Origin of the sequence: Maricaulis maris, assembly GCF_049116555.1 — a bacterium.
In the GTDB taxonomy this organism is placed as follows: Bacteria; Pseudomonadota; Alphaproteobacteria; order Caulobacterales; family Maricaulaceae; genus Maricaulis; species Maricaulis maris_C.
Genome location: NZ_JAGDYT010000006.1, coordinates 1 through 57,671, shown reverse-complemented (window position 1 = coordinate 57,671; position 57,671 = coordinate 1). Strand labels below are relative to the sequence as shown.

Sequence of the window (57,671 nt, the reverse complement as noted above, 5' to 3'; positions counted from 1 at the left end):
CGCCCATCCGCCGCTCCGCCATTCCACGAAATGGAAAACCGGTCTTTCGCCGCGATTTGCTTGACCTTCACGCCATACCGCCCCAGCTTCTCGACAAATATACGGGGCAAAACCGGGGAGAACATCATGCGTCTTGGGCATCTGGCATTGGGATTGGCCGCACTGGCGGTATCGGCGTGTTCATCTGACGAGGAAGCCGCCTTCACGCCTGTGCCGGCCGCCGACCTGGTCCGCACCATTGGCCAGGGCGAGCTGGTCGGGTTCGAGACCGAGCAGGGCGCGGCGGCCTGGATGGCCGTGCCCTATGCGGCCCCGCCCGTTGGCAATCTGCGCTGGCGGGCCCCGCGTCCGCCGCTGGCCTTCGAGGTCCGGCTCGAAGCGCTCGAGGCCGGATCTGTCTGTCCCCAGGTGACCAATACTCTCAGCGCTGGCGAGCTGTACGAGACCGGCGAGCTGATCGGGGCAGAAGATTGCCTCACGCTTGATATCTACGCCCCGCGCAATGTCGCGGCCGATGAGGCCCTGCCGGTGATGATGTGGATCCATGGCGGTGCCAATACCTGGGGCTCGTCCTCGGCCTATGATGGCTCGGTGCTGGCCAGTCAGCAGGGCGTGATCATCGTCTCGGTTCAATACCGGCTCGGCCCGCTCGGTTTTCTGGCGCATCCGGCGCTGCGCGCGGACGCGGAAATTGACGATGATGCGGCGGCCAATTTCGCGCTGCTCGACCTGGTCGCGGCGCTGCACTGGATCAGCGGAAATATCGAGACCTTCGGCGGCGATCCCGGTCGCGTGACTGTCTTCGGGGAAAGCGCGGGTGCCTATAATATCGCCGGCCTGATGGCGGCGCCCCAGGCGCGCGGCCTCTTCCACCGGGCGATCATGCAGAGCGGTGGGACAGCCTCGGTCCCGCTCGGGATCGCGGAACAGGGCGGGGGCACTGACGCCGTCGCCGGTCTGGCGGCCGGGCTCGTGATTGCCGGGGAGGGCGCGACGGGGGCTGACTTGCGGGGGGCGTCCCTGGATGCTGTCTATGCGGCCTATCGCGACGCGGACGGCGAGCTGACCTCCATGCCGCGCATGATCGAGGATGGCGTGACCCTGCCCGAGGGCGGCATTCTCGCAGCGGCGGAGACTCCGGGCGGATTTGCCGATGTACCGCTGATGAGCGGGACCAATCGCGACGAGATGAAGCTCTATACGGTTTTTGACCCGCGATTGACCCGGCGCCTGGGCCCGCTGGTCTGGCCGAAGGGCGAGGATCGTTATGAGGCGGCGGTCGAATATCCCTCCCGTATCTGGCGCTATAATGCCGTTGATGGCCTGCTCAACCGTCTGGCTGCCAACGGGCGGTCCGATCTCTGGGCCTACCGGTTTGACTGGGATGAGGGGGGCTCGGTCCTGGTGACCGATACCGGGGTCCTGCTGGGCGCGGCACATGCCATGGAAATCCCCTTCGTCTTCAATCATTTCGAGCTTTTCGGAGCCTTTGACAGCGTGCTGTTCAATGACCGCAATGCAGTCGGACGGGTGGAGCTGGCCGAGACCATGGGTGCCTATTGGGCGCAGTTCGCGGCCTCTGGCGTGCCCGGTGACGGCATCGGCATGGGGCCGCAATGGCCGCAATGGACCGATACCGGTGCGGCCCTGCGCTTCGATACGCGTGAAGATGGCGGAAACGAGATCTTCTCGCGCACCGAATCGCCGTTGGCGATTGCCAATGATCTGGCCGGGGATGGGCGCGTCGATGACGAAACGCGTTGCCAGATTGCCCGCGGGATTGTTGCCCGGCAGCCGAGCCTGGCCGATGCCTTCGCAGTCGCACTGACCTGCGGGACCTGACCGGTCCGCACCGGGCGCTGCGTTGCAACGAGCGACTGGCCGTGTGCCGCGTGATGGCTATGCTGTGAGACGCGGGTCATTCGGGCCGGTGGTGATTCGGGGCGGTCATGGACACACTCCTTTTGCAGGCAGCCATCTATCTGGGAGCCGGCGTCATCGCTGTTCCGATCGCGCAACGGCTCGGGCTGGGGTCTGTGCTCGGCTATCTGCTGGCCGGCGTCGCGATCGCGCCGATACTGGACTGGGTCGGATCAGACCCGGAAAGCGTCCAGCATTTCGCTGAATTCGGCGTCGTGATGATGCTCTTCCTTGTCGGGCTGGAATTGCAGCCACGCCTGCTCTGGGATCTGCGCATGCGCCTGTTCGGGCTGGGTGGCCTGCAAGTCGCCCTGACGACGGCGGCCGTCGCGCTGTTCTGCCTGACAATCGGACTCGACTGGCGCCTGGCGATCGCGCTGGGTCTGATTTTTGCCCTGTCATCGACGGCCATCGTGCTGCAGACGCTCGGGGAAAAGGGATGGCTGCGGACCGAGGGCGGCCAGTCGGCCTTTTCCGTCCTTCTCTTCCAGGACATCGCGGTCATTCCCATGCTCGCCCTGATGCCATTGCTCGCCATGCCGGGTGGCGAGAGTGTGGTGGCCGATGCGGCTGCGCACGGGCCGGGCGACACACCATTCTCGCACTTGCCGGCCTGGGCCCAGGGCCTGGTCACGCTGGGTGTGGTTGGCGCCATCGTCCTGGGGGGGCGCTATCTCACCCGGCCAGCCTTCCGCATCATCGCCCGGACCGGTCTGCACGAGCTCTTTTTCTCGGCTGCGCTCTTCCTGGTGATCGGGATTGCTGTCCTCATGACGGCGGTCGGCCTGTCCCCGGCCCTGGGGACATTCCTTGCCGGCGTGCTGTTGGCGGAGAGCGAGTACCGGCATGAGCTGGTCAGCGATCTCGAGCCCTTCAAGGGATTATTGCTCGGCGTTTTCTTCATCACGGTCGGTGCGGGGATGGAGTTCGATCTCCTGGCGGGCAATCCGGGCTTGATCATCGGCCTGACCGTGGCCCTTATCGGGGTCAAGGGTTTGATATTGCTGGGGCTGGCCTTCGCCTTCCGGATGAAGGGGCGGGCGCGCTGGCTGTTTACTTTCGCCCTGGCGCAGAGCGGCGAGTTCGGCTTCGTATTGCTCGCCTTTGCCGGCGGTGTCGATGTGATCCCGGCCGATATTGCCGGTATTGCCGGACTGATCGTTGCCCTGTCGATGATGGCCACGCCGCTGATCATGATCGTGTTCGAGCGCTGGGTGTCGCCCCGTGTGCGACGTCCGGCCAGTCCGGAGCGCGAGGAGGACACGATCGAGGAGGAGGCGCCGGTCATCATCGCCGGCATGGGCCGCTTCGGTCAGATCGTCCAGCGCCTGCTGGTGATGGATGGCTACAAGCCGGTGGTTCTGGACAATTCCGCCGAGCATATCGACGGGCTGCGCAAATTCGGCATCCAGGTCTATTACGGCAATGCCATGCGTCCGGGCCTGCTCGAGGCGGCCGGAATTGCCCGGGCCAAGCTGTTGGTCGTGTGTACCGACAGCCGCGATCGCGCGGTGGAACTGGTGCATCACGTCAAGCAGCGGTATCCGCATGTCTACGTCATCGCCCGGGCGGCCAGCCGCGAACATGTCTACCAATTGCGGGCGGCGGGCGTTGACCTGGCGATCCGCGAAATGTTCGGCTCGTCGCTCGAGGCGGCCCAGCGCTCTCTGGTCGTTCTTGGTGAGAGCGAGGCGCGGGCCCGGCGCAAGACCGAGGCCTTCGCGCGTCACGATGAGGAAAGCCTGCAGCAGCTTTTCGAAGTCTGGGACGCGGATACCGACGTGTTCGACAATGACGCCTATATCGACAAAGCGCGGTCGCGCGTTGTCTCGCTTGCAGAGATCATGGCTGAGGATATCGGCAACCCGGATGATGACCCGGATCACCGGGAGGACCTCTGAACCGGTCGACCCTCGGCGGAGCCCGACTCCGTAACGGGTTACAGGGCGCGCTGAAATGGTTAACGTAGGGCCAGCAGCAAGGGGGCGTCTGCGTGATTCGGTTTTGGCAGAAACTGGCGATTGCCGGCCTGGCGATGTTGGCCCTTGCGGGCACGTCGGCCTGGGCCCTGCAGGACCTTGCTCCGAGGCCTGTCGGCACGGGAACTGAAGAGACGGGGACCGAAGGGCCGGGGACCGAAGAGGCAGGGACAGAAGACACCGCTGCGGAGGCCGCCCTCGTCGAGGCGCTGGACAGCGACCCGGTTCGCCCCGTGGCTGACATCGCCTACTGGTCGAGGCAGATTGGCGGCTGGACCGAAGCGCGTCGCGAGGCCCTGGCGCTTGAGCTCTTCGAGGCGCCCAGTCATGGCCTGCCATCGCTGGATGCCTATGCCAATGCGATCCTCGATCCGGCCCGCCCGGACGCCGAGCGCGATCACCTGGCGGGTATCGCCTATCTGACTTTTGCCGGTTGGCTCGAACACGGCTTGCTGGATTCCGAGACCCGGACCCCGCGCCATTTGTTCGACGAGGAGGCGGAGCAACTCGTACGCCGAATTGGCTGGGCCTTTGAGGCCGGGGATGTCGGGCAGGCCATCGCCGACAGCGTGCCGCGCGTGCGCGACTATGATGCGCTGCGACATGAAATGATGCGTGTGCTGGCAGTGACGCCGATCTGGCCGGGCGTGGATACCGGCCCGTCGCTGAGCCGTGATGATGCCGGACACCGTGTGGATCAGCTGCGCACCCGTCTGACTGCCGAAGGCCTTCTGGATGCGCGCTGGCAGGAAGGCCAGCCCTATGATGTTCGCCTCGAAACGGCCGTCCGGCGCTATCAGGGGCGAACCAATCTCGCCCCCACCGGCCGCATGGACCAGGCCACGCTGCGCCAGCTCAACCTGCCGCCGGATCGCCGGATTGGACAATTGATGGCCAATCTCGAACAGCGGCGCTGGCGGACGCGGGATCTCGGCCGACGGCATATCTGGGTCAATCTCGCCGACTTCCGGCTTGAGGCCTGGGAGGATGGCCAGCTGGCGCGTGAGCATGAAGTCATGGTCGGCGCGCAGGCAAGCTCAACGCCGGAATTCTCCGAGGAGATGCGCTATATCGTGCTGAACCCCTGGTGGGGGTTGCCGGCCGGTTCGGCGAGGCCGCGCTTCCAGTCCTTCCGGCGCAATCCGGGGCTGGTCCGAGATCTCGGCTTCCAGATCTATAATCGGGCCGGTGAGGCGATCTCGGTGTATGAGGTTGATTGGAGCCGCTGGGGCAATGACTGGCCCTACCGGATGTCACAGCCGCCCGGGCCGACCAATCCGATGGGGGAGGTGAAGTTCATTTTCCCGAACCGTTTCAATGTCTACATCCACGACACCACAGAGCGAGACCAATTCGTGCGGACACGCCGCGACTTCTCGGCTGGTTGCATCCGGGTCCAGGACCCCCTCGCACTCGCGGCCTGGGTACTCGAGGGCCAGGATGATTGGGATCGCGACCGGATCGACGCGGTTGCGGCCGGTTCGTCTCCGCGTGTTGTCTGGCTGGACGAGCGCATACCGGTGCACATCGCCTACTGGACGGTTGTTGGCGATGATGACGGCGAGGTCCGCTACCTCAATGACCTCTACCGGCGTGATAACGGCGTGATTGATGCCTATCTTGCCGCGTATGAGTCCCGATCCGGATTGGGGCCGTCCCCGGTGCGCTTGGCTTCCGGCGCCCCGAGCGCCAGTCTGGATTGACGACGTCGCGCCGTTTCGGGCTGCGATGCATTCGGGCGACAGGTTGCATTCGGCGTGAGGGCTGGCGTTTATCCGGCAACCCGATGTTTTTATTGCGGTAATTCCCGCGCCAGCCCGTCGGGCACGGCGTGGGTGTAACATCACTGCAACGGGCGCAGATTTTTACACCAAATGCTTGTTTTGTCTCGGAGCGGTGTAGCGCTCGCGATCTAATTGTAGTAGGAAATCCGTTAGGAAATGCCCTGTGGACAGGGATTCCTCGTGTTCGGCATGTGGTCGAAAACGGTCAGTCACACCAAGGGAGCACCGCTCCCGGAGGGGGAATGATGAAGAAACGGCTTTTTACGGCGGCCGCCGTTGGGGCCTTCCTGGCAGCGGGTCCTGCGTTCGCTGACGAAGGCTGGTATGTGCGTGGCGCCGTCGGTTACGGTGGCCCGGGTGACACGGATGTCTCCGGTTCGCTGAATGGTGAAATTCAGGGCGAAGGCAATTTCCGCGAAGCGGTTGCTCTCGGCTATGAGTGGATGGACGGGTTCCGCCTCGAAGGCGAACTGGCACACCGCTACAATGATACCGGTGCTGTTGGTGGCTTCGAAAACAGCCTCAGCGATTTCCAGATTTGGTCGCTGATGGCGAACGCTATCTTTGATTTCAATCCGGATGGTAGCTACCACCCGTATGTTGGCCTTGGTCTCGGCCTTGCCGAAACCAGTGGCACGCTCACCGGTTGGTCCGCAGGCACGATGCCTCCGCTCCCGACCCCCGCCGACTATGTCGTGGCTCAGGACTCGGACAATCCGTTCGCCTGGCAGGTCATGGCTGGTATCGGTTGGGATCTGACCGAGCGTCTGACGCTGGATACGGAATACCGCTATTTCTCCACCGGCAGCTCTGATTACGCTCCGGGCGTGAGCGTCGATGGTCTGGGTGGTCACGAAGTGTGGCTTGGTCTGCGTTATTCCTTCGCAGCCCCGCCGCCCCCGCCGCCTCCGCCGCCGCCGCCGCCTCCGCCGCCGCCGCCTCCGCCTCCTCCGCCTCCGCCGCCGCCTCCGCCGGCTGAAGTGTGTGACGATGTCAGCTTCCCGGTCTACTTCGAGTGGGACAGCTCTTCGCTTACGGATCAGGCCCGTGCGGTTATCGCTCAGGCATCCAACCAGCGTGGTACCTGTGACGTCACTCGCGTGACCGTCGCCGGCTTCACGGACCGTTCCGGTGCAGCCTCCTACAATGTGGGTCTGTCCGAGCGCCGTGCCCGCGTTGTCCGTGAGGAACTGGTTCGCCTTGGCGTCCCGGCAAGCTCCATCTCGATGGAAGCATTCGGTGAGACCCGCAATGCCGTCACAACTGCCGACGGTGTCCGCGAGCCGCTGAACCGTCGTACGGAAGTGGTTATCGTTCTCGACTAATTGTCGAGCGATCGCTGAACAAGATGCGGCCCGGTGTTTGTCACCGGGCCGCATTTTTTTGTTCTGGACCCGGGATTGGAAAATTAATGCGCCGATCTCGGGGTGAGAGGGCATGATTGGGCGGTTTTTCCGCCTTGCTGAGGACAGGCTTGACCCATCGGATGGGCCGGTTCAAACCGGCAGAAATCCTTTGCGGCAAACGGGCCGTGAGGCGTCGGGAGAATTATGATGAGCAAGCCGGACAAATCCTATCGCAAGCGCGAGATCGCTGGACACACGCTGAGCCCTGAAACCCAGATGATGAGCTATGGCTATGATCCCAAGCTCTCGGAAATGTCGATCAAGCCGCCGGTTTTCCTGACCTCGACTTTCGCCTTTGCCACCGCGGAAGACGGTGCAGCCTTTTTCCGTGTGACGCTCGGCCAGGCCGAAGAGGGCGACCCGGAACAGGCCGGTCTGATGTATTCGCGTTTCAACAACCCTAATATGGAAGTCCTTGAAGATCGTCTGGCCCTCTATGACGGGGCTGATGAGGCCGCGGTCTTCTCCTCCGGCATGGCCGCCATCTCGACGACGCTGATGGGCCTGGCGCATGCCGGTTCGGTCATCCTGCAGTCCACACCGCTCTATGGCGGGACTGAAAGCCTGATCCGTAAATTCCTCCCCAATTACGGGATCAAGTCGGTCGATTTTTTCGCTGGCGCCCATGAGGACGAATTGCGGGCCGCGGCCGATGCGGCCATGGCGCAGGGTGAGGTCTCGGTCATCTACACCGAAACGCCGACCAACCCGACCAATGACCTCGTGGATCTGGCGGCCTGTCGCCGCATCGCGGACATGATCAAGGACAAGCAGGGCAAGCGACCCTGGATCGTGGTCGACAACACCTTCCTTGGCCCGGTCGGGCAGGCGCCTTTGGCGCTGGGTGCCGATGTCGTCGTTTACTCGCTGACCAAATATATTGGTGGCCATTCCGACCTGATCGCCGGCTCTGCCTCCGGGCGCTCGGAAGCCATGGCGCTGATCCGCGGCCTGCGCGGCTATCTCGGCACCAATCTCGACCCGCACACCTGCTGGATGTTGCTGCGGTCGCTGGAGACCGTGAAAATCCGGATGGAAGCGGCCGCGCTCGGCGCTCGCAAGGTCGCGGAATATCTGCGGGATCACCCGAAGGTCGGCCGCGTGCGCTATCTCGGATTCATGGAGAAAGGGACGCGCGATGGCGATGTTTTCCATGCCCAGTCGACAAGTGCCGGTTCGACCTTCGCATTTGACCTGGCGGACGAGAAAGCTGCGTTCCGCATGCTCAATGCCCTGCAGGTCATGAAGCTCGCCGTCAGCCTGGGCGGGACGGAAACCCTGATCTGCCATCCGGGCTCGACGACCCATCGCGGTGTTGATCCGGAACTGCGCAAGCGCCAGGGCTTCTCGGACGGTCTGGTGCGGATCTCGGTCGGGATCGAAAACCCGGACGACCTGATCGCCGACCTCGAACAGGCGCTCCAGAACGCTTGATAACGCGACCATGTACCCCGGCCGGCACAACCTGTCGGCCGGGGGTGGACGGCTCGGTTTAAACGGCTATCACTGGCTCATGCACGACAAACTGGACCTCAATCCGGACGAATGCGCCGTACTCGATTGGATCGATACGCGGGCCGATGGCATGATCGAAACGGTCAAGGCCTGGTCAGCGATCAATTCCGGCAGCCGCAATGCCGATGGCCTCGAGGCCATGCGCGCGGAGCTGGAAACCGCCTTCGCCGAGACCGGCGGCGAGATCCGCGCGATCGAGCTGCCGCCGACCACGGTGGTTGATCCCGACGGCACTGTCCGCGAACAGGCTTTCACCCCGTCCTTCCATTGCCGGATCCGCCCCCAGGCGCCGATCCGCATCGTCATGACCGGTCATCACGACACGGTCTTTCCGGCCGGCAGTCACTTCCAGTCTACCGAGCTCTGGGATGATGACACGCTGAACGGCCCCGGTGTCGCCGACATGAAGGGCGGCATTCTGGTGATGCTGCACGGCATTCTCGGCCTCGAACGCTCGCCCTGGAAGGACGAAATCGGGATTGATGTCCTGATCAGTCCGGACGAGGAAATCGGGTCGCTCGGGTCTGGCCCCATTCTCGCCGAGCTGGGAGCCGGGGCGGATATCGGCATGACGTATGAACCGGCGCTGGCCGACGGGTCTCTGGCCGGTGCGCGCAAGGGATCGGGCAATTGGTCCTTGAAAGTCTCCGGCCGTGCCGCGCATGCCGGGCGCGAGCATCATCTGGGCCGCAATGCCCTGGCCGCTGCCTGCCAGTTCGGGCTTGGCCTTGATGCCCTCAATGGCAAGCGCGAGGACGTCACCTTCAATCTGGCCCGCATCGATGGTGGCGGTCCGCCGAATGTGGTGCCGGACAATGCCGTCGTCCGGTTCAATGTGCGGGTCAAAACCGAAAATGACCGTGTCTGGGTCGAGGCCGAGCTGGAGCGCCTGGTCGACGAAATCCGGTTTCGGGACGGGATTGAGGCAGAGCTTCATGGCGGCTTTACCCGGCCGCCCAAACCCATGTCGCCAGCCAATGCGCGCATGTTTGAATGGACCCGAGCAGCTGGCTCAGCGCTCGGGCTCGACATTCGCTGGCAGGACACGGGCGGTGTCTGCGAAGGCAATAATCTGTGGGCGGCCGGCTGCCCCAATGTCGATACGCTGGGCGTGCGCGGCGCGGATATCCATTCCGACCGCGAGATCGTCAAACTGTCCAGCTTTGCCGAGCGCGCCAAATTGTCGGCCATCATGCTGATGAAATTCGCGCAGGGCCAATTTGATGCGCGGGAGGCGCGAGCGCTGGCCAAAAGCCAGGGCTGAAGACTGATCGGGAGGGATCATGCTGATCGTACGAGCGGCCAAACGGTCGGATCTGGACGCCCTTGTGCGTCTCGCCGAGGAAGCCGGTACCGGCTTCACCTCACTGGCCGTGCCCCCGGAAGTGCTCGAGGAACGCCTCGTCAAATCCGAACGCGCCTTTTCAGGGCCGGGCGACCGGCAGACCGAGGATACCTATCAGCTGATGCTGGAGGATACCGAGACAGGCCGGATCGTCGGATGCTCGGCTGTCAAGGCCATGGTCGGTGTCTCGAAACCCTATTGGGACTTCAAGATCATGACCCTGGCGCAGCATTCCACCGAAGCGGATCGCCGCTTCGACATGGATGCCATGCTGCTGGTCAATGATTTCGCCGGGGCGTCGGAAGTCGGGACCTTGTTCGTGTCAGAGGCCGGGCGCGGTACCGGCGCGGGGCGTCTGGTCGCCCAGTCGCGCTATCTGTTGATCGCGGCCGGACAGCAGCGTTTCGGTGAGAAAGTTCTCGCAGAGCTGCGCGGTGTTGTTCACGAGGACGGGTCTTCGCCTTTCTTCGATCATGTCTCGCGCCCCTTCTTCCGCATGGATTTTGACGATGCGGACCGGCTGTCGGCGGCGACGGACAATCAGTTCATCCTCGATCTCGGGCCGCAGCACCTGATCTATGTCGACCTCCTGCCGGAGGCGGCACGGGCGGTGATCGGCAAGCCCCACAAGGACGGGCAGGGCGCCTATAATCTCCTGAAGTGGGAAGGCTTCCACTATGACCGCTATGTCGACATTTTCGACGGTGGTCCCCTGGTTTCGAACTGGACCGAGAATATCCGCACCCTGCGCGAGAGCCGCGAAGTGACGGTGCGGGCGGCAACCACGATCGGCGGTGCCGAGGGCATTCTCTCGACCGACCGCTTCAATGATTTCCGGACCTGCCAGGCGCAGGTCGTGGATGATGGTGACATTGTGGGCGTGTCCTACGACACGATGCAGGCCCTCGACCTGCACGAAGGCGATCGCGCCCGCTTCTGGCGACGCAAGGGATAGCAGCATGACTTTCATCAACGGCGAATGGCGCGACGGTAGCGGCGCGGAACTCGTATCCCACAATCCGGCGGATAACGCCGTCGTCTGGTCGGGTCACACGGCGACGCCGGACGACGTCGCCAGAGCGTTTGCCGCTGCCCGCGCGGCTTTTCCGGCCTGGGGGCGCCGGCCGCTGGCGGAGCGTATTGAAATCGTCGAGCGCTACAAGGCGGAGCTGGAAACGCGCAAGCCCGAACTGGCCGAACTGATTTCGCGCGAAACCGGAAAGCCGCGCTGGGAAGGTCTGGCCGAGGCGGGCGCGATGATCGGCAAGATCGACATTTCCGTAAAGGCGAACACCGAACGTACCTCCGGTCATGAAACCGAGACGGCGTTCGGATATGCCCGGCTGGCCCACAAGCCGCTTGGCGTCATGTTCGTGCTCGGCCCGTATAATTTCCCGGGCCATTTGCCCAATGGCCATATTGTTCCGGCGCTGATTGCCGGCAATACGATCGTCTTCAAGCCGTCCGAAATCACCCCGGGTGTCGGCGAGGCGATGGTCAAGGCGTGGGAGGCAGCCGGCCTGCCCGCAGGCGTGCTCAATCTGGTCCAGGGGGCACGTGAAACGGGAGCGGCTGCGCTCGATAATGCCGAGCTCGACGGCGTGCTTTTCACCGGCTCCTGGGGCACGGGCAAGTTCATCCATGAGACATTCGCCGGCCGGACCGGTATTCAGCTGGCGCTGGAGATGGGCGGCAATAATCCGCTTGTTGTCTGGGAAGCCGAGGATGCTGAAGCCGCTGCGCGCATCGCCGTCCAGTCGGCCTATGTGACCGCGGGGCAGCGCTGCTCCTGCGCCCGTCGCCTCATCCTGCCGGAGGGGGCCTTCGGCGATGCCGTGATTGACGCGATCATCCGGATAGCCGGCCAGCTTTCCATTGGTCGCTGGGATGCGAGCGAAGAGCCTTTCATCGGCCCGCTCGTCTCTGCACGGGCCGCGCAAGGCGTTCTCGATGCCCAGAGGGATCTGATCGCCCGGGGAGCCAAGCCCCTGCTGGACGTCGTGCCTGTGCCCGAGCTCGGCGAGGCCTTTCTGCGCCCCGGTCTGCTCGACGTCACCGGCGTGGATGTGCCCGATGAGGAAGTCTTCGGCCCGCTCATCCAGGTCACGCGTGTGGCCAGTTTCGAGGCCGCGATGGCGGCGGCCAATGACACGGCCTACGGCCTGTCTTCCGGTCTGGTGTCTGACAGCGAAGACCTGTGGGAGCGCTTTTGGGTCGAGAGCCGGGCCGGCATTGTGAACTGGAATCGGCCGACCTGTGGTGCGGCATCGAATATGCCATTCGGTGGCCCCGGCCAGTCGGGCAATCTGCGACCAAGCGCCTATTATGCCGCGGATTATTGCGCCTATCCGGTGGCCACACAGGCGGCCCGGACGCCGGAGCGGATGGCTGTCAAAGGAGTGGATTGATCATGTCGGCACGCGAGGCAAATTTCGACGGGTTGATCGGGCCGACGCATAATTATGGCGGCCTTTCGGATGGCAATCTGGCCAGCGCTCGCAATGAGGGGCTTGTCTCGTCGCCGCGTGAAGGCGTGCTTGAAGGCCTGACCAAGATGAAACGTCTCGCCGATGCCGGTCTGGTGCAGGGGCTTCTGCCCCCGCATGAGCGTCCTTTCCTGCCATTGCTGCGCCGCGCCGGATTCTCCGGCAGCGATGCGGGCGTTCTGGAATCCGCTTGGAAGCAGGCACCAGGTCTGGTGCGGAAAGCAAGTTCTGCGTCGCCGATGTGGTCTGCCAATGCTGCGACCGTATCGCCGTCGGCGGATACCGCGGATTCGCGCCTGCATTTCACGCCGGCCAATCTCCTGACCACCTTGCACCGCTCCATCGAAGGACGACAGACCCAGCGCGGATTGTCCTGGGCGTTCGCGGACACGGATCGGTTTGCCGTCCATGACCCTTTGCCCATGCAGGCCGATTTCGCTGATGAGGGCGCCGCCAATCATGTTCGCCTGTGCGCAGAGCAGGGCGGTGAAGGCGTCGAGATCTTTGTCTATGGCCGGGTTGCCGGCGAGAACTGGTCCGGCGCTTTCCCGGCACGTCAGACACTGGAAGCCTGCCAGGCGGTCGCTCGCTCCCACGGGCTGGACCCGGCGCGGTGCGTCTTTCTGCGCCAGTCGCAGGACGCGATTGATGCCGGCGCCTTTCATAATGATGTTGTCTGTGTCGGCACCCGTACGACGCTGTTCTTCCACGAGCTCGCATTCGAGGACCGGGCGGGTGCAATGGACGCCATCCGCCGTGCCGCCGATGGGTTGTTCGATCCCGTCTTTGTCGAGGTTCCCGAGGCGGATGTTCCGATCGGCGATGCCATCACCAGCTACCTCTTCAATTCGCAACTCCTGGAGTGGCCTGGCGAGGACCGCCTGGCGCTGATCGCACCGAAGGAGACCGAGGAGACCGAGACAACGCGCGCCTATTGTGCGGGCATGGTCGCCGGCAATGGCCCGATCGGGCGCGTGGAATATGTCGATGTACGCCAGTCCATGCGAAATGGCGGCGGACCGGCCTGTCTGCGCCTGCGCGTCGTTCTGACCGATGAGGAACTCGCCGCCGTGACGCCGTCGGCATTGATGACGGACGCGCTTTTCAGCCAGCTGACGGCGTGGGCGAATAGGCATTATCGGGACCGGCTTGCACCCGATGATCTCGGCGATCCGGCCTTGCTGACAGAATCGCGCACGGCCCTGGACGCGCTGACCGGGATCCTGGGTCTGGGCGGGGATTTCTACCCGTTCCAGCGCGGCTGATCGACCTGTGGGCGTTGAGGAATAATCCTATTCTCCAAGCCTCTACCCAAACAGGTTTTTCGTGATAGTTTGCCGCCTTCGCACTTCGGGGGGCATGCAGTTGTCAGACGTCAGGCTTGTGCCGGTCATTCTGGTCGATGATGACCCGGACGAGCATTTCCTGTTCAAGGCGGATCTCGAAGATGCCGGTGTTGACTTCGAGTTCAACGGTTTCACGCGTCCCGAAGATGCGCTGGACCATTTGCGTGCCCGAGATGCCGGCCCCGTTTTTGTGCTGTGTGATCTGAGCTTGGCCGGCGGCGATGCGCTCGCCTTCATCGGCGATACCCAGACTGAGCTCGGTGGCGGCGCGATCGGCGTGTATTCAGGCGCGCGCAATCCGGAAATGGAAGAGAAGTGTCGCGCGGCCGGCGCAACCTTCTACATCGTGAAACCGGTCTCACGGGAAAAACTGGTCGAGGCCCTCGCCAAGACCGGGACGATGATGCTGGCCGAAACGCAGGACGGTCGCGTCAGCCCGGCCTTGGTTTGAGCCTGGCGCTGAAACCGGAGCGCCGTCAGACAGCTTCCGCCTTGCCGGTCAATCCACCCGCCATCGCATATTCCTGACTGCCGCGCGTGTAGACCCTGTCGCCCTCGGCGACGTCAGATGGCTTGTATTCTGTCAGATCCGGCAGGCGATCATAGATCGGCGCGAAGTCGGCATAGGTCGCCTCCATCAGCTCGTCATAGCTGTCGATCACGAAGTAGCTCTGCTGGAAATCGTCATAGCGGTAATCGGTCCGCATGATCCGTTCGAGATCGAAATGGATGCGGTTGGGGGAGCGGGCTTCAAGGCTGAAGATCGACTCTGCGCGTGATGAGACGATGCCGGCGCCAAAGATGCGTCGACCTTCCGGCGTGTTGATGAGGCCGAATTCCACCGTGTACCAGTAGAGCCGTGCCATGTGCTTGATGGCATCGAATTCGAGTGAGCGAAGACCGCCCCGGCCATAGGCCTGCATATAGTCGGCGAAAACAGGCTGGGTGAGCAGGGGGACGTGGCCGAAGACATCATGGAAAATGTCGGGTTCGGGCAGGTAGTCGAGCTTCTCGCCATCCCGGATGAAGCGCCCGGAAACGAAGCGGCGATTGGCCAGGTGCTCGTAGAAGTCCTTTTCCGGGATCAGGCCCGGCACCGTCACAACTGTCCAGCCGGTCAGCTTTTCCAGCTTGTCATTGACCCGCCGGAAATCGGGAATACCGCCTTCATTGAGATTGAGCATCTCCAGACCGGCGAAATGTTCCGGTGCCGCGCGTCCCTTCAGGATTTTCATCTGGCGCGCGTAGAGCGTTGTCCAGATCGCGTGCTCCTCCGACGAGTAGCGCTCCCACTTCTGGTCGATGGTAAAATCGGCAGCAGGGTCCTGTTCCGCAACGACGGGATCATTCACAGGCATGGACGGGCTCCGATCACATGAGGGGTCAGGTTAGTTTCATTTGAAACTAATATAGGCCAAAGCGAGCCCTGACCCAACAGGGACATGTTGCGAAAACGCGATTTCGGGCACGAAAAACGCCGCCCCGGAAGCCAGGGCGGCGCTTTCGTTCAGGCCTGTGGCCGGATCAGTCGGTGCAGAGCACGTCGACCAGGGCACCGCACTGACCGGAGGTGCAGGCGCGGTTCTGTTCCAGATACCAGGTCTGCGACCGGTTATAGCGGTCCACGCTGTAATGGGCGGCGCGGCGCAGTCCGGCGGCCTGGCACATGCGGTCGGCGGCCTGCTGGTCGCAGCGGGCACCATAGCCACCCAGGCAGCGATCAATGCCATAGCCATTGATCTCCGGGCGCGGGAAGAAAAGGCTGTCGACGCCACGAACACCGCCGCGGATATCGGCACGTGGTCCGCCTGGATAGCCGCCACCGGGGCCACCCCAGCTGCCATCGACACGACGCAGCGAGGTCACGCGGTTGCGCAGGCCCAGACTGGTGAGGTCGCGAACCTCGCCCTGAACGCGCTGGCAACTGTCGGTGAAGCCTTCATCATCGCAGATGATCCAGGTCTCGCCGCGGGCAATGATCAGGCTGTCGGCGCGGTCATTGAAACCCATGCGGGAGAGGTTGGACGTGTCGGAATCGACGGCGACACGCTGGCCTTCGAAATTGATGCCGTCATAGAGGAAGACGCCGGAGCGAGGCCATTCGCCTCCGCCACCGGGGCGTCCCGGGCGGCTGGGTCGACCCGCATAATCCGGTTCGGCCGAGCTGATCTCGCCAGCCATGCCACCCCCGATATTGGCGATGTCGCCATCGATCACCATGCAGGCGCCATCGAAATTGGCGTGCTGGCAGGCAACCCATGCTCCGCGTCCGCCATGGCGAACCGACCGGGCCTGGTCATTGAAGTTGATGCGCGAGAAGTCCGGCGTACTCGTGGTCACGACAACCGCCCGCCCGGTATAGTTCGGACCGGAATAGAACGTCAGGGACGGGCCGCCATAGCCGCCACCGGGGCGACCGGGTTGACCGGCGGCGACCGGACGAAGCGAGGTCAGCTGGTCATTCATCCGACCCATGGACGCCTGGCCGGAGGCATGGATTTCACACGTGCCGCCATAGTCGTCGTGCTGGCACAATTCCCACTGGCCGGAGACGACCCGGAACGACGACGCCCGGTCATTGAAATTGACCGAGTCGAGATTGCGGACATCGCCGGAGATCCGCACTTCGCGTCCGCGATAATTGGCATCCTCGTAAAGGATGATGGACTGGGCGGCGGCGTGGCCGGCAAGGCTGGTGAGCAGGAGGCCGATCGCGGCCTGTCCCAGGCGTTTCATGGACATCTCATTCTCCCCTCTGTCGGGTCTGGCATGGTAGGCACAGACCGTGTCACAGCGCACATGAACCCGATCCGGGACGGCGGGTCATCTGACGTTCATCGTGATCCTATTGTGGATCGGCGGGTGTTTCTTCCTCGGTGTTTTCATTGCGGTTGCGCCGCTGATTGAGCAGGCCGCGCAGCAATTGTTCGGCCGGATCCGGGCGGCTCTCCTCGCCACCGTCATCAGTGGCATCATCCTGACTGTCATCCTCTCCGCCCAGGCCGATCGCATTGAGCAGGCCGTCGCGCAGCGCGTCTTCCGGCGAACCGGAGCCGTCACCGCCCAGCGCACTGTTCACCGCGCCCTGGAGCAGGGCCTCGCCGACCGCCTGGGTGTCGACGCCGACGGAGACCGAATTAAAGTCGCCGCGCAGTCGGATCGGTACGGTGATGCCGCGCAGATCGCGTTGGCCGCCCTGACCTTCGATGGAGGCGACCGCGCGTGGTCGCAGGCGGTAGTCCACGCTTTGCCCGGGCAGGTCCACTGACCCGGCGCCCTCGATGCGCAGGAGCGGAGAGAGCATGAGCAGGTCACGCTGCGCGACCTGGCCGTCGGTGATGGTGAAGGAGCCGGTCAGCGAGGAGAAGTCGGTGGCCTGCTGCTCGCCCGTACTCGCCGCGCTTTCATCCTCGGCTTCACCCTGGTTGCCACCGCCGCCCACCAGGCTGCTGACATTGCGGATGGTCTGGGCGACATTGATTCCGACGATGGCCCCATCGGCGAAGCTGAAATTTCCGCTGCCATCGAGCGAGCTCATGATGGCGGCCTGGGACGCGCCGGCGGCTGTGAGATCAAGCGAAAGGGCGCCGGTACCGCGCAATTTGTCAAAGCCCGCCGCGGCTTCGAGGAAGGGACCGGAGTCGAGCCCGTCCAGCGAGGCGTTGAGCGAAAAGCTGGGGCGATTGCCGCGGCCATTGGCGACCACGGTGGCGCTGCCCTGACCGGCATACAGCGCGATATTCTCCAGTGCCACTTCCAGCCGGCTATTGTTCAACCGGGCGCGCAGCCGGGCGTCGGTAATCTCCAGATCCTGGACCAGGAGCCGGCCAACCTCGAGCCGCAGATCGGCGTCGACCACACCGAGGCCGGCCAGATCGATCGGCGCTTCGCTCCAGGGCGGGACACCGCCGCCGGATGTCGGGGCCGGGCGTTCGACCGGTGCCGGCAGATAGGGGTTCACATCCAGTTCTGCCAGGGTGAGCGAGCCGGTCAGGCGCGGGCGCGGCCCGGTCATGTTGGCGGTCAGCGCGGCCGAGCCGGCAATGGCGTCAAATTCCAGCCGGGAGGCATTGAGTCCGATCTCGCCCGGCTCCCCGGTCAGCGTGCCGACGGCCCGGAAGCGTTCGATATTCTCGCCCGGCGGCAGGGCGGCTCCCGCAAAGGCGGCGAGATCGCGGATCGAGGGGATGGTGGCGTCCAGCGCGCCATCAAAGGCAACCGCTTCGCCAGCGAGAAAACGCCCGTCAAAGCTCACATCGGCGAGATTGCCACCGAGGCCCAGCGTGACCGGCGTTTCGCGTCCTTCGAAGAAATCGCGGATCGATCCGATCGTGGCGCTGAAGTCGAGGCTCTCGCCATCGGCATTGAGCGCACCATTCAGGCGGGTCTCCGCGTCCAGCGAGGGCAGGGCAACCGTCAGGTCAAGCCCGGTGATGGCCCGGCTCTGCGTGCCATCGGAGAAAAAGAGGGCGCCATTTTCGATCCGCACATCACCGAAACTGGCCTCCAGCGGCAGGGCGCCTTCACGCCAGACAAAGCCGTCGCCCGAGCTGACAGGCGCCGGCGCGGTCGCGTCGTCGGGATTGGTGAAGCTCCAATTATTGCCGGAGCGATTCTGTTCGAGGCGGATGGTCGGTTCGACCAGAACGAATTCGGTGATCTCGACGCGGCGACTCAGGAGCGGGATCAGACGGACGCCGACGCGCATCTCGCGCATCTCGGCGAAGGCTGCCTCACCGAAACCGGGCGCATTGGCGATCGAAACGTCGCTGGCGCGAATCTGTAATTGCGGGAAGACCTGCAGCGAGATGTCGCCGCCCAGCGAGACCTCGCGATTGAGGGCGTCCCGGGCGGCGGTTTCCACCGGCTCGCGATAGGTTGAGGCGGGAATGACCGCCGGCAGGACAAAGACCGCTGCGACCAGCAGGACGATGATGAAGCCGAGGGCGAGACCGAGGCGTTTCATGGCGGGGGCACTCCGGGTTGGTTGAAAAATCACGCTAGCGGCAGCGTTTGTCGTTTTCTTGGCGAGACGTGAAAAACTCTTCGCGTTAGGTTACCGCTGATTGGAACGTCACCAAAGGGGGGAAATGCCATGTCGAGGAAACCACCGGTCGATCTCGTCCGCCGTCGCGAAATGATCATGGGGCTGGCGGCCGGAACCGTCCTGCCATTCGTTGCAGGGTGTGCGGACAATGCCGCGCTCGGGCGCAGCCAGCTCATGCTGGTCTCGGACGGGCAATTGGCCCAGCTCTCACAACAGGCCTGGCAGGACAGCCTCCAGCGCGAGCGGGTCTTGCGCGATCCGTCCTATCAGCGACGCCTGCAGCGCGTCGGCGACCGGGTCGTCGCCGCCTCGGGCCAAAGCCATCTGGACTGGGAGTTCGTGGTCTTTGACAGCGATACGGTGAATGCCTGGGTCCTGCCCAATGGCAAGGTCGGTTTCTACAAGGGCATTCTCGACATCATGGACACCGATGATCACGTCGCCACCGTGATGGGGCATGAGGTCGGCCATGTCGCCGGACGCCATTCCGCCGAACGCGCCAGCCAGCAGATGGCGGCCCAGATGGGTGTGTCGCTCCTGGCCAGCGCGATCGGATCTTCGGGATCAAACTATGCCCAGTACAGCGATGATGTCGGGGCGGCGCTCGGCATGGGCGTGACCTATGGCGTGATCCTGCCCTATTCACGCGAGCACGAATACGAGGCCGACCGCCTTGGCGTCGATTACATGGTCGGGTCCGGCTATGACCCGCGCCAGGCCGTGGACTTCTGGGTCGGCATGTCGGCGATGAATGATCACAATGTGGCCGAGTTCGCCTCCACCCACCCGTCTGACGACAACCGCGTCGCCGCCATGCGGGCCCATATCCAGGCTCGCGGTTATGCGGGCTGACCCTCACCGTCAGGGCTGCTGCAGAGCCCTCTGCAAAAGCCTTGACGGGGCGCTTGCCAGCGCGGGGCGGGGGCGCTAGTTTCCCGCGCCTCACGCCAAGGTCGGCAGCCCCGCTGCCAACCCTTCGTCGTGACAAGGTGTGCCGCCTTAGCTCAGTTGGTTAGAGCGCTAGATTGTGGATCTAGAGGTCCCCTGTTCAAACCAGGGAGGCGGTACCATTTTTCTTCCGGCTCATTCCTGTTTCGCCCGCTTGCCGGGCGTTCTGACCAGAGTCTGGATGAGCAGGATCAGTCCGATCATCTCCAATGTCTCCTCCAGTGTGGCGAGGAGATCGCGCGTGAGGTCCGTCACACCGGCATGGTGCGGGTCCAAGCGGGTCAGGTATTCGCCAGCGATGAATTCCATCCCGACGGCCCCGCCAAGATAGATGGCGCCCGCGGTCATGAGCGCGAGGGCTCGCCAAAGGCCCAATGCGACAAACCAGCGCCAGAGAATTGCGCCGAGCGCGGCCAGACCGAGCACGTAGGGGATCGGCCAGGCGGCATAGGGCAGGACGTCCGTGCCCAGATAATAGCGCATTGCGGCGTCGACCCGCTCGTGGACCGACACAAATTCATCGATTGCCATCAGGGCGAGGACGGTCGCCACTGTGTACCATCCGGTCCGCAGCACCGTCTGGTCCGGCTGGATGCTCGCCTGCCGAACAGCCAGGCCGCTCGCCCCGAGCAGCAAAAGCACGGAGAAAAGCGTCGGCAGGTTTTGTTCGCGGTCGAAGTGCAGGAGCGTGACGATGCCCCAGCCATCCGTGATGCCGCCGTAATGTACCAGGCCAAGCGCCAGCGCGTTGCCAAGGCTGAGCGCGATGAGTGCGCGCCAGACCAGCTGGCCGATGCGGGTCGAGGGAATTGATAGCTGGATCGAGGTCATGCGGGCTCCCAAACCTGTTCAACCGGGACAGTCTCAAGTTCGAGGCCGGACGTCTCGCTGACGGGTTTCGGGCATAAGTCCCTGAAATCCGGCATGAGCATGGGCAGTTCCATGCGCGCGCTTCCTGGCCGCTTTCGCAAAACGCGAAATGTCAGCCTCAAATTGCAATTTGCAATCCGCATGTTGCGAGACGCCTGCCGTCCGCCGTCTCCAAGGCACTGAAATATTGCGGTTTTATTCCGTGACTTCTCTGGCCCCGGGCTTGCGCCTTTCAGGGCAGGAGGTTCGCCATGCGTCAAGATTTCAAGCTTTCTTCGTCTCAGCAATTGCGCACATTCGATCGCGCTCTGTTCGACTTTCTCAAGCACGTCTATGAGCGCCCCGTCTCGCGCAGCGTGTTCGTGGAAGGGCGCCCCGATGGCGAGGCCACGCTCAGGACGATCGACTGCACCTGCCCGGAGATGGCGCGCGAACTCGCCGCCTATATCGCCGAGGCGCTCTCGCGCCGCTCCGCGCACGGGCTCTGATCCATGTGCGCCCGGCTGATCCCGCTCCTTGCTCTTGCGCTCGCCTCCTGTGCGACGGCGTTCGAAGAGCCTCGCAATACCGTCGATCTGGCACATGATGGCTATACATCTGCCCGCCGTCCCATGTCCGGTATGCGCGAAGTGCCGCTCAGCGGGCAGGGCCGTTATGGTGATCTTGCCGGCTGCGCGAATGCCGATTTGCCGCTCTCCGCCCCCGAGAGCATCGCCTTTGCGGCCAGCGCCGCATTGGCCATGCCGCCCCTGTCGCCCGGCGATATGCTGCGCCTCAGCCTGCCCGCGGGTGAGGCTTTCGAGGGAACCTATATCGTCGCGCCGGATGGCACGCTGACCGTCCCGCATCTCAATCCGATCCGCGCGGCCGGCTTCACCATTGAAGTGGTCGAGGCCCTTGTCGCCCGGATGTTTGTCGAGGAGGGCATGTATCGCGCCGGCTTCCTTCAGCTCGACCTGGAAATCGCGCAATGGGCACCGGTCCAGGTGCACGTTTCCGGCGCGGTTTTCCAGCCGGGCGACCTGCTGCTCAATGATCGCAATGCCGAGCTTGTGCAGGGATCCCGCGTTGAGGCGCAGGGCGATGTCGCCTCGGGCCGCACGCTCGTCTCCGCCCTGTCCTCGGCGGCCGGCCTGCGCCCCGATGCCGATGTACGCAATGTCGTGCTTGTGAGAGATGGCCAGCGGCAGATCTTCGACCTGTCGGGCGCGTTCACCGGCCAGCGCATGGCGGATCCGATCCTGGCGACCGGCGACCAGGTCCACGTGCCCTCGCGTGGCTGTTTCCAGGAGGCGCTGGCGCGACCGAGCCGGATTACCATGCCGGGGATCCGGGTCTTCATGTCGAATCTGACGACCCCCGCCTCGTCGAACTCGCAAGCGGGCATCAATCGCGACACAGCAAGCCTGCCTTACGGAACGCGTTTCCTGCAGGCATTGGTCGCGGCGAATTGTGTCGGTGGCACGCAGGCCACCAACGCCGATCGCTGGGCCGTGCTGATCTCGCGCAATCCGATCACCGGCGAGAGCGAAGTCATCGCGCGCTCGATCGAGGACCTGGTGCGCCGGGCCGATCGAGACGCCTTCAACCCGATCATTCTGCCGGGCGATGGTATCGCCTGCTACGACTCGCACGTCACCAATGTGCGCGATGTGATCAGCGCCTTCAGCAGTGTGCTGACCCCTGCGATCAACCTGACCATTCTCAGCGGTGCCGCTCGATGAAGCGCCCGTTGTCCCAGAACCCGCCGGAGCCTCCGCCTTGCGCCGACCCTCGAAATTCGCAGCGTGAGACGGATTACACGATTGCGCGCAGAGCGCTCATGGGGCGCCTGCTCGTAGGCTCCGGCGGGCCCCGACGCTGGCTTCGTTATATTCTGGTCCTGGTCGTCGGCGCTGTTTTTTTTGGCGGGATTGCGGCGACCTATTACGTGACGTCCCCGCGCACCTATGTCAGCGGTTTCACGCTGATCCTGCCGGGATCCGGCGCCGGATCGAGCATCAATCTGGCCGATCTCGGCCAGGCAACATCCGCGACCTCCTCGGCCTTTTCCAGCGCCTCCCTGAGCCCGACGGAGAATTACAAGCGCCTGCTGCAATCCGACCGCGTCCGGGGTGCCGCCGCCGCGCAGGCCGGTGTGCCGTCCAGCGAGTTCGCCAGCGCTCGGGTCGCCCTCGTCGATCAGACACCGCTGATCTATGTGCGGATGACGGAGACGGATCCCAACCGTGCCTATGCCTCGGCCAATGCGCTGCTCCTGGCTTTCCAGGCCAATCTGGATGCCTTGCGCCAGGAAGAGCTCGACGCCCGCGACAGCGCCTACCAGGAAAGCCTCGCCCGCTATGAGCAGAATGTCACCGCGACCCGCCAGGCGGTCATCGAATTCCAGGCCGAGACCCGGCTGATCTCGCTGGACCAGTATCAGTCACTGGTGATCCAGACCGATGAGCTGGAGAGCACGCTCGCCACGACTCTCGACCGCAGCCGTGCGCTGAGCAACCGGTCCCTGCGGCTCGGTGAACTCATCGACCTGCCCGAGGATGTTGCCGCGCGGGTGCTTGTTCTGCGCGGGGATGCCGTCTTCGAAGCCCTGCTGGAGCAGATGGCGACCAGCGCGGCGCAGATCGCAGGCTTCGAAAACATGTATGGCCGCAATCATCCCGAGATGCGGGCGGAGACCGAGCGACATGCCGGTCTCGTCGAGGCGCTGACGGCGCGTGGCGAAGCCCTGCTGGGTGTCACCGGATACGGGCTCTTGCGGTTGGCCGAGATCAATCTGGAAGATGAGCGGGCGCAGCTCCTGCGCCAGGTCGTCGATCTGTCGGCCGAGGCGTCCGGCGCGCGCGCCCAGGCACAGTCGCTCCAGGAGCGGTTGCTGCGAAATGAGCGACGCGTTGAAGAACTGGCTCCGGTGGCGGCACGTCTCGATGCCTTGCTGCGTGAGCACCAGGTTGCCGAGACCGTCTTTGCATCGGCGCTGGCGCGGTTGGACACGTCCCGCGCAGACGTCTTCGCATCCTACCCGCTGGCCCAGTTGCTGGAGCCGCCGGCCCGGCCGGAAGAGCCGTCTTCACCCTCCAAGAAAATTGCCGCACTCGCCGCCATTGGCGGATTTGTTCTCTATTGCATCGGAGTTTTGCTGTTGTGGTTGCGCCTGCCGCTCATCCGCGCCCTGTGGAAGATTATATAGTCGCGCTCGCGCTCGCGGGTACGTGGCCAATCTACTTCCTCGGCGGTCTTTACGTCCTCGGCCCGGTCCTGGGTGTCATGCTCACGGCCATCGTGCTGGTGCGCAAATATGTCCGCGCGCCGACCACGGCGCGCCCCGAACCACCGGCGATCCCCATCGGCGTCTGGTTCTGGATTGCGGGCATGGGGGTGATGCAAATCGCCCTGCTCGGTGGGCATTGGAGCTATGAGCTGTCCACCGGGCAGACCCTGAAGTCGACAATCGGCTGGGCGAAGGGCTGGGCGCTGTTCGCCATGTTCACGCTGGCCGGTGCGTGCCTGGATATCCGTTTCGAAACAATCATTCGTGCCACGGGACTGACGGCACTCATCTCCCTTCTCCTGACGCCGCTGCTCTACCTGGCGCCCATGGTGGGTTTGCCGGAGGTCCTGTTTGTCTCCCCGCTGCGGGTCGTTGGCGGGCCGGGCCCTGAGTTCTTCGCCGTGCAACTCTACTCCATGGATCCAGCTGACGGGCTTCCGCGCTGGCGCTATTTCACACCCTGGTCACCGGCGGCGGCCCTGATCGGAAATCTCTACCTGATCCTGGCGATCGAAGACCGGCGGATGCCCTGGCGCGTCATCGGCATCATCTCCGCGCTTGCCATCATCATTCTGTCGAAGTCCCGGCTCGGACTGGTGACCGCCGTCCTGGTTTGGCCGGCCGCCTTCGGCGTGTCGCAGCTCCGCCGCAGCATTCTGTGGCTCGCAGCCGCGGTCCCGGTCTTCCTTGCCGGCCTGTTCTCGCCGATCCTCCTGGCCCAGCTGGGCGCCGCCTATGAGGGCTTTCGCGGCATGCGCGCGAACTCGACGCGGGTAAGGGAAGCGCTCGGCCGGATTGCGATCGATCGCTGGTGGAATGAGGCGCCGATCTGGGGGCACGGCGTGGTGGAGCGCGGCCCGCACTATGTTGAATACATGCCGATCGGCAGTCATCACACCTGGTTTGGCCTGCTTTTCGTGAAGGGCGTTGTCGGCGTCGGGGCGCTCGTCATTCCGCTGATGTGGAGCCTGCTGGAATTTGCGCTTCTCGCGCTCTCCAGCCCGATCGGCCGCGCGGCCTTCGCAATCACCATACTCCTGGTGCTCTTCACGGTCGGGGAGAACCTGGAGATTCTCACTTATCTTTTCTGGCCCGGTCTTTTGATCATGGGCATCGCCATGCGCGAAGCGGCCGAGAAGCGCTCCGCGATCCTTGCTGAAGCGAGAGCGTCATGACTGGTCCGATCCGTCCTTTCCTCTTTGTGCCGCGATACTGGCCCGGGGTCGGGGGTGCCGAGCTGCACTCGCGGCGGCTGGCACAGGAATTGGTGCGACATGTGCCGATCAAGGTGGCGCGCTGCTGCTCGACGGAAGACATCCCGACAGATTATGCCTTCGCGAGCGCGCGGCCCGCGCACGCCCGGGATGGCCAGATCGAGGTTGAAACCATCTCGCCGTCGGCGCCGTGGCAGCCGCTTCTTCAACCGCTCGCGCGCGCGTCGGGACAGTCCCGCATCGCGCGCGCGGTGTATGGCCGGGCCGCCGCGGTCGCCGCGGCGGGGCGTCTGCGATCCGCAGCCGAGCGCGCGTCGGTCGTGCATGCGATCTACAATGGGTTCACGCCCGGAGCCGCGGCGCTGCAATCGATCGGCAAGCCCTTCGTCTGGACACCGCTCGCCCACACTACCAAGCCCGAGGGAACCGCCTGGTCCTCGCCCGGGTTTCGGCGACTCTATCGTGCGGCGGATGCACTGATCGCAATGACCGAGTTTGAGCGCGACTGGCTGATCGGTCAGGGCGCGGCCTCCTCACGTGTTCATGTCTGTCCGATGGCGCCGCTGTTCGGCACTAGCATGCCGGACCCCAAGGCCTTCAGGGCAAGGCTTGGCGTTGGCGAGGCGCCCTTCATCCTGTTTCTGGGTCGGACCGCCGAATACAAAGGGTATCGCACCATCCTGGCGGCGGCTGAGCAGGTGTGGGCGACCCATCCGGATGCCCGCTTCGTGTTTTCTGGCCCGATCACACCGGAGGCCGAATTGGCATTCGCAGCGCATGAGGATCCGCGGATCATCGTGACAGGACCGATTTCCGGCGCCGACAAGAAATCCGCACTGGCCGCCTGCACACTCCTGTGTGTGCCCTCCACCGAGGAGAGTTTGGGCGTGGTCTATCTTGAGGCCTGGTCCTTCGAGAAACCGGTGATCGCCGCGGATGTGCCGGCCATGCGATGCGTGATCGATCACGGTCAGGACGGATTGGTCGTGGCGCAGGACGGCAAAGCCGTTGCGCAGGCAATCATGGATCTGCTGGAGCGGCCCGATCAGGCCAGGCGGCTGGGCCGGACGGGCGCCCGGAAGGTGGAGTCTGACTATAATTGGGCGGCCATCGCCGAGGCGCACCTGAGGATTTATGGGTCCGTCCTCTAGGTGGCCGCCGGCATGTCTGTCCTAGCTGGTCTGCGCGGACGGTAGCGCCAGGGCTTCCAGCCGTTCGTAGACCCGTTCAGGGGCCAGTCTCAGCACCGCTGCCGCGCCCACCGTCGTGGTGGTCTTGACCGGCTCGCGCAGCACGGCGATTGGCGCTTTCAGGACGGATTGCAGCGCCAGTTTCAGAGCCAAGCCCCGATCACGCATCCGGATTGCCCGCCGCGCGAGATAGCGCAGTTGAAAAGCCTCGGCCGACGCCTCCCATCGCTTGGCGAAAGCGGGCGCCAGTGTGCGAACCTTGTTGCGGACATACAGCCAACTGTCGAACTGGAGTGTGACATTCGCCGAGAGGCCGCCGGCATTGATACGATAAGCCGTGAGCGCGCCGGGAATGCCCTCGAACTTCCAGCCTGTCAGAAGGGCGATCCTCATCCAGCAATCAATGTCCTCGGACTGCCGCAGGTCTTCATCGAACCAGACATGCTCACCCGGATGAGCGGGTGACGGGCGGGCGATGTCGTCAAGGGCGCCACGGCGGATAACCGGGGTAGAGCCATTGCTGACCGGATTGCGCAGATAGACGTCCTTCGACGTGATGCCGGTCAGTTTCGGGGTTTGTTCGAGGCCGATATCCCGGCCTTCATCATCGATGAGGCGGGCTCCGGAATAGCTGACCCCCACCTCCGGCCGCTGCCGCAAATGCGACATATGGCGGGCGAGCTTCTCGCGGTGCCACAGATCGTCGGAGTCGAGGAAGGCGATAATGTCGGCCTGGGCGTAACGGATACCGGTATTCCGCGCGCCGGCCAGGCCGCGATTCTCCTGACTGATGATGCGAATGCGCGGGTCGGCGAATGCCCGGCACAGCGCAATCGAGCGGTCCGTACCGCCGTCATCAATGACCAGAAGCTCGAAATTCGCGAAGGTCTGGTCGAGCACGCTTTTCACGGCCGCTTCGACATAACGCTCGACATTGTAAACCGGCATGACAACCGAGATGGCTGGCAGGGTCATCGCAGATACTCCTTGAGTTGGGGAATGGGCAGCAAAAGCGCGAATGCGGCCAGGATGGTGAGGCCGACGCGCCGCGGCATGCGGATCAGGATCAACGGGTCTGTGAACAGAGCCTGGGTCATGAAGCCGAGCGCGGTGGCCGGCAGGCCGCCACGCAGGGCGCGCCTTGCCTGATTGCGGTGAAAGTCGGCGACCAGGCCGGTCCGGCGCGGGCGGACCAGGTCCGGCGATATCGCTTCGGCCCGCGCGATAAAGCGCCGCCAGCTCCTGGCGGTCCGGGTCAGGTCTGCCGATCGCGAGCGTCCGCCGATGCTGTAATCCATCAGAACGCGGTCGATGCCTTCGACGGTCCAGCCTGACCCGGTGACCGCGCGGAAAAGCAGATCCTGGTCCTCGATATAGGCCATTTTCATGTCGAAGCCGCCGATCTGGTCAAGCAGTACCGATCGGGCGGCGATGTTCGAGGTGGTGCAGACCGGATTTTCCGATATCAGTTCGCCGGGCCCGAGCGCGCTGAAATGGGGCGATGCATCGGCGGCACGTTGACCGTCTGCACCGATGAAAGCCACGCGGGTGAAAACGAGTCCGGCTTGCGGGTTTCGCGCGAAATGGTCGAGGCAGGCCGCAAGCCGCTCCCGGTGCCAGAGGTCGTCGGCATCCAGAAATGCGATGATACGCCCGCGCGCCAGACGAATGCCGGTATTGCGGGCTTCGGCCGGTCCGGCATTTGACTGGGTCGTGACCCGAATGCGGGGATCGCGTCGGGCCAGCTCATTGGCCAGCGCCAGCGAGCCGTCGGTGGACCCGTCATCAACCAGGATGAGTTCCCAGTCCCCAAAGGACTGCGCCTGGATGGAGAGGATTGATCCGGGCAGCGTTGCTTCGGCATTGAACACCGGCATCACAACCGAGGCGATGGGATTTCGGACCATGATCAGGCCTCCTTGGGCAGGGCGGGCACGGCATCCTCGCCCGACAGGTTCTGCAGGATCGGGTAGAGGGCGAGCGCCGTGAGGGTCGCGGCGAGGGTGAGGGCGATCGCTGCCGGGACCAGACCCGCCTGGGCGCCGATCATCAGGGCGCCCAGACAGGTGAAAGTCGTTGCGCTGACGGCCACCAGCTCCAGGCGTGGCCGGCCGCTCGCGCGGAGCAGAAGCGCGCATCCGTCCGTGAGCAGTTTGGCAGGCCCGCTCAGGCACAGCACGGCGATCAGCGGGACGGCGAATGTCCAATCCGTTCCGAACACGATGGGAACATAGATCGGCACGAGAGCGGCCTGGATCAGGAAGAGCGCCGTGAGGAGCACACCCGCCGATTTCAAGCCGGTATTGAAGGCGCCAAACGCGGAACCGGTCTTGCGAACGGCCTCGCAAAGATTGGGGTACAAGGCGCCGTTGAAGGCCGTCGACAGTGCCGAGGAAAGGCCAAGGCCGGCGTTGAAGGCGAAGTAGTAGACGCCCAGCAGCTCCAGGCCGCAAACCGCACCGATGATGAGCTTGTCGACATGCAGGCGTGTCGCGTTGAGAATTTCTGACCCGAGTACCGGAGCCGCGAAGGCGAACAGCCGGCGCGGCGAGGCAAAACCGGCGGATCGGTCGGGCCGCCAGGGGCGGCCCCACATGACGCCGGCAAGCCAGATTGGCGCGGTCAGGAGTTTGGGCAGGACGATCGCCCATGCCCCGAAACCGGCCAGCGCCAATGCGGCCGTCAGAAGATTGTCAATCGAGGTCTGGCCCGCGTTCACGGTCGCAAGGCGGCGCATATTCTGTCGACGCTGAAGCATCCAGCCATGCGGAATGCCCGGGGGCATGACCAGATAAACCCCGGCCAGGCTGGCGATCATCCAACCGATCTCTGCAGACCCGGTCGAGCGCGCAACGATGTAACCGACCAGACATTGCAGGCCGGCCAGCACCAGGCAGGTCGCCCACGCCGTCAGGTGTGCGGTTCGCATCAGGCCGGGCAGGGCGTCGTCCTTTGCGGCGATGACCGCGGCCCCCACGCCGTTCTGATTGAAGACACGAACCAGTTCGAAGACGGTTATGGCGATGGCCGCGGTCCCGAACTCGATCGGCGTGAGCATGCGCGCCAGCGCGATGGCGGCGAACAGTCTTGTGACCCGCGAGAGCATTTCACCGGAGGCCAGCCAGCCAACATTCTTCAAGAGCGTATCGCGTTCAAACAGGTTTCGGGCCGTGCGGATCATGGTCGCGTCCTTTTGCTGACCTGCAAGCTTCAAGTCCGGCGCCAATTCGGTAGCGTTCGGAATGTGCATTGAAAAACAACCTGTTAGAGGATTTATCGCCGGGCTGTGCCGGGCTGGGTTCCGCATTCTGCGAGACCGCCGCCGCATTGCGAGAGATCGCGCATCGCAATTTCGGAAGAACGAGGCTCTGAACACGTCGGGTATCTAGGCTGAATCGCAGTAAAATCAGGGCCTTGCGTGTCGATCCCCGCGAGTGGACCCGACTGTGAAGCCTGTAGGGCAGTCCGAAATGGAGTTGTTCGATGGTTGATCTGTCTTTGGATATGAAGGTGAAAGAACTCGCGCCGGTTGCCCGTTTCCAGCCGCACGCCACAGCCGGGGAGACGAGCGGTCGCGATGGCGTCGGTCCGGCTGTCGATGTGCTCGGTCTGCCGCTGCTTGCCATGTGCCAGAGCGATGCGATCCAGGCGCTCGTGGCGCGCGTGCGCTGGGGTATCAAGACGCGGATCGCGTTTGTGAACGCGCACTGCGCAAATGTTGCGTCGAAAGACTGGCAATACCGCCAGGCCTTGCAGTCATGTGACGCGGTCTTGCCGGACGGGATCGGCATCGAGATTGCTAGTCATCTCGGCGGTGAGCCGGTGACCGAAGATCTCAACGGCACCGACCTCTTTCTGCCGCTCTGTGAAGCGCTGGCTGCGGCCGGCAAGTCGGTCTTCTTCCTTGGCGGTCGGCCAGGTGTCGCTGATGCCACAGCCCGGGTCGCCAAGGCCCGAATTCCCGCGCTCAAGATTGCCGGCAGTTTTCATGGCTATTTCGGTCCGCAAGACGAGGACACGGTGATTGACCGGGTCAATGCCTGTCGGCCGGACGTCCTTTTCGTCGCGATGGGCGTGCCGGCGCAGGATACGTGGCTGGCGCGCGTCGCCGGCCGGATCGAGGCACCGCTGGTCGCCGGTGTCGGTGGATTGTTCGACTTCACCTCCGGCGCGACGAAGCGCGCGCCCGGATGGCTGCGTCAGGCGCGGCTGGAATGGGCCTATCGGCTTCTCCAGGAACCACAACGCATGTGGCGCCGCTATCTCCTCGGCAATGTCACCTTCCTCAGCCGGGCGTTGATTCACGGTTGGGTGAAGCGCCGGGAGAGTCGCCGACGCGCTGTCAGCAATGGCTTGAAGCGGGCGCTCGATATTACGGTGGCGAGCGCGGCAATTGCGGCCCTCTCGCCCGTGCTCGTTCTGAGCGCGCTTGCGATCCGGCTGGAAAGTCGGGGCGGAGCGCTGTTCCGCCAGGAGCGCGTCGGCGAGAATGGCGCGACCTTCAACATGCTCAAATTCCGGTCGATGTATGTTGATGCGGAAGCGCGCCTGGATGAGCTGATGAGCGCGAATGACCGCGATGACGGCGTGACGTTCAAACTGAAGCAGGACCCACGCGTCACGCGGGTCGGCCGGTGGATACGCAAATACTCCATCGATGAGCTTCCGCAGCTTTTCAACGTGCTGCGCGGCGAGATGTCGCTCGTCGGACCGCGCCCGGCCCTGCCGCGGGAAACAGAGAAGTATTCTGCGAGAGACCGTCAAAGACTGGCGGGCAAGCCCGGAATTACGGGGATATGGCAGGTCAGCGGTCGCGCTGACATTCCGTTCCAGCAAATGGTCGAACTGGATGTCGACTATCTGAGGACGCGGTCAGTGCTGGGGGATATCAAGATCCTGGCGCGCACTCCGCTGGCGGTCCTGACAGCGAAAGGAGCCTATTAGCCGGTTTGGATGAGGTAAATGTGGTTGCAATATGTGACGAATGGGCGTTGCATATTGCAATGCTGTTGCAAAAAGCGAATGCTTCACGACCTGATCCGCGGGCTAACGCGTTGAAATGTTTCCGCGCGCGACCGGAGCGGTGGCGGGCCAGAGTTTGCAGCCGGATCTCATGCGAGGGAGATCCGTCATGACCAGTTCCGATAACCGCCCCGAACCCGCCGATTCCAATCCAAGAAGCGCGGTTCTGGGAACGCGTGACCGGCGCGCCGAAGATCACGAGGCTGCCTTGCGGGCGGCCCTCGTGCAGGCCGCGCTTGATTGTATCGTCATCATTGATTCCGATGGCTTGATCATCGAGTTCAATGAGTCCGCCGAGCGCACCTTTGGCCATAATCGCGAGGACGTGCTCAACCAGCCTCTGGCCGAGCTGCTGATTCCGGAGTCGCTGCGGGGCGCGCATCATGCGGGCCTGTCGAAATACCTCGCCAGCGGCCAGCATGCGGTTCTCGGGAAGCGGATCGAAGTGCCCGCGCTGCACGCCAGCGGTCGCGAATTGCTGGTGGAGCTCGCCATCACGCCAGTACATCTCACGGATCAAACATATTTCACGGCCTATTTGCGCGACATCACGGAGCGGAAAGCGGACGAAGAAGAGCTGAGGCGGTCGCAGCAGCGTTATCGTGATCTGTTTGAACGGTCCGGCGATGCGATCTTCATTCACACGCTGGATAGCGAAATCGTTGATGTGAATACCCGGGCGGAGGAGTTGTCGGGCTGGGACCGGCAGACGCTGATCGGCATGAAGCTGCCGCGCCTCATGTTGGAGGCCGACCACGCGACCGCCAGTCAGTCCATTGCCGCGATCGAGGATGACGGGGAGGTTCGGCTCGAAGTGCGCTTTGCCCATCGAACGGGAGTCGAAATCCCGACCGAGGTAAATGCGCGCGCGTTTGAAACCGACACGCGAATTCTGGTCCATAGCGTCGTTCGAGATGTCTCCGAGCGCGCGAGGACAGAAGCCGAGTTGCGCACTGCGAAGGCCGAAGCGGAACGTGCGAGTGCTGCCAAGACCGAGTTTCTCGCGAATATGAGCCATGAAATGCGAACGCCGCTCAACGGCGTGATCGGCCCACTCGGCCTGATCAACAAGGCGGGGCTGGGCGATGACGCCGTGCGAATGATCGACCTGGCCGAACGCTCTGCAGAGAGCCTTCTGACCTTGATCGATGATGTGCTGGATATCAGCCATATTGAGTCCGGGCGCGTCGACCTGCAGGAGGAGCCATACTCGCCGAATGACCTGCTCGACCAGGTGCGTGAGATTTTCTCCAATCCAGCCGAAGAAAAGGGCTTTGCGCTTGAGGTCGCCACCATGCCGGAATCGCCACGCCTGGTCGGTGATCCGGGGCGCGTTCGGCAGGTGCTTTTCAATCTGGTCGGCAATGCGGTCAAATTCACCACGCAAGGCCGTGTGACGGTAACGGCTCGTCTCCTGGATGAGGGCGGCGCGAGCAAGATCGAATTCAATGTTCACGACACCGGCATCGGTATTTCAGACGAGGTTTTGCCGAAGCTCTTCTCCAGATTCGAACAAGCTTCGGCTTCGCCGACCACTCTGAACCAGGGGGTCGGACTCGGCCTTGCCATCAGCCGCGAGCTTGTCGAGATCATGGGCGGTCAGATCCACGCGACAAGCCAGGTCGGCGTCGGCAACCTGTTTCGCGTCACACTCCCTGCGGTGTTCAGCCAGTCTGCCGGGGCTGAGGAACCTTCTGCAGCACCCGGGTCACAGCTCTTGCATGGGCGCGTCCTTCTCGCAGAGGACAGTGAAACCAATGCGGCGGTCATTGCCAATATGCTGGCCAAGCTGGGGATTGAGCCGGAGATTGTCGCGGACGGTGCGGCTGCGGTTCAGGCCGTCGATGGCGCTGCCTATGACCTTGTGATCATGGATGTCGGCATGCCGATCATGAATGGTCTCGAGGCCTCGCGCCTGATCCGCGCCGCCGGACATGCTACGCCCATTGTGGCGCTGACCGCTCATGCCTTGCCGGAGAACCGCGAACAGACCCGGGCGGCCGGCATGAATGGTTTTCTCACCAAACCCATCCGCTTGAAGGATCTCGTTCGCGAATTGGAAAAATGGCTGCCGCGGGCCGAGGCGGCGCATTATGCCGTTCTGCGTGCGGAGCATATTGACGATCAATGGGCCGGTGACCTTGCCGGATATGCGTTTGTCTTGCGCATTTTTCTTGGTGAGTTGCGATCACGCCTGGAGCGGATATCCGATCATGCGCGGACCGGCGATGTGTCCCGGCTTCGACACGAATCGCATGCGATCAAGGGCGGAGCCAGCAATGTCGGCGCAGAGGCGCTGGCCCGTATCGCTGCAAGACTGGAACAGGTCTGCAGTGTCGACAATGGTGATGGGGTGCCTGGCACCTTGGTCGCCGATTTGAACAGGGCGACCGAAGCGTTCCTGCCGGTGGCGGAGAATATTTTGGCGCAGATTGAAGGAGGGCGCGGATGAGTATCGGACGGGTTCTGATTATTGAAGACAGCCCATCGCTTGCGCGCACCTATGAGGCTCAGCTCAAACGCGATGTGGCGGCGATCGAGATTGCCGAGACGGGGGTCGCCGGAGAGCGCGCAATCGGCGCTGGGCGACCGGACTGCATTCTGCTCGACCTTAACCTGCCTGACGCGAACGGCATGGACCTGCTGCGCTCCTGGCGCGCTGCGCAGATCACGACACCGGTTGTGGTCGTCACGGCGAACGGATCGATCAACACGGCAATTGAAGCGATGCGCGAAGGCGCGACGGATTTTCTGGTCAAGCCTTTCGGCGCCGAGCGTCTCATCACGACGGTCAAGAATGCGGTTGAAAAATTCAAACTCGAGAAAGTTGTCAAAGCGCTCGAGCAGAGCAAACCCAAAGCCCAGTTCGCCGAGTTCATCGGCGCCTCTCTGCCCATGCAGGCCGTCTATCGCGTGCTCGAGTCCGCGGCGCCGTCCAATGCCGGCGTTTTCGTCACGGGCGAGACGGGGACCGGCAAGGAACTGGCTGCCCGTGCGATCCATATTTCCAGCGGGCGGGCCGGTCGGGCTTTCGTTGCGGTCAATTGCGGGGCCATCCCGAAGGATCTGATCGAGAGCGAATTATTTGGTCATGTCAAAGGCGCCTTTACCGGGGCGACCTCCGACCGGGCCGGCGCGGCCGAGCTCGCCAATGGGGGAACACTCTTCCTTGACGAAATTGGCGAGATGCCGATCGATCTCCAGCCCAAACTCCTGCGTTTCCTGCAAACCGGTGCCTATGCCCGGGTTGGCGATAGCCGTGTTCGGCAAACTGATATCCGTATTGTGGCGGCAACCAATCGCGACCCCTGGGGCGCGGTGCGGGCCGGGCGCTTGCGCGAAGATCTGTATTTCCGCCTGAATGTGATCCCGGTGGAGCTCCCCCCGCTGCGTGATCGCGCGGGAGACATCCTGATGCTCGCTGATGCTTTCCTCACGCGCTACGCCGCCGAGGAAGGCCGGGCAGACTTGGCGTTCGCCGAGGATGCACGACAGGCCCTGTTGCAGCATCACTGGCCTGGCAATGTCCGCGAGCTGGAAAACCTTGTTCGGCGCTGCGTGGTGCTGACCGATGGTGCGGAGATCGCAGCATCGGATCTGATGCTCAATGCGGCACAGGGGGGGCATTCAGCACCGCGCCAGCAGGATCCGCTTGCCGCGCCGACCCGCCCGGCCGTCAGCGGCGAGACTCTGGCTCCGGCGCCCGCCGGTATTGAGCCGCTGTGGCGGGTCGAGAAGCGGTCGATCGAGCACGCGATCGCACTGTGTGATGGCAATGTCACCGAAGCGTCCAAGCAACTGGAGATCGCGCCGTCGACGATTTATCGCAAGCGCGAACAATGGGCCGAGAAAGTTTGAATCCGGTCCTCTGAAGCGGCTTATTCCGCGGCGATGCTGTAGGTCGCCATCCGCGCCCGCTCGCGCGCGGACCCCACACCAATTTGCTCGCGATGCTTGGCCACCGAACGTCGCGCGATCCGAACCCCGGATGCCGTCAGCGTGTGCGCGATTGCCGCGTCTGACATCGCTCCGGGGATGGCTTCCTCGCGGATCAGGGTTTCGATCCGGGCGCGCACGCAGGCGGACGAAATGTCCGCATGTTCGTTGTCGCCGGTCACTGCCGTGGAGAAGAATCCCCGCAGAGGCAGAACGCCGCGCGGCGTGAGGATGAATTTGTTGGCGACGGCGCGGCTGACCGTGGATTCATGCAGGTCGGTCTTCGCCGCGATCTCCCGCATGGTCAGCGGTGCCAGGTGCTCGGGGCCATCGGTCAGGAACCGGTCCTGGAAGGCGATCGCCAGACGGGCCACGCGCAGCAGGGTGTGTCCGCGCTGCTTGAGCGCACTGCGCAGCCAATCGGCCTCTTCCTGCCTGGCCTTCAAAAAGGGCAGGGCGGAGGCCGGCAGGGAGGTGTCTTTTTGCCAGTCACGATATGTCGGCTCGGTCGCGAGACCGGCTTGCGGATCCCATGTCAGGCCAACGGACCATTCGCCGGTCTGGGTTTTCACAACGCGCAGGTCCGGCGTGATGCTGATCGGCTCTGTGGTGCCGAAGCGATGGCCCGGCACGGGGTCCAGGGTCCGCAAATGAGCGATCATCCCGCCGAGTTCCGCTTCGGTGACGCCGCACCGTCGCGCGAGCACGCGTGCCGGCTCATTTGCCAGCGCATCGATATTGTCGAGAAAGGCGCGCCAGCCCGGACAGCTTGCCCGCGGCGCGTCGAGCTGCAACGCCAGGCATTCGGCCAGGGATCGTCCGCCGATGCCGGCGGGATCAAAGCCCTGCACCAGGTCGAGCGCTGCCGTCGCGTCCGGGGCGCAGGCCAGCCTGTCCCAGTCTTCGCCTGAGATCCGCCCGTCTGGCGCGATGTGTTCGATGATGCGTATGGCGGTCTGTTTGACAGGGCCCGGTGCCTTGGTGAGGGCCAGCTGATTGAACAGGTGGTCGGCCAGGTTGGTCGGAGCGGCGGTCGATGCGGCCCAATCACCGGGATCGCCCGAGCGCCCGCCCTTGCGAGCCCAGGCCGGCTGATCGGCAAGGAGCGGATTGGTCTCGCAAATCTCCGCGATCTCCCGTTCCAGCTCGTCGCGCGGGATCTGGAGAATTCGCATTGTGCGCTGCATTTGCGGCGACAGGGTCTGTCCGAGGGTTTGCGTCTGCGAAACGCCCATTCTTTGTGTGTAACTGGTCATGATGACCTCCCTGATCAGTATCAATGCACGGGAGGTGCGTTGTGAAGGGCTATTTAAATCAATGCTTTATGCTCAGTGCGGCGCAGAGTGCGACACCGGGTCATGCGATTTGCGCCGGTCGCGATTGCGGATTGCGCCGGCGGCTCGCCCGCGACCTCGACCTGCCGTTCCGCAAACCCCTGTGGGGCTTGAGCTGGCGACGCATAGGCGGCGATTCGGGCCGGGCTTTGCAGCCTTCCTTGGAGATCGACGTCTCTGTGAAGCTGAAAGGGTCATCCATGAAGGTTTTGGTTCTGGGGGGGGCTGGCTATATCGGCGCCCATGCCGCAAAAGCGCTGGCCCGACGTGGCGACCAGCCGGTCGTGTTCGACAATCTTTCGGCCGGTCGCCGCGAGTTCGTGAAATGGGGGCCGCTGGTTGAGGCGGATATCCGCGATCGCGCCGCGCTTGACGCCGCTTTCCGGGCCTACCGGCCCGATGCGGTTCTGCATTTCGCGGCGTCGATCGAGGTCGGTATTGGTGAGCGCGAACCGGTGGCGTTCTGGGAGAACAATGTCGCGGGCTCCCTGGGCGTGCTCGCCGCGATGCAAAGGCATGGTTGCCGGAACATCGTCTTTTCATCGACGTGCGCGGTCTATGGCGAGCCGGAATACCTGCCATTGGATGAGCGTCATGCCCGGCAACCCATCAATACATATGGTCGCACGAAGCTGGCCGTCGAGCAGGCGCTCGAAGACGCGGCGAGGGCAGGCGTGATCGATTTCGCGGCACTGCGTTACTTCAATGCGAGTGGGGCCAGCCGCGACGGCGATATTGGCGAAGAGCACGAGCCAGAAACGCATTTGATCCCGAACGCCCTGAAAGCGGCGGCCGGCATTGGCGGGCCCATGCAGGTCTTCGGGACCAACTTCGCAACGCGGGACGGAAGTTGCGTGCGGGACTTTATCCATGTCGACGATCTGGCGGTCGGGCACCTCCTGGCCCTGGACAGGCTTGCAGGCCGGCGTGAAAGTTTCGCCTGTAATCTTGGCACCGGGCAGGGCGTTACCGTGCTGGAGGTTCTCGACGCGGTCGGGCAGGTGGTCGGCCGGCCTGTGCCGCGCCTGCTGGCTGAGCGGCGCCAAGGCGATGCGCCCGAGCTCTACGCGGATATTGGTTTCGCGCGCGAGGCTTTGAGATTCACGCCGCGTCGGTCATCGATTCAGGAAATCGTCCAGGATGCATGGCGGTACCATGAGCCACGTTTTCGATCCGAAGCGGCTTGACGGGGCTGCCGGTCCGCTTGCGGCACCCACTCACCGCATGCTGTCGGCATCGCCTTCGGCGTCCGCGGCAGCGTTCGCCCGGGCTTCGATCAATGCCCGCGCCTCGTCATTGCTGGCGACCTGCTCGATCGTGTCGAAATAACAACGATCCTGCCGGGTCTGGACGTATTCGAAGTGCGGATTATGGATGGTGGCGAAATTGTCGATGCTGAGGCCGACGCCGGTGCTGGAGCGCAAACCCATGCAGCGGCGCTTGAGCGTCACCAGATAGCGGCGGCTGGCACCGGCGCGCAACACCAGGTGCTGGCGGTCAAGCACGGCGTAGCCATTGATATTGCGGATCCGGATCGGGCCGTCCCGGGCTTCGGTGGTGGCTTCGGTCTCGGGTTGAGCCGGAGCTGCCGCCCCGTCCTGCGCCGTGAGCGCGGCGGCGCTGGCGGCAAGACCCAATGCGCCGAGCGCGGCGACGAGTCCTGTCGCCAGTGTCTGGCGGGCCGGGGATTTGCGGGTCTGTGGCGTGCGGATCAGGCGTGTCATGCGTCGTCTCCTGGCTGGAGGCCCGGCATCGCATGATGACAGGCAACGGGTCGGACGTCCCTCGCGATTATTATTGGCCTATCCGCAGGCCTGTGCAAGCCGGTCGGCGGGCCGCGTTAACGCCGGGTTAGCCACGTTTGCGTGAGTCTGGGCAGGCGATTCGAGGCGATTCGGCCTCTTGGGATCCCCCTTTGGCAACCACGCCCGCGGAGAGACAGATTTGGTCAGCCCCGTCGACACACACAGCCAGGACTTCACGATGCGCGCCATTCGCCAGGCTGCGCAGGAGACTGGAACCGATTTCAACTTCCTGGTGGACACCGCCGCCCGGGAAAGCAATTTCGATGTGCGGGCCGAAGCGCGAACCTCCAGCGCCGCCGGCATGTTCCAGTTCATTGAGCAGACCTGGCTGGGGGTTCTGTCCCGTCGTGGTGCCGAGCATGGCTATGCTGCCGAAGCCGACGCCATCACCCAGAATGCCAATGGCCGCTTCACCGTCACGGACCCGGCGCGACGCGAGGAAATCCTCGATCTGCGCTTTGACGCCGTCGCCTCTGCCCGCATGGCGGGCGAGCTGGCAGCCGAGAACAGCCGCGTCATCGAGTCCCGCATCGGGCGACCGGCTTCAGGTGGTGAGCTGTATGCCGCCCATTTTCTCGGCGCCGGGGGCGCGGCCGAACTGATCTCCGCGGCGGAGGGACGTCCGGACCAGCGCGCCGACACCCTGTTTCCGGCCGCGGCCCGGGCCAACAGGCCGATTTTTTTCGAGGGCGGGCGTCCGCGCTCCACCGCTGAAGTTCTGGCGGTGTTGACCCATGAGGGCGATGGGGCCCGCACGCGCGGGAATACCCGCCAGCTGGCCCAGGCCACGGCGATGCAGGAGGTCGGCAACATGCTGGCCACGCCTTCGGGCTCGACGAGCGGCAATAGCATGGCGGCCCCGTCGCCGGTCATGCAGTCGGTTGCCTCGATGCGTTCCAATCTGCAGGTCGGCAATGGCGAGCTGTCGCCGGCTCTGGTTGAAATCCTCGCTTCGCTGGATGCCCCACGCGCCGGTCGGGTTCGCGATTCGTAAACGCGACGCAGGCGCCGGCAAGATTTCATTAAGCATGTCGCGCTTAGATTTCTCACCAGAATCTTTGCGTCTGACCCGTTTTCTCGCGTTTGAAATGGACGTCCCATGAGTGTCGTAGCCCTTCGAAACAGCCTGACAAACGATGATATTCGCCGCCTGGTGAAAGGCGAGAATGACGAGACCCGTGCCATGGCAGCGCGCAAAATCTGCCGCCGCATGGATGCCGCGTCCCTGACCGACGTCGAACGTATGGCGGCCCGGGACATCCTTGATCTGATCGCACGTGACGCGGCCGAACTGGTCCGTCGGGCAATGTCCATCACCCTGCGACAGTCGCCCAATCTGCCGCGCGACATCGCGCGCAAGCTCGCGGCCGATGTTGACAGTGTTGCGACGCCTGTTCTGGAGAACTCGCCGGTTCTCACCGATGAGGACCTGCTCGTCGTCCTGCAAACGGCCGAGACGACCAAGCGCTGTGCCATCGCCGGTCGCAGCCAGGTCGCGCCGATCGTGGTCCATGAAATCCTCGATAGTGGTGATGATGCTGCCGTGTCGGTCGCTGCGTCGAATGACGGGGCCGAGTTCGATGATGCGGCCTATCAGCGGGCCTTTACCGAATTCTGCGAGAATAGCGGCGTGATGGATGCCTTCGTGGCCCGCTCGCAATTGCCGCTGAGTGTCACCGAGCGCCTGATCGCCCACGTCTCTGACGTGGCGCTGAACCGTCTGGTGAAGACACACGCCCTGCCGCCGCAATTGGCAGTGGAACTTTCCGAGGGCGCGCGCGAACGGGCGACCCTGGACCTGGTTGACCAGGCCGGTCTGGCTCATGATCCCAAGCATTTCGTCCAGCAATTGCGCCTCAACAGCCGGCTGACGCCGTCCTTGATCCTGCGCGCCCTGTTGCGCGGACATATCGCCTTCGTCGAGCATGCCTTTGCCGAGCTGGCGGGTGTCACCCATTCGCGCGCCTGGTTGCTGGTTCATGATGCCGGGCCATTGGGTCTGCGCGCCGTCTATGACCGGACCGGCATGCCGTCGCGTCTCTATCCGGCAGTGAGGGCGGCGCTGGACGTTTATCACGGCATGGAAATCCCCCAGGATGAAGCCGGTCGGGCGCATTTCCGCCGGGCGCTGGCCGAGCGCGCGATCACGCGCTTCCAGGGTATTCCCGAGGACGATCTGGACTATGTGATGAGCCGCTTCGATGACGACCGGGACGCGCTCAAGGCGACCGGGTAAGGCACGCCTTCATCATCGCCCATGAAAAAGCCGGTGCTGATGCACCGGCTTTTTCATGTCTGGATTAGGCCGCAGGGCGTGACCGGATCAGTCGTCTTTCCAGGGCGCGGCAAAGGCCATCGTCTGGGTTTCCAGCTCGCCGGCCAGTGCGGCGGCGACGGGATCATTATCATCCCGGATATTCTGTGACAGGGCCGCGCGGATCGCACCGACATGGGCCAGGGCGAGGGCGGTCGGCGCCTTCTGACGCTTCTCCGGCATGTCGATCATCTTGGTCAGCGACTTGGCCAGGCGGGTGACGATCGGGAATTCATAAGTGGTTCCCAGTCCGCGCAGGTCATGGGCGCGAATGAAGAGTTCCTCGCCCTCCTCGCCCTTGAGGCCGGTCTCGCGGACGATCTTGGCGGCAGCCTCCAGCTTGACGACTTCCTCTTCGAGCCACTGGCCGAAATCACCGCGCATGTCCTTGAGGGCCTCTTCAGCCTTCTCGATCATGTGCAGATCGCCTTGGCTGATCGGTCCGCCGACCTTGATCTGCAACATGTTGGGGGCGGAGATGACCTCCACATCCTTGTTCTGGGCCATGAGACGTCCTCTTAGCTGGCAGTCGCGAGCGCGGCGTCTTCAGCGCCAGCCCGGTTGTGGGTTTGATAGCCGAGGGTCTCGCGCAAGGTCTGGGCGAGATTGGCCGCGGTGAAAGGTTTTGTCAGGAAGGCATCCACGCCTGTATTTCGTGCCTCGCGAACGCGCTCTTCGGCGCTGTAGGCAGACAGCATGATAACCGGCAGGTTTGGCGCCGGGCTGTGGCGCCGGTCGCGCAACGTGCGAACGAGATCGATGCCGTCGCGGGGTTTCATCTTCCAGTCGGTAATGACGAGATCGATCTGTCTGGAGCCGACCACATCGAGCGCCCGTTCCACACTGTCGGTCTCGATGACCTCGCTGCAGCCGAACGCCGTCAGCGAGACTTTCAGCGCGCCACGCAGGGCCGCGCTGTCATCCACCAGAAGTATGGTGAGACGCGATAAAGTCTTGTCCAGCGCGAAGTCGTTCATTGCGGGCTCGGGTCCGTTCGATCAAATCGTCCGTGCAGACTGGCACGGCTTGCTTAACGCCAGCCTAAATCGGATCAGTTTTCGAACTGTTCGACCAGAATGCGTTCAGCCAGATCACGGCCCGGATCGAACAGCATGGTGAGGGTCACATCCTGCGCTTCCACGACGTCCACACGGGCGACTTCACGAAATTCCTGATTGTCCGCCACGGCGGAGACGGGTCGCAGCGACGGTTCGACGATCTCGAACCCGACCCGGGCATTGCGGGGCAGAAGGGCGCCGCGCCAGCGACGCGGGCGGAAGGCACTGATCGGTGTCAGGGCGAGAACCGTGGAATCGAGCGGAAGGATCGGTCCGTGCGCCGAAAGATTATAGGCGGTGGAGCCGGCCGGGGTGGCAACCAGGACACCGTCCGCCTGCAATTCCGACATCCGGCTGGTGCCGTCGATCGTGATCTTGATCTTGGCGGTCTGACGGGTTTCACGCAAAAGCGAGACCTCGTTGATCGCCAGAGCCTCGAAAGGCTTGCAGTGAATGTCCTCGCCAACGGCTCGCAAGGGATGGATGCGCGCGCGCTCGGCCAGGGCGAGGCGCTCTGTCAGTCCGTCCTCGCGGAAATCATTCATGAGGAATCCGACCGAGCCGAAATTCATGCCGTAAACCCGCGCTCCGGTCTTGATGGACCGGTGCAGCGCGTCGAGCATCAGCCCGTCGCCGCCCAAGGCAACAATGATCTCGGCCTCCCCGATCGGAACATGACCATAAACCTGTTCAAGGCGCGACTTGGCGGCCTTGGCCTCAGGACGGGGGCTGGCAAGGAAGGCGAGGGAAGCGGTGATGACGGGCTCGAAGGAAAACCTGATGAAACAGGTTCTTATTCAAGCCCTCGTGCCCATCTGGCGCAAGACCTTCGCCGCTTTTTCCGGTCCGTACATGCGGAAGACATTTGCGGCGGCGGCCATCGCGTCGCCCTCGAGGGCCTGGTGGATGCGGCCGGAACGCTGCAGTGTCTTGTGAATGATCGGATAGGCGGTGCGGTCCAGCTGTGCGGCCTGGCAGGCCATGGCGGCTGCGCGCACGCCATTCATGGCCAGCGCAACGCGCCATTGCGATGCCTTGATATCGCACAGGGCGGCAATCGCATGATCGAAAACAGCTTCCTTGCCCGCCTTCAGGGATTCCATCGCGAAGCGACCGGAGAGTTTCCCGGCCTCCTTGGCGTCCTGGACTTCCCGGGCGGCATTCTTGTCGACGTCTTCCGGCGTGGCGCCCAGCGCCGCCTCGACAGCGAGGGTTTCGACCTTGGCCTTGTCGAGGCCAAAGCGACGATACAATTCTTCGCGCCAGTTTTCCGGCAGCATGATGCAGAGCTGGGTGGCGTAATCCGTCGACAAGTCATGGCGGCGGGCGAGGGCCTCACGCAGCTTGGGGTGCTCGCGAGCGACATGCAGGCAGACCTCCAGCGTGTCCTCGGAAATCTCGGCCGTGTCATTGTTTGCGAGCGCGCGCAGGACGATCGGCTCACCGGGTTCCGCCAGGCGATCGGTCACAGGCAGGCAGAGATTGGCCCGCATGGCGAGATGCCGGCGATGTTCGATCGAGCCCGTTTCTGCCAGCTCGATCATGTCCTTCTGGGTGAGAAGGTCGCTCTTTTCGATGATGATCGCAGAGATCTCGATCTGGTCGAACGCGAAATGGCGGACTGCCGAATGGGGCGCCCAATCGCAATTGGCGAGCTTCTTGGCCATCGCCACCTTGGTGTCGAGGTCAGACTTGGTCGACAGCGTGACAAGGAGGTCACCGGCAATCGGCTCTGCGCTTGGCGCGAGCGGTTGCGCGACGCACATCTCCGTTACGCTCAGCGCAAGCTGCTGGCGTTTCTCGGGGTCGCGTACGGTCGCGAGGAGGTGAAGAGCGTCAGCGGGTTTAGCGGCCATGGTTCTTGATTTGCGATCAGTTGTATTGACCGTTATCGATGACATGGACGCCTTGAAAACTTCTTAATTCGGGCAGTCGGCACGGGGAGTTAGAAGCATGGAAGACATGCGGCAGGTATCATTGTCGTCACTCTATTCGGGTGTGCGCAATCGAACACAATCCCTGGTCGCAGGATTGAGTGCCGAGGACATGCTGGTCCAGACCATGGCCGATGTCAGCCCGACCAAATGGCATCTGGCGCACACGACCTGGTTCTGGGAGACGTTCCTGCTTCGCGAGTATTGTCCGGGATACGAAGAATTTTCCTGCGAATACAATTACCTGTTCAATTCCTATTATAACGGGATCGGCGCTCGCCATGATCGGCCGGAGCGTGGTTTCCTCAGCCGCCCGCCGCTGGCTGAGGTGCTGGATTACCGCGCTCATGTCGATGCTGCGATGATGCGTTTACTCGGCGCTAACCAAGACATCAAAAACGCGGCGCTGGCTCCGCTGATTCAGCTGGGCCTCGCCCACGAGGAACAGCACCAGGAGCTGATCCTGACCGATATCAAGCATGTCCTGTCGCGCCATCCCTTCGCGCCAGCAGCCTTTCGGGCGCAGTCATCCCGCGCGGTAACGCCATCGGGACCACCCGGCTGGGTCGAGTTTGATGGCGGCGTTGTCGAGATCGGTGCCGAGGCCGGGGGCTTCCATTTTGACAATGAGGGGCCACGGCACAAAGCCATCCTCACACCCTTCGCCCTGGCGGACCGACTGGCGACGAATCGCGACTATGCCGATTTCATCGCTGATGGCGGCTATGGCACGGCGACGCTCTGGCTCTCCGATGGCTGGGCGCGGGTGCAGGCGGAGGGGTGGGCCGCACCGCTCTATTGGCGCGAAGGAGCCGCCGGGTGGGAGGAGTTCACCTTGCACGGCCAGCAAACGCTCGATCCGGACGCGCCGGTCATTCATCTCAGCTATTACGAGGCCAGCGCCTTTGCCGAATGGAGCGGGGCGCGGTTACCGGATGAGCGCGAATGGGAGCATGCGGCGACGACCGGGGCGCGTGCGTGCGATGGACGTTTCGTCGATCCCGGCCTGTCAGCTCATCCGGGCGTCACACCGCAATCCGCCGCGGCGGCGGGTGGTTTGCGCCAGATGTTTGGTGATGCCTGGGAGTGGACCCGGTCGGCCTATTCGCCCTATCCGCGCTATCGCCCGGCGGCCGGCGCGGTCGGCGAGTACAATGGAAAATTCATGTGCGGCCAGTTTGTCCTTCGTGGGGGATCCTGTGCCACGGCCCCCGATCATGTCCGCTCGACCTACCGGAATTTCTTCCCGCCCGAGGCCCGTTGGCAGTTTTCCGGGGTTCGACTGGCACGCGATATTTGACGGGACAGGCGACAGGCACGATCCTGAGCCGTGTTGGCGATAATGATATAAGCCATGGGGAGAACATCATGGATGATCAGGCAAATCTTTCGGTCAAGGATCAGGTCTCGGCCGAGGAATGGAAAGCGCGTTGTGACCTGGCGGCGCTGTACCGGCTTGTGCGCATGCACGGTTGGGACGACCTCTTCTTTACCCACATCTCGATGCGGGTTCCCGGACCGGACGAGCATTTCCTGCTCAACCCGTTCGGCCTTCTCTATGAAGACGTGACGGCCTCCAATCTCGTGAAGGTCGATCTGGACGGCAATGTGCTGCCGCCGTCGCAATACGGAATCAATCCGGCGGGTTTTGTCATTCACTCGGCGATCCACCACGCCCGCCCGGATGTCGCGGTCGCCCTGCACCTGCATTCCGATGCGGGTGTTGCGGTGGCAGCCCAGAAGGGGGGGCTGCGTCCGATCTCGCAACTGGCAATGAATGTCTTCAATGATGTGAGCTATCACGACTATGAGGGCATCGCGCTGGAATCCGAGGAGAAAGCGCGGCTGGTCGCGGATTTGGGCGAGAAGAATCTCATGATCCTGCGCAACCATGGAACGTTATCGGTTGGCGACCACCCGTTTAGCGCGTATATTCGCATCTATCTACTGGAGCGTGCCTGCAAGATCCAGGTCATGGCCCAGGCCGGTGGAGAGCTGATTGAATGGGACGAGAAGATGCAGGATCGCGTCTTCGGACAATCCGGGGAGATCGCGTCGAACGAGTTCTTCAAGGAAATCGCCTGGGCGGCCGTGATGGATCGCGTCCGTCGCGAAAGCCCCGGCTTCGACGTCTGATAGCGGCTGGCTGTCTGGTCGGCGCGACGGGACATGGTCTCGACGCGCCGGCTCATGCCGCGGCCTGGCCCCAGGAGCGCGGCGAAGGCCTGTTGATCCTGACAACGCTGATTGACCGGGCCGAGACCAGTTTCGATGCCTCCGGTCAGCCGGTTGATGACGGCTATTTCCACAAGGATGAAACCGCGGCCTATCTGGAATACGGGGTCACACACCGGGATACGCTGGTCGCGCGACTGGCCTGGCAGGATGTGCGCCGGCTGCGGGGGCCCTCCCTTGATTCCGCCCAGGGCTTGTCGGCGAGTGAGATCGGCTGGCGCCGCGAAGTCTGGCGCGGTTCCCGGGCCATTGCCTCGCTCCAGCTGACGGCCCTGATTCCGGGCCAGGGCGAGAATGTCTCGAACCAGGCTTTCGGGACTGGCGAAATGGCCGCGGAAGTCCGGGCACTGGCGGGGCGAAGCCTGGGGGATCACGTTTTCCTGGAGGCACAATCCGCCTGGCGCTGGCGCGACGGCGCCTATCTGGACGAAGCCCGCCTGGACCTGACCGCAGGCTGGGGATTTGCCGAGCGTTGGCAGGTATTGGCCCAGAGTTTCTCGGTCTGGAGTGCGGAGACGGCTCGGCCGGGTGCGCCCGACTTCGAACAGCACAAACTACAAGTTTCCATAAGTCGGGATATCGGTCGCCAGACCGTCCAGGTCGGGGCCTCAATCACCCCCGCCGGCCGCAATGCCATTGATCAGGAAGCTGTCTTCCTGTCGGTTTGGCGGCGTTTTTGAGCCGCGCGACCCTGCTTGTTATTCAGTTGTTTCCACGGCGATATAGGCAATCACATCGCGTCGGTCCTCGGCGTCGCGCAAACCGACAAAACTCATTCGATTGCCCGGAACCAGGGCCCGTGGGTTCTCGATCCAGGCGTCAAGGGTTTCGAGATCCCAGATCAGGCCGGCCTCACTCAACTGGCTCGAGAAGCTGAAGCGGTCGGCGTCGGCAGCGGCCCGGCCCATCACACCATGGAGGTTTGGTCCAACCGTGTGGCGACCGCCCTCATTCAAGGTGTGGCAGGACTGGCAGCGACGGAATTGGCGCGCGCCATTGACGAGGTCGGCATCCACATAATCGCCCCCGAGGCTGGTGAGGATGGCAATGGCTTCGGCCGGGGTATCGGGCGCGGCGTTGCGGCTTGCCGTGTCGGTTGAAGCCGAGTCGGTTGAAGCCGGGGCGGTTGGCGCGTCACCGGGTGCCGTCACATCATTGCCGCCACAGGCAGCGAGCGTGATGGCCGGCAGGAGGGCGATTAGGACAGGTTTCATGCGACATTCCCCAAAGCGATGCAGGCACACGTTATAGCCTGACAAGACTGCACCAACATGCGGCACGATGACACCAGGCTGCAAAGCAAGCCCGCACATCCCGATCCGGTCGCACTCATGCCGCTTTTTTGCTTGTTTGTTGCAGCGCGATAGCCAAGAAGTATCCGCGGGGATCATCTAGAGGCAACGGGACAGGATGCAGGACCGATCACGGCTGACGGCCGTCATGATTTGTGGAGCCGGACATTCTGGCTCGACCTTGCTGGGGATGATCCTCGGTAGTCATTCAGACGCATTTTACATGGGCGAAGGCGGCAAGGCGCGTTATCTCGGGGACGAGAAGAAACCCTTGCGCAAGCGTGTCTGCAAGATTTGTGGCGAGGACTGCCCGGTCTGGGCGGGCTTTGAATGGGATGGCGATACGCCGCTCTACGCCCAGGTCTCCGCGCATGTGGGCAAGCGGGTCATTATTGATTCGACCAAGGATGAAGGCTGGATCGAGGCGCGAGCCGGCGAGGTTCGCGCTGGCGGTGGCACGCCGGTCCTTTTGAAGTTGAGCCGGGATGGCCGCGCCGTGGTCAATTCCCGCCTGCGCAAATACCCCGATCGCGATCCGGCCGCCCAGATCCAGGCCTGGATCGACAAGATGGCCAGTGCGGACGCGCTCTTTGAAGCCTTTGATGGCCCGAAAATGCATGTTCGCTACGAAGACCTCGCAGAGAACAGCGCTGCGACGATCGAGGCCCTGTGCCGGTTGGTCGGCCTTGACTATGAGCCGGGCATGGCGAATTTCGCAGCGGTCGAACACCATGTTCTTGGCGGCAACAGCGGAACCCAGTTCATTGCTGCGCGGTCGCGCTTCGACGATCCTGAGGACGCGTTTGTCAGCCTTGGTTCACGAACGCGCGATTATTACGAAAATCACTCCGGCCGGATTGAGCTCGATCTGCGCTGGAAGACGGAAATGAAGCCCGAACACCTCGCCCTGTTCGAGCAGATGGCTGCGACGGCCAATGCGCCGTTTCAGTGGGGGGAATGATGATGGCGAAAGTAGATTTGGTTTTCCGTCAGATTGATGAGCGCACACGGGATGTCGCCCTTGAACTGGCAATCGAGAACATCCAGCCGGATGCGGTCCATGTGATCGACGATGTGCGCCCCTTCACCGAATGCGTGTCGCAAATGCTCCGCATCGAGCATGACTGCGATTATGTCGTCTATGTTGATGCGGACTGCCTCATCCTCGAAAACATGCGGCCCTTTATCGACAGCTGCGACGCGCCTTATGTCGACTCCTATGTCTCCGATCGTTTTCGCGGGCGTCTTCATTGCGGCGTGCACATCACCCGTATTGACCTGGTGCGGGCCATGGCCGCCGTCGAAATTCCCGACGATGACATGAAATACGTGCTGCGGCCGGAATCGCGTCTGCGCAATCTGGCCATGAAGCCCATGGGCTCGGCCAAGCAGTTCCGCAATTTCGACATCCTGCACGATCATTTCCAAGCCTATCACCACATCTTCATGAAATACGCCCTGCGCGAACTACGCAGCCGCACCAAGGTGCAGCGCGAGCGGCTGACTCGTTCGATGAAGAAATGGGTGACGCGCGACGGCGAGTTCTGTGATCTCAGCATGGCCCGTCACGCGGTTGAATATGCCCGGCGCCTCGTGCCGCTGTCGGCGACGCCGGATGAGGTCCATGATTTCATCGCCGCCCTGCCGGAGCATGCCGAAGCCGAACTGAAAGCGCTGGGCATCACGTCAGAAGCGCCGTTCACGCGAGCCGATCTCGACGCCTGGCTGGAGGCGAATTCGGATCGTGTCGCTTACGGTCGAAAAGCGGACAAGCCCAAGGTTTTCGGGCTTGGACTGTCACGCACGGGAACGCGCAGCCTGACATCGGGCCTGCAAATGCTCGGCTTTGACTGCAGCCATTATCCGATCGACGAGGATACCTATATCGAGATTGCCAATGCCCAGTATGACCTCACTCTGCTGCGCTATTTCGACGGTCTCACCGACATCACGACCATTCCGATCTACCAGCAATTGGACAAGCAGTATCCGGGCTCGAAATTCGTCCTGACTGTCCGGGAGAAGGAGAGCTGGCTCGGCTCGGTCTCGCGCCACTATTATAATCGCCCGGCCTTCAAGGATGTGAATGACCCGGACGAGGAAGTGCATCTGCGCATGCGCCAATTCCTGAGGGCGTCGGTCTATGGTTGCTATAATTTCTGCAAGGACCGGTTTTCCTGGGTCTATGACCAGCATGTCCGCGATGTGATGACCTTCTTCAAGGATCGTCCGGACGATCTGCTGGTGATCGATATCTGTTCGGGGGAAGGCTTTGAGCGTCTCGCGCCTTTCCTTGATCGTCCGGTCCCGAGCGAAGTCTTCCCGCACAAGGGTGCGGTCCTGTCGCGCAAGATGGCCGAGGAAGCCGCCGCCCAGAAGGCGCGGGTTGCGTGATCCATCATGCCGGAGTCTGCCCCGGACACGCTCAATGATCTGGTCCCGTCCTGGCGGGAGCGATTATCGGCGGCCGGTCGTACGCTTGCGATTATTGCCCGGACCCGGCCGGGCCTGACAGCCGGCATTGCCGTTATGACCGTGATCGCGGCCCTCCTGCCGCCGGCGGCGCTCTATGTGTCCAAACTCCTGATCGACGGCGTCGTCGCCGCGATCGAAAGCGGTCTGGATGCGGACAGGGACGCGGCGATGCGCTGGGTCATGATCGAGGCGGTTATCCTGGCGGTTTTGCTGGTTGTCCGCCGCTGGCTCGTGTTTCAGAAGGCGCGGCTTCATGCCGAACTCGGCTTCGCCGTGGCCCGCCTGATCCTTGACAAGGCCAACCGGTTTTCCCTGGCGCAGATCGAGCATCCCAAGGTTCAGGAAATGCTGATCCATGCGAAGCAATTTGCCTCGGCCCGGCCCTACGGGCTGATCGTGCGCGGCTTCGATACGCTGCAGGCGGTTGTCACGCTGATCTCGATCACCGCATTGCTGGCGGCGAGTGCGCCCTGGCTCATTGCGCTGATGCTCCTGGGCGGCTTGCCGGCCTTCATGGGCAATCTCCGGTTTTCCGGGGATGCCTACCGCTTCTACACGGCGCGCTCGCCGCAAATGCGCGAGCGCAACTATCTCGAAAGCCTGGTGACCAATGAGGCCGCCGCGCGCGAGCGTCTGCATTACGGGCTCGGCGCGCCGCTCCTGGAGCGCTTCACCGACCTGTTCACCGGCATGCATGCGGGCGACCGCCGGATGCAGGGGCGCCAGGCCCTGATTGGATCGGCGCTGGGGGTGCTGGGATCAGCCATTTTCCTCGGCGGCAAGCTGTGGATCGTCGCGGTGACCATTGGCGGCCGTTTCAGCCTCGGCCAGATGACCATGCTGATCGGCTTGCTCAAACAGGGTCAGAACGCCGTCAATGCACTGCTGGGTGCCTTCACGGGCAGTTATGAGGACGTGCTCTATGTGACGCGTCTCTTTGTCCTGCTGGACCTCGATGAAGGACGCACGCAGGGCCGACAGGTCGCGGGACCCAAGCCGGGTGATGGCCTTCGTTTCGACAAGGTCGGCTTCACCTATCCCGGTGCCCCCACGCCCGCCCTGCGCGATGTCAGCTTTCACCTGCCGCCGGGCACCCGTCTCGGTCTGGTGGGGATCAACGGGTCGGGCAAGACAACGCTCGTCAAGCTGGCCGCTGGACTGTACCGACCGGATTCGGGTCGGGTGTTGCTGGATGGCCTTGATCTGGGCGAGTGGGAGCCGACAGCTCTGGCTCACCGCATAGGCGTGATGTTCCAGCCGCATGTGAATTACAAATTGTCGGTGCGCGACAATGTCGAAGCGGGTCTCGGTCTCGAGACGCTGTCGCCCCGGGCCATGGACCGCGCCCTGGCCGCCGGTCTGGCACAGGACCTTGTCTCGGACTTGCCCGGCGGTATTGAGACGCGCCTGTCCAAGCGGTTCGCGGAAGGTGTGGAATTGTCAGGCGGTCAGTGGCAACGCCTGGCCATGGCGCGGGCGCATGCCAATGAGGCTGCCGATATTCTGATCCTTGACGAGCCGACCGCAGCGCTCGATGCAGAGGCGGAGGCGGCGTTCATGGCGCGACCGCTCGCACCGGGGCGTTCGCTTATTCTGATCAGCCATCGCCTGTCCAATTTGCGCGCGGCGGACCGGATCATCCTGCTTGAAGCGGGTCGGATCGCAGAAGCGGGTGACCACGAAGCGCTGATGGCGCAAGGCGGCGGTTATGCCGCGATGTTCGACCTCCAGGCTGACGCCTATCGGACATGAAAACGGCCCACGCCATGGGCGCGGGCCGTCTCCGTTCGCGGTCGATCAGTGTCTAGAAACGCTTTGACACATTGATGAAGAAGCGGCGACCGATCTGATCGTATCCGCCACCCGACGGCACATTGCGCGTGGTCAGGCTGCCAAGGCCAACGCCCTGGGCACCGAGGTCCTCATCGATCTGGGGCGGGGCTTCATTGGCGAGGTTCTGGATGCCCATCGTGACGCGCCAGCTTTCCTGCGACAGCGACACCGAAATGTCGTGATATTGGGCTGACGGGACATCAAACTGGGCCGAGGTGCCGGTTCCGATAAAGTTCGGATTCTCGGTCACATTCACCTCGCCGATCCAGCGCGCGCGGTGGAAGAAGGTGAGATCACCCCAATCCGTCGACGTGAAGAGCCGGTTGGTAAAGGTGCCGCGCCATTCCGGATTGCCGAGCGTATTCAGCGCCTCGTTGACATTCGTGACGCCACCCAGCGTGATCGTCGTCGTGATGTCGGTGGACTGGGTCAGGGCGGCATCCGAGGTCAGCGAGAAATTCTGACCGAAGGCGGTGAAGTCCTTGTTGAAGCGGATGTTGTAGTCCATGCCTTCCGATGTGTTCGACGACACGTTGAACGGCGTGGTGTCCACCTCGACCAGGAATTGCGTGTTCGGGTCACGCACACGGCGCGTACAGAACGGATCGTTCGGGAAATTGCCCGAGCGATAGCAGTTGCCGAGGATCTGACCGGCCGTCGGCACCAAGATCGAATCGCTGACTTCGATCTCGAAATAGTTCACGCCAAAGGTCAGGTCGAAGGCGTCCGTGAAGGGCTGCTCGATGACGAAGCCCAAGGAAATGGCCTCGGAGGTCTCCGGATCAAGACCCGGATTGCCCGACCGGAAGGCTTCGAAACCGCCCGTACCAGTCACGCCGAGATTGAGCGGGTCAACGCCTTCAGCCGTACAATTGTCCAGTACGATCTGGGCGCGACCGTCCAGGTCACCGATGCCGTCGCCATTGCTGTCCGGTCCCGGTGCATAGACTGGCAGACCGGTGATCGGGTCGGTTCCGACAGCGGTCGCCGGAACGCCACACGGATCATTGACGAAGCCGACAAAGCCGGACTGACCGCCCAGGAAGAGTTCTCGCAGGTTCGGAGCGCGGAAGGACGTGCCTGCCGTGCCGCGCAGGGTCAGGAAATCGACCGGAACCCAGCGCATGCGGGCACTCCAGGTGGAGTTCTGACCGTAGAACTCATGGTCGACCAGGCGAGCCGCCGCTTCAAACGTGATTTCACGCGCAAAGGCACGGTCCTGGATGATCGGTGCCACGACTTCGCCGTAGACCTCGAACAGCTCCACGGAACCCGCCGATGAGCGGTCCTTGAAGAAATTCAGGCCAAGACCGCGTTCAGCCACTTCGCCGGAGCGCGAGTCGAGCGATTGTTCACGCCATTCTGACCCGAGCACGACCGAGACTTCGCCATCCATCAGCTCGAAGAGCGGACCGGTGACGAAACCGCCGAGAATGCGCTCATCCACGAAGGTCGTGATCTCGCGCTGGCCGCGCAGCCAGTCAATGCCGGCCTGGCCTTCATCGAAAGCGGACTCAGATCCGTACAGGCCCTGGGCCCAGAAATTGATGGGCACGCAGGTTTCAGGCGTACGCGACTGGAAGAAGCCGCCCGGTGTGGGAACGCCGCAAACCGGCAGGCCGGTGGTCGGGTCGGCCGTGGCCGACGCGGACAGGTTGAGATTCTCTTCCAGCGTCACAGTGCGCGAGGAATAGCCCATGGAGCGCGTGTAGCCGGCAAAGACCTCATAGTCCCAGCCCGGTGCACCCATGAAGCCCAGATCGCCTTGCAGACCGTTATAGGTGCGCCACTGTTCCAGCTCGACGGTGACCTCATTATCCCACGGTGCCATCAGCAGGATGGAGCCCGGCGAACCGAAGGGGTTGAACGGGTTGTCGGCGTTGAAATCGACCGTGAACTGGGCCGGCCCGCCATTGAAGAAGGTCTGGCGGTTGGAGAAGGAGGTTTCGGTGAAGAAATTCGAACCCGGGAGCCAGTCGTCGAGCTCGTATGTCCCGCTCAGGAAGAAGACGGAACGCTCGAACTCCGGTGATTCATACGTGTTCACAACGCGGGAATTATTCAGCGCCTGGTCGGAGAATCCGCCGGCATTCGGGCCGCGGCCATTGACGAAACCGGCGACGCCGAGATCGGAGGCGGCTGCCGTGGTTCCCGGTGCCCCGTAGAACAGGGTGAAGCTGGGCAGGAGAATGCCGAGGCCGGACTGGAAGGCGTGCGCGGTGCCGCAGGTTTCTGTCGTCGTGCCGTCGCCATTGTCGATGATGTCGAAGGAACAATACTGACCGCCATCGCGGGACATCCAGTCGCGCTGGGTCCCCGTCAGCTCTTCATTGCGGACGAGTTCCGCAGCAAAGACGAAGCTGGCGCGGCCTTCCGTGCCGCCAACCAGGAAATTCGCGCTCGACTGGGAGCCGCCACTGTCTTCCGGAACGGTGGTGAAGGCCTCGACCTGGAAGCCGTCGAACTCGGTGCGCAGGACGACATTGGTCACGCCGGCCACAGCGTCCGAGCCATAAACCGAGGACGCGCCGTCGAGCAGGATGTCGACCCGCTGGATCATGGAGGACGGGATCAGCGACACATCCGGGAAGGATGGTGCGCCTTCAACGCCGGCCGGGGCGAAGCGTCGCCCATTGATCAGAACCAGCGTCCGGTCGGCGGCGAGACCGCGAAGCGACACGGCCTGGCCACCCGGGCCGGCATTGCCGACGAATTGCGAATTCGTCTGCAGATCCAGCTGGGCGCCCTGGACGACCGAGGTCGACCGCAGAATTTCACCCACATCGACCAATCCGGCTTCCTGGATGGTGTCCTCATTGATCACCTGCAGGGGCGAGGTCGAGGTAAAGCTGTTGCGGCGCACGCGTGAGCCGGTGACAACGATGCGGTCTTCCGTTTCCTCGGTTTCCTCGTCGACATCGTCGAGTGTCACGGGTTGCTGGGCGTGGGCCGGTGAAACCACCAGGCCTGCGGCGGCGAGGCCGGCAAGGATGGTGGATCGCAGGATGCGCGATTTGAAGTCTTCGTCTCTCATTTTATCCCCTCAGGAGTGATGGCGCCGGTTCAAGCGGAGCCTTGCAGCTGGGTCCGGCGCCGGCGGGAAGGCGCGGTGTCGGACAACGCCATGTGACGGGCGTATGGGACGGATAGAGCCGAATGGGCTGAACACACTGACAGTCGAAAGTTGCCAGCCACGGGCGGGTGTCGCGAATGGCGGCCTGTCTCCCCAAAGGTGTGAAATCCGGGCCGAACGGGGACGTTGTTTCATTGGGTGGCGGCTCGGGCCGGGCCAGTGTTGAACCCGGCCCGTCCCAGTCCGGCCGTGTTGGCCCTGGCTGTGCGGATTGTCAGGAAATGGTCAGGTTTCGGACGGCCAGACAGGGCAGGGTGCGCGCGCCGGGGCCCTGTCACCCGGGCCCAGTCACCCGGGCCCTGTCACCCGGGCCCTGTCACCCGGGTTCGGTCAGGCGGGCGGCTTCCATTCTTGCGCGGGTGTGCGGGGCAGACCGGCCGGCACGTCAACTCAGTCGAGTGTACGGGCCGGCAGGCTGGCCAGGGTCGTGTTGGCGATATGCGATTGCAGCGCTTCGGCGCCGCGGGCGCTGACCGGGAATTCATGCCCGGAGGCCAGTGTCACCCGGACAATGCGGCCGCGCGCGCGTTCAAAGGACGTGATCTGGGAGGAGCGGACGAGATGCGAACGGTGGATATGGATAAAGTCCCGCTCGGTCAGTTGCACGACAAGCTCCGCCAGCGTGGCGCGTTGCAGCCATTCGCGGGTGGCCGACACGAAGGCCACATAATTGCCCTGGGCGCTGACCGCGATGATATCGCCGATATCGAGGATGTCTTCCTGACGGCCATTGCGCAGCACGATCCTCTCCTCAACCGGTTCCCGGGCTTTGCGCGCGCGCAGGGCCGCGCGTGTGTAGAGATCGCTGAGGAGGGCAGTGAGGGCGATCATGACCGGATCCCAAGCCCAGTTGATGAGCGGGATCTGGTCGAGAATCTGTTCCGGGGGCGCGCCGATAAAGGGCGCATACACAAAAATGATGTGCAGATAGATGATCAGGATGCCGCTCGCTCCCAGGAGGGTGAGTTCCAGCGCGGCAATCCAGAGCGGCGTCTTGGCCGTGAGCTGGCAGACCCGCGTCAGGCCGATTGCCGGAAAGATGACCAGCCAGGGAATCATGATGACGGCCTGGGCCTGGACGACCTCGACAATGGTGTGCGCGATACCGAGGCGGGACATGTCGAGGGAATGGACGGTGGTGAAAACGACCAGCAGCGCGGACCAGCCGAGCGCGGTGGCCGCAATCACACGCCGCCAGCCCACTGGCGCTACCGTCGTCCCATCCTGCCACCACGAATGAATCATAACGCCCTCACAGATATTCCCGATAACGGCGACCGGCTGTGTCCAGGCTTGCCATCGGGTTACGGTCTCGACATCTGGGAGCGGAGGCGGTGGCCGAAAAGGTTGCGTGCGACACGCCGGATGGTGCGCCGCACGCAACGAGTAAGGGATATGGGCTCGTGACAGCCCGAGCGTATCCGGGATCAAAGAATTTCAATCTGACACGCCGTCTGACCGAAGCATTCGCCTGTCCGGCGCGCGAGGTGTTTGAGACGAGACGCGGCCCAGGGTGACGAGTCGCCGACTTCCGGCGCGAACGGCAGGTATTCGGCGACAAACCGTCCTTGGCATTCGTCGCGGAAATCCCGTCATTCGGCCCAGTCTGGCGCGTGATAAACCCAATCTGGTTCCATTCGCCCCATCATGGCGGCGTTTGGTCATTCAATCCGGACCCGCCACTATCGCGCCGACCTGATCGCAATCTATCATGTAAATCGTTGATTTCATTGATGGAGATTTTGTAATGCGGTGCGTCATTCTGGAAAGCAGACCTCTCGCCAGAGCGCATCTGGTTCGTGCGCTCCAGCGTGACGCCTCGGTGAAGGTGGATCTGGCCACCGCATCCGTCTTTTCTGTCCTGCCGATCTGCGATGCCAATGCCGCGGATGTCCTCTTCCTTGATGTGGACCATCCGGCGCTCGAGACCGCACTGGTTGCCCTGCGCGAGCTGGGCGAAAGCGCGCCTGTGACGGTGATGATCGGCGACTACCCGGACCGGGCCCTCGAGGCCTATGACCGCGGCGCCAGTGATTTCCTGTTGCGGCCGATCGAGGCTGCGCGCCTCGCGGTGACGATCCAGCGCCTGCAACAAATCCTCGTGGAGCGGCAGGCCCAGGCTCGCGCCGCCCTGCTGGAAGAGGCTCTGGCCGATTTGCGTGATCGGGCCGGTTCGGTCGGCACCGCCGCGTGTGCGCGCGATTTCTGGATTTCCGGGCACGGGGCCCGGGTCCGGATCGGCCAGTCCGAGATTGTTTGGCTGGAGGCGGCCCGCGGCTATGTCTATTTCCATCTGCGCACGCGCAAACTGCTCGAGCGCATGACCATGAAGCAATTGGAGGCGCGGCTGGATCCGGCCCGCTTCCTGCGGGTTCATCGCTCTGCAATCGTCAATGTCGATGAGATTGCCGCGGCCTTGCGGGACCGACACGGCCTCTATGCGGTCGAACTGACCAATGGCGCCCGGGTCCGCGTCGGTCGCAAATATCGCGACGGGCTGGCCGAGCTCATCCAACAAACCCAGGCCCGGCCAAGGACCGAGGAAGCGGCGGCCTGACCGGGCGTCAGCTCCCATGCCGGCTCCCGTGTGATTCCGGCGCCGCGATGGGGGAAGGCCCGCGATGGGCGAATGAATAGCCGGATGATGCGCCCAGGCGCAGCTGGCCTCGCCTGTCCAGCCCGGGACGGATGGTCGGCCTGTAAACCGAATTCCCTGTGACAGCAGGGGATTGAACGTGCGACTGCATAAGAGTGCAGAAACTCCCGCAAACGCTGATTGACTTCAAAAAGCGCGAGCCCTAAACCTCGCCCTCCTCGCAGCGGGGGCCACGGAAACGGGGCGCTGGCGACGGGGGAAGGGCTCTCGCTCTTCAGGTTTTCATCAGGCGCAATTCAAGTCCGGCGCCGGCGAGATTTTCCTCGGAAAACATCGCTGGACAGGACGCTCTGCAGAAACCCTGAAAAACGCGATTGACTTCA

At 63.4% G+C, this 57,671-nt stretch carries 45 protein-coding genes and 1 tRNA gene; 30 read left to right on the top strand and 16 right to left on the bottom strand.

The annotated features are described in order from the left end of the window. Positions 1 to 126: 126 nt before the first annotated feature. The 10 genes from JXQ94_RS07860 to JXQ94_RS07815 all read left to right on the top strand — a co-directional run bounded on the left by JXQ94_RS07860 (position 127) and on the right by JXQ94_RS07815 (position 14,232). Positions 127 to 1,842 (top strand): carboxylesterase/lipase family protein, encoded by a 1,716-nt coding sequence (locus JXQ94_RS07860; RefSeq protein WP_421923222.1) that lies wholly within the window; start codon positions 127 to 129, stop codon positions 1,840 to 1,842. A gap of 107 nt (positions 1,843 to 1,949) precedes the next feature. Beyond that, positions 1,950 to 3,821, top strand: a complete 1,872-nt coding sequence (locus tag JXQ94_RS07855) for a monovalent cation:proton antiporter-2 (CPA2) family protein (RefSeq protein WP_421923221.1) — start codon at positions 1,950 to 1,952, stop codon at positions 3,819 to 3,821. A gap of 92 nt (positions 3,822 to 3,913) precedes the next feature. Continuing rightward, positions 3,914 to 5,602, top strand: a complete 1,689-nt coding sequence (locus JXQ94_RS07850) for a L,D-transpeptidase family protein (protein WP_421923220.1) — start codon at positions 3,914 to 3,916, stop codon at positions 5,600 to 5,602. Positions 5,603 to 5,925: 323 nt separating this feature from the next. Beyond that, positions 5,926 to 7,008 (top strand): OmpA family protein, encoded by a 1,083-nt coding sequence (locus JXQ94_RS07845; protein ID WP_421923219.1) that lies wholly within the window; start codon positions 5,926 to 5,928, stop codon positions 7,006 to 7,008. Between the two features lie 228 nt (positions 7,009 to 7,236). Then, a complete protein-coding gene (locus JXQ94_RS07840) occupies positions 7,237 to 8,523 on the top strand; it encodes a cystathionine gamma-synthase family protein (protein WP_421923218.1) in 1,287 nt (428 codons plus the stop codon). 79 nt (positions 8,524 to 8,602) lie between these two features. Beyond that, the gene (locus JXQ94_RS07835) at positions 8,603 to 9,868 is read left to right on the top strand and encodes a hydrolase (RefSeq protein ID WP_421923217.1); all 1,266 of its coding nucleotides are present in this window, start codon (positions 8,603 to 8,605) and stop codon (positions 9,866 to 9,868) included. A 19-nt stretch (positions 9,869 to 9,887) separates the two neighbouring features. After that, the gene (locus tag JXQ94_RS07830) at positions 9,888 to 10,904 is read left to right on the top strand and encodes an arginine N-succinyltransferase (RefSeq protein ID WP_421923216.1); all 1,017 of its coding nucleotides are present in this window, start codon (positions 9,888 to 9,890) and stop codon (positions 10,902 to 10,904) included. A 4-nt stretch (positions 10,905 to 10,908) separates the two neighbouring features. Continuing rightward, the gene (astD, locus tag JXQ94_RS07825) at positions 10,909 to 12,357 is read left to right on the top strand and encodes a succinylglutamate-semialdehyde dehydrogenase (RefSeq protein ID WP_421923215.1); all 1,449 of its coding nucleotides are present in this window, start codon (positions 10,909 to 10,911) and stop codon (positions 12,355 to 12,357) included. Further along, positions 12,357 to 13,700 (top strand): N-succinylarginine dihydrolase, encoded by a 1,344-nt coding sequence (gene astB / locus JXQ94_RS07820; protein WP_421923730.1) that lies wholly within the window; start codon positions 12,357 to 12,359, stop codon positions 13,698 to 13,700. The genes astD and astB overlap by 1 nt, the downstream gene beginning before the upstream one ends. Positions 13,701 to 13,794: 94 nt before the next feature. Then, positions 13,795 to 14,232, top strand: coding sequence for a response regulator (locus JXQ94_RS07815; protein WP_421923214.1), 438 nt, complete (start codon positions 13,795 to 13,797; stop codon positions 14,230 to 14,232). Positions 14,233 to 14,257: 25 nt separating this feature from the next. Here the strand turns inward: JXQ94_RS07815 and phhA are convergent, their stop codons facing one another. From phhA to JXQ94_RS07800, 3 genes are all read right to left on the bottom strand, one after another. Then, on the bottom strand, positions 14,258 to 15,139 hold the full coding sequence (phhA, locus tag JXQ94_RS07810; protein ID WP_421923213.1) for a phenylalanine 4-monooxygenase: 882 nt from the start codon (positions 15,137 to 15,139) through the stop codon (positions 14,258 to 14,260). A 166-nt stretch (positions 15,140 to 15,305) separates the two neighbouring features. Further along, on the bottom strand, positions 15,306 to 16,523 hold the full coding sequence (locus tag JXQ94_RS07805) for a beta/gamma crystallin-related protein (protein WP_421923212.1): 1,218 nt from the start codon (positions 16,521 to 16,523) through the stop codon (positions 15,306 to 15,308). A 103-nt stretch (positions 16,524 to 16,626) separates the two neighbouring features. Further along, positions 16,627 to 18,747, bottom strand: coding sequence for an AsmA family protein (locus JXQ94_RS07800; protein ID WP_421923211.1), 2,121 nt, complete (start codon positions 18,745 to 18,747; stop codon positions 16,627 to 16,629). Positions 18,748 to 18,876: 129 nt separating this feature from the next. On the opposite strand from JXQ94_RS07800, the gene JXQ94_RS07795 reads away from it, so the two are divergent. Further along, on the top strand, positions 18,877 to 19,680 hold the full coding sequence (locus JXQ94_RS07795; protein WP_421923210.1) for a M48 family metallopeptidase: 804 nt from the start codon (positions 18,877 to 18,879) through the stop codon (positions 19,678 to 19,680). 141 nt (positions 19,681 to 19,821) lie between these two features. Next, positions 19,822 to 19,898 (top strand) — tRNA-His (locus tag JXQ94_RS07790). Positions 19,899 to 19,911: 13 nt separating this feature from the next. Here the strand turns inward: JXQ94_RS07790 and JXQ94_RS07785 are convergent. Beyond that, entirely contained in the window at positions 19,912 to 20,607 is a 696-nt protein-coding gene (locus tag JXQ94_RS07785) for a hypothetical protein (protein WP_421923209.1), read from the bottom strand. 290 nt (positions 20,608 to 20,897) lie between these two features. On the opposite strand from JXQ94_RS07785, the gene JXQ94_RS07780 reads away from it, so the two are divergent. The 5 genes from JXQ94_RS07780 to JXQ94_RS07760 all read left to right on the top strand — a co-directional run bounded on the left by JXQ94_RS07780 (position 20,898) and on the right by JXQ94_RS07760 (position 26,282). Continuing rightward, complete coding sequence (locus JXQ94_RS07780; protein WP_421923208.1) at positions 20,898 to 21,134, top strand: hypothetical protein; 237 nt, start codon at positions 20,898 to 20,900, stop codon at positions 21,132 to 21,134. Between the two features lie 3 nt (positions 21,135 to 21,137). Next, complete coding sequence (locus tag JXQ94_RS07775; RefSeq protein WP_421923207.1) at positions 21,138 to 22,370, top strand: polysaccharide biosynthesis/export family protein; 1,233 nt, start codon at positions 21,138 to 21,140, stop codon at positions 22,368 to 22,370. A 98-nt stretch (positions 22,371 to 22,468) separates the two neighbouring features. Then, positions 22,469 to 23,836: a GumC family protein gene (locus JXQ94_RS07770; RefSeq protein WP_421923206.1), complete on the top strand. Its 1,368-nt coding sequence runs from the start codon at positions 22,469 to 22,471 to the stop codon at positions 23,834 to 23,836. After that, positions 23,821 to 25,092, top strand: a complete 1,272-nt coding sequence (locus JXQ94_RS07765) for an O-antigen ligase domain-containing protein (protein WP_421923205.1) — start codon at positions 23,821 to 23,823, stop codon at positions 25,090 to 25,092. The genes JXQ94_RS07770 and JXQ94_RS07765 overlap by 16 nt, the downstream gene beginning before the upstream one ends. Beyond that, a complete protein-coding gene (locus JXQ94_RS07760) occupies positions 25,089 to 26,282 on the top strand; it encodes a glycosyltransferase family 4 protein (protein ID WP_421923204.1) in 1,194 nt (397 codons plus the stop codon). Before JXQ94_RS07765 ends, JXQ94_RS07760 begins: the two co-directional genes overlap by 4 nt. A 21-nt stretch (positions 26,283 to 26,303) precedes the next feature. Here JXQ94_RS07760 and JXQ94_RS07755 read toward each other — a convergent pair whose 3' ends face one another. From JXQ94_RS07755 to JXQ94_RS07745, 3 genes are read right to left on the bottom strand one after another with little or no spacing between them, the layout of a single operon-like run. Further along, on the bottom strand, positions 26,304 to 27,296 hold the full coding sequence (locus JXQ94_RS07755) for a glycosyltransferase family 2 protein (RefSeq protein WP_421923203.1): 993 nt from the start codon (positions 27,294 to 27,296) through the stop codon (positions 26,304 to 26,306). Continuing rightward, on the bottom strand, positions 27,293 to 28,228 hold the full coding sequence (locus tag JXQ94_RS07750; RefSeq protein WP_421923202.1) for a glycosyltransferase family 2 protein: 936 nt from the start codon (positions 28,226 to 28,228) through the stop codon (positions 27,293 to 27,295). Before JXQ94_RS07750 ends, JXQ94_RS07755 begins: the two co-directional genes overlap by 4 nt. A gap of 2 nt (positions 28,229 to 28,230) precedes the next feature. Then, a complete protein-coding gene (locus tag JXQ94_RS07745; RefSeq protein ID WP_421923201.1) occupies positions 28,231 to 29,502 on the bottom strand; it encodes an oligosaccharide flippase family protein in 1,272 nt (423 codons plus the stop codon). Positions 29,503 to 29,804: 302 nt separating this feature from the next. Between JXQ94_RS07745 and JXQ94_RS07740 the strand changes: the two genes are divergently transcribed. The 3 genes from JXQ94_RS07740 (at position 29,805) to JXQ94_RS07730 (ending at position 35,201) form a co-directional block, all read left to right on the top strand. Then, a complete protein-coding gene (locus tag JXQ94_RS07740) occupies positions 29,805 to 31,265 on the top strand; it encodes a WecB/TagA/CpsF family glycosyltransferase (RefSeq protein ID WP_421923200.1) in 1,461 nt (486 codons plus the stop codon). Positions 31,266 to 31,452: 187 nt separating this feature from the next. Then, entirely contained in the window at positions 31,453 to 33,795 is a 2,343-nt protein-coding gene (locus JXQ94_RS07735) for a PAS domain S-box protein (RefSeq protein ID WP_421923199.1), read from the top strand. Continuing rightward, on the top strand, positions 33,792 to 35,201 hold the full coding sequence (locus tag JXQ94_RS07730) for a sigma-54-dependent transcriptional regulator (RefSeq protein WP_421923198.1): 1,410 nt from the start codon (positions 33,792 to 33,794) through the stop codon (positions 35,199 to 35,201). The genes JXQ94_RS07735 and JXQ94_RS07730 overlap by 4 nt, the downstream gene beginning before the upstream one ends. 20 nt (positions 35,202 to 35,221) lie before the next feature. Here the strand turns inward: JXQ94_RS07730 and rpoN are convergent, their stop codons facing one another. Beyond that, positions 35,222 to 36,535 (bottom strand): RNA polymerase factor sigma-54, encoded by a 1,314-nt coding sequence (rpoN, locus tag JXQ94_RS07725; RefSeq protein ID WP_421923197.1) that lies wholly within the window; start codon positions 36,533 to 36,535, stop codon positions 35,222 to 35,224. A gap of 278 nt (positions 36,536 to 36,813) precedes the next feature. Here rpoN and galE point away from each other — a divergent pair, with 278 nt between their 5' ends. Next, on the top strand, positions 36,814 to 37,800 hold the full coding sequence (gene galE, locus JXQ94_RS07720) for a UDP-glucose 4-epimerase GalE (RefSeq protein WP_421923196.1): 987 nt from the start codon (positions 36,814 to 36,816) through the stop codon (positions 37,798 to 37,800). A gap of 30 nt (positions 37,801 to 37,830) precedes the next feature. Here the strand turns inward: galE and JXQ94_RS07715 are convergent, their stop codons facing one another. Continuing rightward, positions 37,831 to 38,337 (bottom strand): DUF6491 family protein, encoded by a 507-nt coding sequence (locus JXQ94_RS07715; protein WP_421923195.1) that lies wholly within the window; start codon positions 38,335 to 38,337, stop codon positions 37,831 to 37,833. 220 nt (positions 38,338 to 38,557) lie between these two features. Between JXQ94_RS07715 and JXQ94_RS07710 the strand changes: the two genes are divergently transcribed. Together JXQ94_RS07710 and JXQ94_RS07705 are read left to right on the top strand one after the other, a co-directional pair. Beyond that, positions 38,558 to 39,412, top strand: a complete 855-nt coding sequence (locus JXQ94_RS07710) for a hypothetical protein (RefSeq protein WP_421923194.1) — start codon at positions 38,558 to 38,560, stop codon at positions 39,410 to 39,412. 105 nt (positions 39,413 to 39,517) lie between these two features. Beyond that, positions 39,518 to 40,654 carry a DUF2336 domain-containing protein gene (locus JXQ94_RS07705; protein WP_421923193.1) on the top strand — a complete coding sequence of 379 codons (1,137 nt, stop codon included), beginning with the start codon at positions 39,518 to 39,520 and terminating at the stop codon, positions 40,652 to 40,654. 87 nt (positions 40,655 to 40,741) lie between these two features. Here the strand turns inward: JXQ94_RS07705 and JXQ94_RS07700 are convergent, their stop codons facing one another. The 4 genes from JXQ94_RS07700 to JXQ94_RS07685 all read right to left on the bottom strand — a co-directional run bounded on the left by JXQ94_RS07700 (position 40,742) and on the right by JXQ94_RS07685 (position 43,646). Further along, positions 40,742 to 41,239 carry an Hpt domain-containing protein gene (locus JXQ94_RS07700; RefSeq protein WP_421923192.1) on the bottom strand — a complete coding sequence of 166 codons (498 nt, stop codon included), beginning with the start codon at positions 41,237 to 41,239 and terminating at the stop codon, positions 40,742 to 40,744. Between the two features lie 11 nt (positions 41,240 to 41,250). After that, positions 41,251 to 41,709, bottom strand: coding sequence for a response regulator (locus tag JXQ94_RS07695; RefSeq protein WP_421923191.1), 459 nt, complete (start codon positions 41,707 to 41,709; stop codon positions 41,251 to 41,253). Positions 41,710 to 41,783: 74 nt separating this feature from the next. Continuing rightward, positions 41,784 to 42,572: an NAD kinase gene (locus JXQ94_RS07690; protein WP_421923729.1), complete on the bottom strand. Its 789-nt coding sequence runs from the start codon at positions 42,570 to 42,572 to the stop codon at positions 41,784 to 41,786. A gap of 15 nt (positions 42,573 to 42,587) precedes the next feature. Continuing rightward, the gene (locus JXQ94_RS07685) at positions 42,588 to 43,646 is read right to left on the bottom strand and encodes a DUF2336 domain-containing protein (RefSeq protein ID WP_421923190.1); all 1,059 of its coding nucleotides are present in this window, start codon (positions 43,644 to 43,646) and stop codon (positions 42,588 to 42,590) included. A gap of 97 nt (positions 43,647 to 43,743) precedes the next feature. On the opposite strand from JXQ94_RS07685, the gene egtB reads away from it, so the two are divergent. The 3 genes from egtB to JXQ94_RS07670 all read left to right on the top strand — a co-directional run bounded on the left by egtB (position 43,744) and on the right by JXQ94_RS07670 (position 46,639). After that, positions 43,744 to 45,024 (top strand): ergothioneine biosynthesis protein EgtB, encoded by a 1,281-nt coding sequence (egtB, locus tag JXQ94_RS07680; RefSeq protein WP_421923188.1) that lies wholly within the window; start codon positions 43,744 to 43,746, stop codon positions 45,022 to 45,024. Between the two features lie 68 nt (positions 45,025 to 45,092). Next, the gene (locus JXQ94_RS07675) at positions 45,093 to 45,860 is read left to right on the top strand and encodes a class II aldolase/adducin family protein (protein WP_421923187.1); all 768 of its coding nucleotides are present in this window, start codon (positions 45,093 to 45,095) and stop codon (positions 45,858 to 45,860) included. A 92-nt stretch (positions 45,861 to 45,952) separates the two neighbouring features. Beyond that, positions 45,953 to 46,639: a hypothetical protein gene (locus JXQ94_RS07670; protein ID WP_421923186.1), complete on the top strand. Its 687-nt coding sequence runs from the start codon at positions 45,953 to 45,955 to the stop codon at positions 46,637 to 46,639. 18 nt (positions 46,640 to 46,657) lie between these two features. Here JXQ94_RS07670 and JXQ94_RS07665 read toward each other — a convergent pair whose 3' ends face one another. Further along, positions 46,658 to 47,173, bottom strand: coding sequence for a c-type cytochrome (locus JXQ94_RS07665; protein ID WP_421923185.1), 516 nt, complete (start codon positions 47,171 to 47,173; stop codon positions 46,658 to 46,660). Between the two features lie 268 nt (positions 47,174 to 47,441). Between JXQ94_RS07665 and JXQ94_RS07660 the strand changes: the two genes are divergently transcribed. Genes JXQ94_RS07660 through JXQ94_RS07650 form a run of 3 tightly spaced genes read left to right on the top strand, consistent with a single transcriptional unit; the run spans position 47,442 to position 51,478 of the window. After that, entirely contained in the window at positions 47,442 to 48,212 is a 771-nt protein-coding gene (locus JXQ94_RS07660; protein ID WP_421923184.1) for a sulfotransferase family protein, read from the top strand. 2 nt (positions 48,213 to 48,214) lie between these two features. After that, on the top strand, positions 48,215 to 49,645 hold the full coding sequence (locus JXQ94_RS07655; protein ID WP_421923183.1) for a sulfotransferase family protein: 1,431 nt from the start codon (positions 48,215 to 48,217) through the stop codon (positions 49,643 to 49,645). A gap of 6 nt (positions 49,646 to 49,651) precedes the next feature. Then, the gene (locus JXQ94_RS07650) at positions 49,652 to 51,478 is read left to right on the top strand and encodes an ABC transporter ATP-binding protein (protein WP_421923182.1); all 1,827 of its coding nucleotides are present in this window, start codon (positions 49,652 to 49,654) and stop codon (positions 51,476 to 51,478) included. Between the two features lie 52 nt (positions 51,479 to 51,530). On the opposite strand, the gene JXQ94_RS07645 is transcribed toward JXQ94_RS07650, so the two are convergent. Together JXQ94_RS07645 and JXQ94_RS07640 are read right to left on the bottom strand one after the other, a co-directional pair. Beyond that, a complete protein-coding gene (locus tag JXQ94_RS07645; protein ID WP_421923181.1) occupies positions 51,531 to 54,593 on the bottom strand; it encodes a TonB-dependent receptor domain-containing protein in 3,063 nt (1,020 codons plus the stop codon). Between the two features lie 489 nt (positions 54,594 to 55,082). Continuing rightward, complete coding sequence (locus JXQ94_RS07640) at positions 55,083 to 55,937, bottom strand: LytTR family DNA-binding domain-containing protein (RefSeq protein WP_421923180.1); 855 nt, start codon at positions 55,935 to 55,937, stop codon at positions 55,083 to 55,085. A 502-nt stretch (positions 55,938 to 56,439) separates the two neighbouring features. On the opposite strand from JXQ94_RS07640, the gene JXQ94_RS07635 reads away from it, so the two are divergent. After that, the gene (locus JXQ94_RS07635) at positions 56,440 to 57,249 is read left to right on the top strand and encodes a LytR/AlgR family response regulator transcription factor (RefSeq protein ID WP_421923179.1); all 810 of its coding nucleotides are present in this window, start codon (positions 56,440 to 56,442) and stop codon (positions 57,247 to 57,249) included. Positions 57,250 to 57,671: the final 422 nt, after the last annotated feature.

Coding starts and splice junctions, on each gene's coding strand:
- JXQ94_RS07860 (WP_421923222.1), top strand. CDS start 127: ATGCGTCTTGGGCATCTGGCATTGGGATTGGCCGCACTGGCGGTATCG.
- JXQ94_RS07855 (WP_421923221.1), top strand. CDS start 1,950: ATGGACACACTCCTTTTGCAGGCAGCCATCTATCTGGGAGCCGGCGTC.
- JXQ94_RS07845 (WP_421923219.1), top strand. CDS start 5,926: ATGATGAAGAAACGGCTTTTTACGGCGGCCGCCGTTGGGGCCTTCCTG.
- JXQ94_RS07840 (WP_421923218.1), top strand. CDS start 7,237: ATGAGCAAGCCGGACAAATCCTATCGCAAGCGCGAGATCGCTGGACAC.
- JXQ94_RS07835 (WP_421923217.1), top strand. CDS start 8,603: ATGCACGACAAACTGGACCTCAATCCGGACGAATGCGCCGTACTCGAT.
- JXQ94_RS07830 (WP_421923216.1), top strand. CDS start 9,888: ATGCTGATCGTACGAGCGGCCAAACGGTCGGATCTGGACGCCCTTGTG.
- astD (WP_421923215.1), top strand. CDS start 10,909: ATGACTTTCATCAACGGCGAATGGCGCGACGGTAGCGGCGCGGAACTC.
- JXQ94_RS07815 (WP_421923214.1), top strand. CDS start 13,795: ATGCAGTTGTCAGACGTCAGGCTTGTGCCGGTCATTCTGGTCGATGAT.
- phhA (WP_421923213.1), bottom strand. CDS start 15,139: ATGCCTGTGAATGATCCCGTCGTTGCGGAACAGGACCCTGCTGCCGAT.
- JXQ94_RS07805 (WP_421923212.1), bottom strand. CDS start 16,523: ATGTCCATGAAACGCCTGGGACAGGCCGCGATCGGCCTCCTGCTCACC.
- JXQ94_RS07800 (WP_421923211.1), bottom strand. CDS start 18,747: ATGAAACGCCTCGGTCTCGCCCTCGGCTTCATCATCGTCCTGCTGGTC.
- JXQ94_RS07795 (WP_421923210.1), top strand. CDS start 18,877: ATGTCGAGGAAACCACCGGTCGATCTCGTCCGCCGTCGCGAAATGATC.
- JXQ94_RS07785 (WP_421923209.1), bottom strand. CDS start 20,607: ATGACCTCGATCCAGCTATCAATTCCCTCGACCCGCATCGGCCAGCTG.
- JXQ94_RS07780 (WP_421923208.1), top strand. CDS start 20,898: ATGCGTCAAGATTTCAAGCTTTCTTCGTCTCAGCAATTGCGCACATTC.
- JXQ94_RS07775 (WP_421923207.1), top strand. CDS start 21,138: ATGTGCGCCCGGCTGATCCCGCTCCTTGCTCTTGCGCTCGCCTCCTGT.
- JXQ94_RS07770 (WP_421923206.1), top strand. CDS start 22,469: ATGGGGCGCCTGCTCGTAGGCTCCGGCGGGCCCCGACGCTGGCTTCGT.
- JXQ94_RS07760 (WP_421923204.1), top strand. CDS start 25,089: ATGACTGGTCCGATCCGTCCTTTCCTCTTTGTGCCGCGATACTGGCCC.
- JXQ94_RS07755 (WP_421923203.1), bottom strand. CDS start 27,296: ATGACCCTGCCAGCCATCTCGGTTGTCATGCCGGTTTACAATGTCGAG.
- JXQ94_RS07750 (WP_421923202.1), bottom strand. CDS start 28,228: ATGGTCCGAAATCCCATCGCCTCGGTTGTGATGCCGGTGTTCAATGCC.
- JXQ94_RS07745 (WP_421923201.1), bottom strand. CDS start 29,502: ATGATCCGCACGGCCCGAAACCTGTTTGAACGCGATACGCTCTTGAAG.
- JXQ94_RS07740 (WP_421923200.1), top strand. CDS start 29,805: ATGGTTGATCTGTCTTTGGATATGAAGGTGAAAGAACTCGCGCCGGTT.
- JXQ94_RS07735 (WP_421923199.1), top strand. CDS start 31,453: ATGACCAGTTCCGATAACCGCCCCGAACCCGCCGATTCCAATCCAAGA.
- JXQ94_RS07730 (WP_421923198.1), top strand. CDS start 33,792: ATGAGTATCGGACGGGTTCTGATTATTGAAGACAGCCCATCGCTTGCG.
- rpoN (WP_421923197.1), bottom strand. CDS start 36,535: ATGACCAGTTACACACAAAGAATGGGCGTTTCGCAGACGCAAACCCTC.
- galE (WP_421923196.1), top strand. CDS start 36,814: ATGAAGGTTTTGGTTCTGGGGGGGGCTGGCTATATCGGCGCCCATGCC.
- JXQ94_RS07715 (WP_421923195.1), bottom strand. CDS start 38,337: ATGACACGCCTGATCCGCACGCCACAGACCCGCAAATCCCCGGCCCGC.
- JXQ94_RS07705 (WP_421923193.1), top strand. CDS start 39,518: ATGAGTGTCGTAGCCCTTCGAAACAGCCTGACAAACGATGATATTCGC.
- JXQ94_RS07700 (WP_421923192.1), bottom strand. CDS start 41,239: ATGGCCCAGAACAAGGATGTGGAGGTCATCTCCGCCCCCAACATGTTG.
- JXQ94_RS07695 (WP_421923191.1), bottom strand. CDS start 41,709: ATGAACGACTTCGCGCTGGACAAGACTTTATCGCGTCTCACCATACTT.
- JXQ94_RS07685 (WP_421923190.1), bottom strand. CDS start 43,646: ATGGCCGCTAAACCCGCTGACGCTCTTCACCTCCTCGCGACCGTACGC.
- egtB (WP_421923188.1), top strand. CDS start 43,744: ATGGAAGACATGCGGCAGGTATCATTGTCGTCACTCTATTCGGGTGTG.
- JXQ94_RS07675 (WP_421923187.1), top strand. CDS start 45,093: ATGGATGATCAGGCAAATCTTTCGGTCAAGGATCAGGTCTCGGCCGAG.
- JXQ94_RS07665 (WP_421923185.1), bottom strand. CDS start 47,173: ATGAAACCTGTCCTAATCGCCCTCCTGCCGGCCATCACGCTCGCTGCC.
- JXQ94_RS07660 (WP_421923184.1), top strand. CDS start 47,442: ATGATCCTCGGTAGTCATTCAGACGCATTTTACATGGGCGAAGGCGGC.
- JXQ94_RS07655 (WP_421923183.1), top strand. CDS start 48,215: ATGGCGAAAGTAGATTTGGTTTTCCGTCAGATTGATGAGCGCACACGG.
- JXQ94_RS07650 (WP_421923182.1), top strand. CDS start 49,652: ATGCCGGAGTCTGCCCCGGACACGCTCAATGATCTGGTCCCGTCCTGG.
- JXQ94_RS07645 (WP_421923181.1), bottom strand. CDS start 54,593: ATGAGAGACGAAGACTTCAAATCGCGCATCCTGCGATCCACCATCCTT.
- JXQ94_RS07640 (WP_421923180.1), bottom strand. CDS start 55,937: ATGATTCATTCGTGGTGGCAGGATGGGACGACGGTAGCGCCAGTGGGC.
- JXQ94_RS07635 (WP_421923179.1), top strand. CDS start 56,440: ATGCGGTGCGTCATTCTGGAAAGCAGACCTCTCGCCAGAGCGCATCTG.